This window comes from Paenibacillus glacialis, assembly GCF_001637205.1.
Classification (GTDB): Bacteria; Bacillota; Bacilli; order Paenibacillales; family Paenibacillaceae; genus Paenibacillus_AQ; species Paenibacillus_AQ glacialis.
In genome coordinates, this window is sequence record NZ_LVJH01000002.1 from 346,028 (window position 1) to 403,698 (window position 57,671).

General features: G+C 40.2%; 52 protein-coding genes and 1 pseudogene (2 of these 53 running past the window's edge). 15 read left to right on the forward strand and 38 right to left on the reverse strand.

What is annotated here, in order from left to right:
• Together PGLA_RS02035 and PGLA_RS02040 are read right to left on the reverse strand one after the other, a co-directional pair.
• On the reverse strand, window positions 1-553 hold the 5' portion of the coding sequence (locus PGLA_RS02035; protein WP_068527913.1) for a BtaManbiosPhlase. 509 nt of this gene lie to the left of the window's left edge; 553 of the gene's 1,062 nt are visible here — the first part of the coding sequence; its start codon is at window positions 551-553; its stop codon lies off the left edge, out of view.
• Window positions 553-1,515 carry an MTP-1 family protein gene (locus PGLA_RS02040; protein WP_211269485.1) on the reverse strand — a complete coding sequence of 321 codons (963 nt, stop codon included), beginning with the start codon at window positions 1,513-1,515 and terminating at the stop codon, window positions 553-555. Before PGLA_RS02040 ends, PGLA_RS02035 begins: the two co-directional genes overlap by 1 nt.
• A gap of 279 nt (window positions 1,516-1,794) precedes the next feature.
• Here PGLA_RS02040 and PGLA_RS02045 point away from each other — a divergent pair, with 279 nt between their 5' ends.
• Entirely contained in the window at window positions 1,795-2,811 is a 1,017-nt protein-coding gene (locus tag PGLA_RS02045; RefSeq protein ID WP_068527916.1) for a substrate-binding domain-containing protein, read from the forward strand.
• 439 nt (window positions 2,812-3,250) lie between these two features.
• Here PGLA_RS02045 and PGLA_RS27260 read toward each other — a convergent pair.
• The 5 genes and pseudogenes from PGLA_RS27260 to PGLA_RS02070 all read right to left on the reverse strand — a co-directional run.
• A pseudogene (locus tag PGLA_RS27260) lies at window positions 3,251-3,613 on the reverse strand (transposase); the annotation flags it as partial.
• Window positions 3,614-4,260: 647 nt separating this feature from the next.
• Complete coding sequence (locus tag PGLA_RS02055; RefSeq protein WP_068527919.1) at window positions 4,261-4,953, reverse strand: ABC transporter permease; 693 nt, start codon at window positions 4,951-4,953, stop codon at window positions 4,261-4,263.
• Entirely contained in the window at window positions 4,946-5,869 is a 924-nt protein-coding gene (locus tag PGLA_RS02060) for an ABC transporter ATP-binding protein (protein ID WP_068527921.1), read from the reverse strand. Before PGLA_RS02060 ends, PGLA_RS02055 begins: the two co-directional genes overlap by 8 nt.
• A 100-nt stretch (window positions 5,870-5,969) precedes the next feature.
• Window positions 5,970-6,905 (reverse strand): sensor histidine kinase, encoded by a 936-nt coding sequence (locus PGLA_RS02065; protein ID WP_068527924.1) that lies wholly within the window; start codon window positions 6,903-6,905, stop codon window positions 5,970-5,972.
• A gap of 1 nt (window position 6,906) precedes the next feature.
• The gene (locus PGLA_RS02070) at window positions 6,907-7,557 is read right to left on the reverse strand and encodes a response regulator transcription factor (protein ID WP_068528381.1); all 651 of its coding nucleotides are present in this window, start codon (window positions 7,555-7,557) and stop codon (window positions 6,907-6,909) included.
• Window positions 7,558-7,843: 286 nt separating this feature from the next.
• Between PGLA_RS02070 and PGLA_RS02075 the strand changes: the two genes are divergently transcribed.
• Window positions 7,844-9,259, forward strand: coding sequence for a DNA-binding protein (locus PGLA_RS02075; protein ID WP_068527926.1), 1,416 nt, complete (start codon window positions 7,844-7,846; stop codon window positions 9,257-9,259).
• Window positions 9,260-9,392: 133 nt separating this feature from the next.
• On the opposite strand, the gene PGLA_RS02080 is transcribed toward PGLA_RS02075, so the two are convergent.
• The 5 genes from PGLA_RS02080 to PGLA_RS02095 form a co-directional block, all read right to left on the reverse strand.
• Window positions 9,393-10,157 (reverse strand): DUF6081 family protein, encoded by a 765-nt coding sequence (locus tag PGLA_RS02080; RefSeq protein WP_068527929.1) that lies wholly within the window; start codon window positions 10,155-10,157, stop codon window positions 9,393-9,395.
• Window positions 10,158-10,200: 43 nt separating this feature from the next.
• Window positions 10,201-11,124 carry a prenyltransferase gene (locus PGLA_RS02085; protein ID WP_245699659.1) on the reverse strand — a complete coding sequence of 308 codons (924 nt, stop codon included), beginning with the start codon at window positions 11,122-11,124 and terminating at the stop codon, window positions 10,201-10,203.
• A 215-nt stretch (window positions 11,125-11,339) separates the two neighbouring features.
• Window positions 11,340-11,873 (reverse strand): GNAT family N-acetyltransferase, encoded by a 534-nt coding sequence (locus PGLA_RS02090; protein WP_068527933.1) that lies wholly within the window; start codon window positions 11,871-11,873, stop codon window positions 11,340-11,342.
• Window positions 11,874-11,977: 104 nt separating this feature from the next.
• Window positions 11,978-12,085 (reverse strand): sporulation protein YjcZ, encoded by a 108-nt coding sequence (locus tag PGLA_RS26475; RefSeq protein ID WP_084410660.1) that lies wholly within the window; start codon window positions 12,083-12,085, stop codon window positions 11,978-11,980.
• 95 nt (window positions 12,086-12,180) lie between these two features.
• On the reverse strand, window positions 12,181-12,861 hold the full coding sequence (locus PGLA_RS02095; RefSeq protein ID WP_068527936.1) for a hypothetical protein: 681 nt from the start codon (window positions 12,859-12,861) through the stop codon (window positions 12,181-12,183).
• A gap of 202 nt (window positions 12,862-13,063) precedes the next feature.
• Between PGLA_RS02095 and PGLA_RS02100 the strand changes: the two genes are divergently transcribed.
• From PGLA_RS02100 to PGLA_RS02135, 8 genes are all read left to right on the forward strand, one after another.
• Entirely contained in the window at window positions 13,064-14,665 is a 1,602-nt protein-coding gene (locus PGLA_RS02100) for an ABC transporter substrate-binding protein (protein ID WP_068527939.1), read from the forward strand.
• 63 nt (window positions 14,666-14,728) lie between these two features.
• The gene (locus PGLA_RS02105) at window positions 14,729-15,676 is read left to right on the forward strand and encodes an ABC transporter permease (protein ID WP_068527943.1); all 948 of its coding nucleotides are present in this window, start codon (window positions 14,729-14,731) and stop codon (window positions 15,674-15,676) included.
• Between the two features lie 8 nt (window positions 15,677-15,684).
• The gene (locus tag PGLA_RS02110; RefSeq protein ID WP_068527946.1) at window positions 15,685-16,530 is read left to right on the forward strand and encodes an ABC transporter permease; all 846 of its coding nucleotides are present in this window, start codon (window positions 15,685-15,687) and stop codon (window positions 16,528-16,530) included.
• An 86-nt stretch (window positions 16,531-16,616) separates the two neighbouring features.
• The gene (locus tag PGLA_RS02115) at window positions 16,617-17,624 is read left to right on the forward strand and encodes an ABC transporter ATP-binding protein (RefSeq protein ID WP_068527949.1); all 1,008 of its coding nucleotides are present in this window, start codon (window positions 16,617-16,619) and stop codon (window positions 17,622-17,624) included.
• Window positions 17,621-18,607 carry an ABC transporter ATP-binding protein gene (locus tag PGLA_RS02120; protein WP_068527952.1) on the forward strand — a complete coding sequence of 329 codons (987 nt, stop codon included), beginning with the start codon at window positions 17,621-17,623 and terminating at the stop codon, window positions 18,605-18,607. Before PGLA_RS02115 ends, PGLA_RS02120 begins: the two co-directional genes overlap by 4 nt.
• A 91-nt stretch (window positions 18,608-18,698) precedes the next feature.
• Window positions 18,699-19,148, forward strand: a complete 450-nt coding sequence (locus tag PGLA_RS02125) for a hypothetical protein (RefSeq protein WP_068527955.1) — start codon at window positions 18,699-18,701, stop codon at window positions 19,146-19,148.
• Between the two features lie 486 nt (window positions 19,149-19,634).
• A complete protein-coding gene (locus PGLA_RS02130) occupies window positions 19,635-20,666 on the forward strand; it encodes a PHP domain-containing protein (protein WP_068527957.1) in 1,032 nt (343 codons plus the stop codon).
• 278 nt (window positions 20,667-20,944) lie between these two features.
• Window positions 20,945-21,649 (forward strand): hypothetical protein, encoded by a 705-nt coding sequence (locus PGLA_RS02135; RefSeq protein ID WP_068527959.1) that lies wholly within the window; start codon window positions 20,945-20,947, stop codon window positions 21,647-21,649.
• A 167-nt stretch (window positions 21,650-21,816) separates the two neighbouring features.
• On the opposite strand, the gene PGLA_RS02140 is transcribed toward PGLA_RS02135, so the two are convergent.
• The 6 genes from PGLA_RS02140 to PGLA_RS02170 form a co-directional block, all read right to left on the reverse strand.
• Window positions 21,817-22,638, reverse strand: coding sequence for a carbohydrate ABC transporter permease (locus tag PGLA_RS02140; protein ID WP_068527962.1), 822 nt, complete (start codon window positions 22,636-22,638; stop codon window positions 21,817-21,819).
• Window positions 22,638-23,504, reverse strand: a complete 867-nt coding sequence (locus PGLA_RS02145; protein WP_068527965.1) for a carbohydrate ABC transporter permease — start codon at window positions 23,502-23,504, stop codon at window positions 22,638-22,640. The genes PGLA_RS02140 and PGLA_RS02145 overlap by 1 nt, the downstream gene beginning before the upstream one ends.
• Before the next feature lie 70 nt (window positions 23,505-23,574).
• The gene (locus tag PGLA_RS02150; protein WP_425415330.1) at window positions 23,575-24,816 is read right to left on the reverse strand and encodes an ABC transporter substrate-binding protein; all 1,242 of its coding nucleotides are present in this window, start codon (window positions 24,814-24,816) and stop codon (window positions 23,575-23,577) included.
• A gap of 194 nt (window positions 24,817-25,010) precedes the next feature.
• Entirely contained in the window at window positions 25,011-26,057 is a 1,047-nt protein-coding gene (locus PGLA_RS02155; protein ID WP_245699660.1) for a LacI family DNA-binding transcriptional regulator, read from the reverse strand.
• A 316-nt stretch (window positions 26,058-26,373) separates the two neighbouring features.
• The gene (locus PGLA_RS02165; RefSeq protein ID WP_068527977.1) at window positions 26,374-26,850 is read right to left on the reverse strand and encodes a hypothetical protein; all 477 of its coding nucleotides are present in this window, start codon (window positions 26,848-26,850) and stop codon (window positions 26,374-26,376) included.
• Window positions 26,851-27,064: 214 nt separating this feature from the next.
• Window positions 27,065-28,114, reverse strand: a complete 1,050-nt coding sequence (locus tag PGLA_RS02170) for a 2,3-butanediol dehydrogenase (protein ID WP_068527982.1) — start codon at window positions 28,112-28,114, stop codon at window positions 27,065-27,067.
• A 237-nt stretch (window positions 28,115-28,351) separates the two neighbouring features.
• Here PGLA_RS02170 and PGLA_RS02175 point away from each other — a divergent pair, with 237 nt between their 5' ends.
• The gene (locus tag PGLA_RS02175) at window positions 28,352-29,380 is read left to right on the forward strand and encodes a LacI family DNA-binding transcriptional regulator (RefSeq protein WP_068527984.1); all 1,029 of its coding nucleotides are present in this window, start codon (window positions 28,352-28,354) and stop codon (window positions 29,378-29,380) included.
• Window positions 29,381-29,638: 258 nt separating this feature from the next.
• Here the strand turns inward: PGLA_RS02175 and PGLA_RS02180 are convergent, their stop codons facing one another.
• From PGLA_RS02180 to PGLA_RS02265, 18 genes are all read right to left on the reverse strand, one after another.
• A complete protein-coding gene (locus PGLA_RS02180; protein WP_068527987.1) occupies window positions 29,639-31,444 on the reverse strand; it encodes an ABC transporter ATP-binding protein in 1,806 nt (601 codons plus the stop codon).
• 22 nt (window positions 31,445-31,466) lie between these two features.
• Window positions 31,467-31,949, reverse strand: coding sequence for a lasso peptide biosynthesis B2 protein (locus PGLA_RS02185; protein WP_068527991.1), 483 nt, complete (start codon window positions 31,947-31,949; stop codon window positions 31,467-31,469).
• On the reverse strand, window positions 31,949-32,242 hold the full coding sequence (locus PGLA_RS02190; protein WP_068527993.1) for a lasso peptide biosynthesis PqqD family chaperone: 294 nt from the start codon (window positions 32,240-32,242) through the stop codon (window positions 31,949-31,951). The genes PGLA_RS02185 and PGLA_RS02190 overlap by 1 nt, the downstream gene beginning before the upstream one ends.
• An 89-nt stretch (window positions 32,243-32,331) precedes the next feature.
• Entirely contained in the window at window positions 32,332-33,504 is a 1,173-nt protein-coding gene (locus PGLA_RS02195; RefSeq protein ID WP_068527996.1) for a nucleotidyltransferase domain-containing protein, read from the reverse strand.
• Window positions 33,505-33,628: 124 nt separating this feature from the next.
• On the reverse strand, window positions 33,629-34,807 hold the full coding sequence (locus PGLA_RS02200; RefSeq protein WP_161487823.1) for an acyltransferase family protein: 1,179 nt from the start codon (window positions 34,805-34,807) through the stop codon (window positions 33,629-33,631).
• 22 nt (window positions 34,808-34,829) lie between these two features.
• Window positions 34,830-36,200 carry a sugar phosphate nucleotidyltransferase gene (locus PGLA_RS02205; protein ID WP_068528002.1) on the reverse strand — a complete coding sequence of 457 codons (1,371 nt, stop codon included), beginning with the start codon at window positions 36,198-36,200 and terminating at the stop codon, window positions 34,830-34,832.
• A 1-nt stretch (window position 36,201) separates the two neighbouring features.
• Complete coding sequence (locus PGLA_RS02210) at window positions 36,202-37,341, reverse strand: glycosyltransferase (RefSeq protein ID WP_245699662.1); 1,140 nt, start codon at window positions 37,339-37,341, stop codon at window positions 36,202-36,204.
• Window positions 37,341-38,537, reverse strand: coding sequence for a glycosyltransferase family 4 protein (locus PGLA_RS02215; protein ID WP_068528005.1), 1,197 nt, complete (start codon window positions 38,535-38,537; stop codon window positions 37,341-37,343). The genes PGLA_RS02210 and PGLA_RS02215 overlap by 1 nt, the downstream gene beginning before the upstream one ends.
• Window positions 38,534-39,724, reverse strand: coding sequence for a glycosyltransferase family 4 protein (locus tag PGLA_RS02220; protein ID WP_068528007.1), 1,191 nt, complete (start codon window positions 39,722-39,724; stop codon window positions 38,534-38,536). The genes PGLA_RS02215 and PGLA_RS02220 overlap by 4 nt, the downstream gene beginning before the upstream one ends.
• Window positions 39,725-39,751: 27 nt before the next feature.
• Window positions 39,752-40,804, reverse strand: a complete 1,053-nt coding sequence (locus PGLA_RS02225) for a glycosyltransferase family 4 protein (RefSeq protein ID WP_068528010.1) — start codon at window positions 40,802-40,804, stop codon at window positions 39,752-39,754.
• Window positions 40,805-41,132: 328 nt separating this feature from the next.
• A complete protein-coding gene (locus PGLA_RS02230; RefSeq protein WP_068528014.1) occupies window positions 41,133-42,014 on the reverse strand; it encodes a glycosyltransferase family 2 protein in 882 nt (293 codons plus the stop codon).
• 34 nt (window positions 42,015-42,048) lie between these two features.
• Window positions 42,049-43,398: a lipopolysaccharide biosynthesis protein gene (locus PGLA_RS02235; protein WP_068528016.1), complete on the reverse strand. Its 1,350-nt coding sequence runs from the start codon at window positions 43,396-43,398 to the stop codon at window positions 42,049-42,051.
• The gene (locus PGLA_RS02240) at window positions 43,370-44,188 is read right to left on the reverse strand and encodes a glycosyltransferase family 2 protein (protein ID WP_068528018.1); all 819 of its coding nucleotides are present in this window, start codon (window positions 44,186-44,188) and stop codon (window positions 43,370-43,372) included. Before PGLA_RS02240 ends, PGLA_RS02235 begins: the two co-directional genes overlap by 29 nt.
• A 9-nt stretch (window positions 44,189-44,197) precedes the next feature.
• Window positions 44,198-45,136 carry a glycosyltransferase gene (locus PGLA_RS02245; RefSeq protein ID WP_245699668.1) on the reverse strand — a complete coding sequence of 313 codons (939 nt, stop codon included), beginning with the start codon at window positions 45,134-45,136 and terminating at the stop codon, window positions 44,198-44,200.
• A 2-nt stretch (window positions 45,137-45,138) separates the two neighbouring features.
• Window positions 45,139-46,578, reverse strand: coding sequence for an O-antigen ligase family protein (locus PGLA_RS02250; RefSeq protein WP_068528025.1), 1,440 nt, complete (start codon window positions 46,576-46,578; stop codon window positions 45,139-45,141).
• A gap of 284 nt (window positions 46,579-46,862) precedes the next feature.
• On the reverse strand, window positions 46,863-47,753 hold the full coding sequence (gene galU, locus PGLA_RS02255; RefSeq protein WP_068528027.1) for a UTP--glucose-1-phosphate uridylyltransferase GalU: 891 nt from the start codon (window positions 47,751-47,753) through the stop codon (window positions 46,863-46,865).
• Between the two features lie 261 nt (window positions 47,754-48,014).
• On the reverse strand, window positions 48,015-48,704 hold the full coding sequence (locus PGLA_RS02260) for a CpsD/CapB family tyrosine-protein kinase (protein ID WP_068528030.1): 690 nt from the start codon (window positions 48,702-48,704) through the stop codon (window positions 48,015-48,017).
• On the reverse strand, window positions 48,685-49,440 hold the full coding sequence (locus PGLA_RS02265) for a YveK family protein (RefSeq protein ID WP_068528032.1): 756 nt from the start codon (window positions 49,438-49,440) through the stop codon (window positions 48,685-48,687). The genes PGLA_RS02260 and PGLA_RS02265 overlap by 20 nt, the downstream gene beginning before the upstream one ends.
• Before the next feature lie 515 nt (window positions 49,441-49,955).
• Here PGLA_RS02265 and PGLA_RS02270 point away from each other — a divergent pair.
• The 4 genes from PGLA_RS02270 to PGLA_RS02280 all read left to right on the forward strand — a co-directional run bounded on the left by PGLA_RS02270 (window position 49,956) and on the right by PGLA_RS02280 (window position 53,634).
• The gene (locus tag PGLA_RS02270) at window positions 49,956-50,390 is read left to right on the forward strand and encodes a VanZ family protein (protein WP_068528035.1); all 435 of its coding nucleotides are present in this window, start codon (window positions 49,956-49,958) and stop codon (window positions 50,388-50,390) included.
• 133 nt (window positions 50,391-50,523) lie between these two features.
• Entirely contained in the window at window positions 50,524-52,473 is a 1,950-nt protein-coding gene (locus tag PGLA_RS02275; RefSeq protein ID WP_068528038.1) for an asparagine synthase-related protein, read from the forward strand.
• 15 nt (window positions 52,474-52,488) lie between these two features.
• Window positions 52,489-52,614 (forward strand): paeninodin family lasso peptide, encoded by a 126-nt coding sequence (locus PGLA_RS27270; RefSeq protein ID WP_145939453.1) that lies wholly within the window; start codon window positions 52,489-52,491, stop codon window positions 52,612-52,614.
• Between the two features lie 99 nt (window positions 52,615-52,713).
• Window positions 52,714-53,634 carry a phosphoenolpyruvate carboxykinase (ATP) gene (locus PGLA_RS02280; RefSeq protein ID WP_068528041.1) on the forward strand — a complete coding sequence of 307 codons (921 nt, stop codon included), beginning with the start codon at window positions 52,714-52,716 and terminating at the stop codon, window positions 53,632-53,634.
• Window positions 53,635-53,810: 176 nt separating this feature from the next.
• Here the strand turns inward: PGLA_RS02280 and PGLA_RS02285 are convergent, their stop codons facing one another.
• The gene (locus PGLA_RS02285) at window positions 53,811-56,807 is read right to left on the reverse strand and encodes a hypothetical protein (RefSeq protein ID WP_068528044.1); all 2,997 of its coding nucleotides are present in this window, start codon (window positions 56,805-56,807) and stop codon (window positions 53,811-53,813) included.
• A gap of 632 nt (window positions 56,808-57,439) precedes the next feature.
• On the reverse strand, window positions 57,440-57,671 hold the 3' portion of the coding sequence (locus PGLA_RS02290) for a hypothetical protein (RefSeq protein WP_068528047.1). Its footprint extends 29 nt past the window's final position; only the last 232 of its 261 coding nucleotides appear in the window; its start codon lies beyond the right edge, outside the window; the stop codon is at window positions 57,440-57,442.

A 57,671-nucleotide genomic window follows, 5' to 3' on the forward strand; every position in this document is an offset into this window, starting at 1 on the left:
GGCTAAATATCATGCCATGATGCGTAACGTTGATGAAGTCTTTTGTGGAAACCATGGATTCACCGATACCAACCGGGGAAACGACTGAAAAATAAATATAATAATCATAACCAATTTTCGTGACGCGCGGATCCTCAACACCAAATACTTCTTGCTCGTTGGAAGGATAAATGAACGGCTTGCTATCTATGGTAAAATGACGTCCATCCGTGCTTCGCGCTATTCGAATATAAGAAATCGACGTCAGGTATGCAAAAGTTGCGCTCTGTGATCGGTCTCTTACGACACGCGGATCTGAGAAGTCATACCGCTCGTCGTTTCTATCCAATTCCACTAGATCAATACGACCCGTTGCCGAATTATACATCGGGGCCAGCACAGTATCCGGATCGTCATTTATAGGCTGTTCTGCAACCCGAAGCAACAGCAGGGTTTCCCCGTTGTATTCAGCAACCCCCGCATTAAAAGCACCGATAACCTTAAATCCTTCATGATAGGGCTGTACATCAGCAGGCGTAATAAGTGGATTTTGTTCATAACGATAAATGTTCATTATACACGCACCTCAAGGGCTTCAAATTTCAAAAATGGATCCGGGATGGTAATTCTATGTGCCTCCGCATCGCTGATGCCGGCATACAAATCGGCGGTACCGTCTTCCTTACGCACAAGACCTCCGCTAAAAACAACATCGATCAGGTCCTTCCGTTTAGCCACGCCAGGCAGAAATCTGTCTCTAACAGCAATTAGTTCAATATCCGAATAATCGCCGGTACGTGGGTCCAGCACAAACACCATCGGATAATAATGACGATTCTCCGCCTCATCGAAACTGGCGATGTGGCCTAGAATCCCAATCATCCCATTAGAAAGCAAATGAAGATCGTTCGCGCCCCCCCACTCCGCTTCGATAAATTGATCCTTCAGAAGAGGAGTCTCCTCAATCCGTTCAATCGTTAATTCTGCAAGCGAAGCCAATTGCGTGAATCCGATCTTCCCACGGCCGCCCTTCTCTCCCTGAGGTCTCGTGAACATGGCGATACTACCGTCATGAATTTCGGCTATACGAAGGTCCTTCATCCCGTTTGGTCCTGTAAAAAATAGCGTAAGATCTTGGAGTCTCTTCCCTTTATACATAACCGTCCTCCAAGCTAGAGCTCCATCATTAGTAGGATGAGGATAAACCTCTACTCCACCAAGAACGATTTCCTCTCCGATTCGAGTATAGAACGGGTCCTGAAGCGTTAGCTTTGGCATCCCTTCTCTAGGCACCCAGGCATCGTACCGTTCGACAAAAAACATAATCTCAGAATGCTCACTGTCTCTGGATTCAACACGCCCTGCAATAACGATTTCCCCTTCATCTTCAAACGGAGCAGTAATATTATATACATCTCGCTCCCCTACTCCAGTGAACAGAAGCTTAACAGGATTTATCACAGGCTCCGACTTGTCCAAGTATTGTTCCAGTAGTGTTTCGCAGATTATCGCTTCATTATCGGTTATTTTCACCATTACATTTCCCCCATATCTAGTTTGCACAATTATGTAATACAAAATAAAATGACAAAATAAAATTTATCATCACTGTAACGTTACTATACAGTTCATTTTATTTCCATTTTGTATTTAAACTCATTATTAGTGACCAATAATAAAAAGTCAACCCTAACAAAAACCCTAAGATTCACTTATAATAACAGTTTCCTTTTTCTGAAAAATAAGATATAATTGTAACGTTACAACTCCGTTTATCGTGTAAGCACGACAGTTTGATTGGAAAGGAATGTTATTATGAAGGTTACTATGCAGATGATTGCTGATACTTTACATATTTCTAAAAACTCCGTGTCTCAAGCCCTTACGGGAAAAGATGGAGTTAGTGATGAAACGCGGCAGCTGGTCATCAAAACGGCCCAGAAACTCGGGTATTTGTACCCCGATACTAAAAAGAAAGTGAAATCCGAACGAAGTGGCAGCATCGCATTGATCGCTTCGGATTTCGCTTTCTCTCAGAGAAACTTTTTTGGAGAGATTTATTTATCCATTGAGCAAGAGTGCTCCAAACGTGGAATGACTTTGCAAATTCAGTCGGTAAATCCGCAAGCTAGAGACGAATTGGTTTTGCCATCATTTCTGCAAAATCAAGGCGTTGACGGATTACTTATTCTTTCTCATATCAGCACTGACTATATTAATACCGCGCTTGCAACCGGCATCCCTACCGTTCTCATCGATCACCACCACCCTCGTATTCATGCGGATTGCATTTTAACCAACAATCGCTTTGGCGGGTATGATGCGGTTAGTCATTTAATTCAATTAGGTCATAAGAAAATCGGATTTTGGGGTAATGTCTCTTTTTCACCTAGTTACCAAGAACGTTTGGAAGGATACCATATGGCTATGAACGAAGCTGGGCTCGCCTTTAATCCTGATTGGCTTGTTAAAGATGCTTTGGAGGAGTCGACCGATGTAACCGACAAACTCTTAAGAATGGATTCTCTGCCAACGGCCTGGTTTTGCGTCAACGATGGTTTAGGTTTCCTTTTAATTTCCTCACTACAACAATTGGGTCATAAAATTCCTGATAATTTCTCCGTATGTAGTTTCGACAACGGCCAACTTTCGCGCATCAATACTCCGACGACGACGACGATGGGCGTTGATTTGAGTAAATTCGGTCAAATGGCCATACAACAATTATTCTGGCGAATGGAAAATCCTTCAGAACCCCATATGGATATTATTCTGCCAACTATCCTGATTGAGAGAGAATCGACAAGTAAGCCTTCAGAAGATATCTCCTAAGATGCGTTATGATTTGCAAAATACAAACAAGGCTTTGAACCTACCCAAGAGCAGGTTCAAAGCCTTGTTAAGCATGAAAGCCCCTTAGAAATCTAGTCATATTATACAACCGATGATGGTACTTCCCTTGCAATTGCGCAAACCGATGTGCCCTGGTGGCACCTTCAGGAGAATGTATTAAGCTAATTATATCCAACACCTGGAATGAAGCCCCATCCAGATATCCTTAATTTTCGATTAGGTTTCCAATGAAACTTCCCGCAGCAAGCGAGGCCACTGAAAAACTTGTGATTTTATTTTGCTATATTATATGTAAATTGAAAAGGGCGACTTTCCATTCTGAATGAATAGTCGTCTTTATTTATGTTCTACTCTGTCTCTTTTACTTCATGAGTGTCGGTATTTTTTTGAGATTAACTGTGAATATGGCCATCGCCCCTTACATTTGCATGCCAATGAGACCCGAGGAAGATGCCACATCATACCCGTGTCGGTGTTTTAACTCACTATTTTTGGCTTCTATTTTATAGCGTTCTTTTGCCTTCTCTTTGAAGTATTCGCTTTCTTGGAATACTTTCTATGCACTATGCTCCGCTGATTTAATGCTTACCGAATAGCTTTTTGTTTTCTCCCCTTCTTTATAACAACCATCTTTCAAAGGACATTGTCTACATTTACTAATATCAAAGTAATAGGTATCTACTTGGTTTTCCCCTACATCTTTCCTTCCTTGACGTGTTTTATGAATCGCCATATGTCCAGCCCTACAAACATACATTCCTGCATTTTTATTGAACTCAAATCCAAAATCTATACTTGCAGATAATAAGGTCTAATGTACGACATAGCGCAGGTAACGGAATTATCCTGAAGAAGCGTAAGCGTTCGCCTACAAGCTTTCCTACGGAAAGCTTCTTCAAATGCATAAGTTTGCCCTCTGATTTCAACCGGAATGCGGTATATAATCAAGAAATCGGAGGGAAACAGCGATCGAATGGACAATCCGTTATCGTAGCGGCTTCCTACACAAATACGTGTGGACTTTTTCAGTGGCCTCGATCATGTCAGAAGTCATCTAAATAATTATTTATTCCTAATGGCTTTATGAAGCTAAGGAATCTGCTTCTACACGTCGGCGCCAGATGAACCAGGTGCTTGATTGGCATAATGTCCACCATTTGGCTTCATAGTTAACTCCGTTATGTGTAACTCTGTTGCCACTGACTCAAAGGCACTTCCTCCCCCTTATCAAGAGTATGTATATAAACCCATTGTTCAAATCCGAATTCAGAAGATCCAGCCACTCATATGTGAAACAAATTACGATATGCCTTCAATCGCACCCCAACAGAAAAAAAGGTCCTGCTCGTTTTGCAGAACCTTTTTACATTTAAACTATTACATTTCTAACTTCCGATCATTTACTCGTATCGGAAGTTAGAAATGCGATTACACAATATCCACTCTATCAATATTTCTAAAAGTGAAATAGGCTATACATACTCCTATCACAGCTAGTGTAAGAGGAATCGCGATAATAGAACTAAGTGAGAAATCACCATTGTTAGAGTTGACCACCCCGATAATCAATAGGGATGACACAATCGTTGTAGGGACTGATTTCTTCCGCATTCCAAAATATAAGGAGATGAGACTCATTCCCGTTGCCGCTATTGCCTGAACGACAATATTAATTAACTCTGCCGTTATTCGATCGCTAGTTAGATCATTTGTAACAAAGTCCAAATAATGATTAACCATGATAAAGCTCCCTGATACAAACACATTCGAAACCACAATAACGATGAATGTCATTCCCGTAATCAGCAGGATTTTAGCAAGAATGATTTTTTTACGTTGAATCGGATAGGTAAACAGAACCGAAATGGTATTACTCTTATATTCATCAATGATTAATTTGGCAAAGAGTACGGATGCGAAAATAACAAACGTTACTCGAACGAAAGTTCCTACGACCGATAGTGCTTCAGTTACACCTGAAAAGACAGGATTACCCTCTAGACTTTCCGCATAAGGCATAAAACAAATGAATAGAACCATACACAGATTTGCTATCACAGCCCCTTTAAAGTACCATCCCATTTTATTCTTTTTCATCTCAAGCTTCATCAAGTTAAGCATAATTCTCAACCTCCTCAATTTGCGTTAAGAAGTATTCCTCTAACGACGCTGTTTTTTTATTGATCGATTCGATTGCAACGTCATTCATGATTAACATTTTGGAAATGTCTGATTGAGCTATGCTAGTCTCGTAAATACGAATAACTGAGTTATCCATCACCTTGAAGTTTTTGATATGAAGCTTATTCTCTAGAATGAAGGTAGCCTTCTTATAATCAGACGTCTTGAGCTCCACATAGTCTGTATTCTGCCCTTTCATTGCATCCATCGGAATCTCTTGGATCAACCTTCCACTCTTAATGATACCTATCGTATCTGCTATCAGTTCAACTTCTCCCAATAAGTGACTTGAGATTAACAATGTCATCCCATACTCTTTACTCAACATACTGAATACATTTCTCATATCTTTCATACCCACAGGATCTAGCCCATTGATAGGTTCATCTAGAATTAATAGCTCCGGCTTCGTGATGATGGATCTAGCGATACCAAGCCGCTGTTTCATACCCAGAGAGAAATCTCGGATCGCTTTATGATCCACATTTGTTAAATGTACTAAATCCAACGCTTCTTTAATGGCCTTCTTATTATAAAACCCCATATATCCACAGTGTAATTCTAAATTCTCAAGTGCTGTCAATTTGTCATAAAAGACAGGATTCTCAATAATGCTCCCTATCCGCTTCAGGTACTCGATAGAAGAATCTGTTAATGGCTCTCCGAAAATTTCAATGTCACCACTTGTCGGCTTGACCAGATTCAGCAACATCTTCATCACGGTCGTCTTCCCTGCTCCATTGGGACCTAGGAATCCGTATATCTGCCCTTGATTGACCCTCATACTCACATCCGTTACGACATCTTTGCCCTGAAATGATTTGGTTAAATGGTTCGTGCTCAGGATAACACTCATTTTTATTGGCTCCTTCAAATGTTCTTATCTAAAGATTAGAGCATAACCTTTTCTTTTTTATTTCTTAATTCTTACAAAAACCTTACGAATACGCATCACACTAATATGTAGCCCGTCGAAGCTGTACAGTAAAGGTCGTCTTTTTAAAAGGTATACTCCGAAGAGAGATTTCCCCTCCTAATTGTTCAACTAATCTTTTTGTTATGGTGAGACCTAGTCCGCTTCCCTGAAATGATTTATTCCTTGAGTCTTCGAGCGTGTACATTCTTTCAAACACAAGATCATGGTGTTGCTCGCTAATGCCCTTCCCTTGATCCCACACATCAATATATACATAGGATTCATCATTTCTTAACGTAATACCAATGACTTTACCATCTGTCCCGTATCGAATCGCATTATCCATGAGGTTATTCAATATTCGCTCTAGAGCCTCAACATTCGCGTAAGCATATATCGGAGTTTCTGGTATTTGAATCGTAGGCTGAAGTTGATGACTTTGAATCACATCATAGAACGAAAGAATACTATCCTTGCACACACCATTCATATTCACACGTGTTATAACAAAATCCTGATCATCTGACTCTAACTTAGCCAAATCAAAAAAAGTATGGATCATCTTTACGATTTCTTGCGCCTTTTGATGAAGCATTATTAATAATCTCTCTTGTTCTTCCTTATCTAAGTTGGGTTGATGAAGGATCATTTCAATTGTTCCTAGAACGACGGTTAAAGGCGTCTTTAAGTCGTGAGACATATTAGCAAGCATTCGTCTCATAACCATTTCTGTTCGCGTAAAATTCGCTGTTAACTCTTGGTTGGCGTCTAACAACCGATTCATCGCCGTCAATAGGGATTGTAAGCTCACGTCATCCGTGACTCTCATAATTTTCTCAGAGGACTTAGTCTCTACAATAGATATCAATTTGTTGTAACAGTATTTCAAATCCTCAGTTCTTCTCTTCGTAGCTATGTATTGAAGCATAATGATGATACTTAATATTAAAATGATACCAACGAGTAGGATTATCATACTAGAACTCTCCTAGTCTATAACCAATTCCCCATAGGGTTTTAATATACTGAGGCTCTGAAGGGGTGTCTTCAATCTTCTCTCTTAATCTTCTCATATGCACATTAATGATGTTCTCATCTCCGAAATAGGGTTCGTCCCACACCGATTGATAAATATGTTCTTTAGTGAATACCTTTTTAGGATTCGTCATTAATAACTTCAGAATTTGTAATTCCTTAGAAGTTAACTTTAGTTCTTGTCCATTCTTGCTAACCGTTAGATTGTCCAGATCCATCGCAATCTCATGAATCGCGACGATGTTCGTTCTAGCAATACCAGACACATTCATGTGATAATTTGCTCTCCGCAGAGCCGCTTTCACTCTAGCAGAAAGTTCTATCATAGAGAATGGCTTAGGAATGTAGTCATCTGCTCCAAAACCAAGTCCTAATGCCTTGTCCACTTCACCGTCTTTCGCAGATACGATCAGAATCGGAATCAGACTCTTATCTCTAATGATTCTTAAGAAATCCATCCCACTTAACTTTGGAAGCATCAAATCTAGAAGAATCAAATCGAATGCCTCTTCGGTAAACTTCCGTAATGCCTCTTCCCCATCCTTCGCATGGATAACGGAGAACCCCTCTTTTTCTAAATAATTCACTACCATCTCACCGATGGAAGGTTCGTCTTCTACGAGTAATATTGTTCCTGACACTTTATCTCCCCCTGCTACCTATCACGTGTTATATCTATGATTGTATCTTACTTCCACTACATTATCATCCTACTAAACGGAAACAATAAGGAAGTATAATCCATTTTTAGTTCCTAATGATTGGATATATCTCATTGACCGGTATACTAATAGTATATATAATTCATATATACTTTATTGTACCTATATGTGTGCTTAATATATACTTAATATTGCAGTCATGGAGGTGTTTTAGTTGATGAAACAAAACACTACGATCCGATCAGAAATAGAAGAATACATAAGACAATCAGGAATAGACCTACAATCATTCTCCAAATCCGTCGGTATGAACCAACCGATGTTAAGTGCTATGTTAGATAGTAATCCCCTACCTATCTCTATAGAACAGCTAGACCTTATTACTGCTGGTATGGGATTCTCAGACGGGCAGTTATACGATTTATATATAGATGAGTGCATCCGAACTAATGATCCGAATTGGCAGACGATAGGATCATTTCTAATTCGGTGCGCAGAACTAAAGAACCATGAATGTATTCGCAAAGTACTAACTTGTCTAGTTGAATATTCAAATCAGACAGAGTCTATATTTGAATCAGCCGAATTCTTGTTAGAACAAGGTTGGCAAGATGCTGCTGCAATCATGTACGAGAGTGTTATTGAGAGTGAGGAATTAGGTCATTCTGAACGCATAGCAATAAGTTATTTTAGACTCTTTCAGATTTATAGAAAAGATGGACATAAGAGCTTCATGATTGCTATGCATTTCATCCCTTATCGAAACCGATTACCTGAAGGGTATGCGCTTGATGGGCTAATATTGCTTGCTGAACTATTTGCCTTTAAACAAAGATGGGATGAAGTCGAGAATTATGCAAATGAGCTGACACAATTGGCTGAAAAGGTCTACCTAAATCAGATATGGAAAGATGCTGAATTTAATTCTTCTCGTCCTTTAATATATTACTTTGGGCAAGGCTATTTGTTTAAAGCAGGTTCTTATGAGCATCGTGGGATGTTCGCAGAATCGAAGATATGGATTGAAAAATATGCTGATATGAGTTGGTTTGAAGGGTTAGATGAGACTGGAATTCAGGAATTGAAACAATTCAATATGTTTGCTAGAGCTAACATATTGTCCGTTGAAGTTAAAGCAGGAAATCTAACTAGAGTATCAGAATACTTAGATATTCTAAAACAACATCCAAGGGAAATTGTAGAGGGTTTAACTACGTTAATAGAATCTGCCAATCGGAACAACTTCTTTGTTGACGAATTTCTCGATATATTCAAAGATCAAATCGCAAAATATAGAATTGATCACAAAGAGGGATGGAATAATCAATCCGCTTCATATTACTATAAAGAGCCTTACTATACCTATCGTTTTCACATATTTTTCCGAACATATGCCCTATACTTTTTTAGAAAAAAACTATTTAAAGAAGGACTGGAGAATGTTATTCAGAGCTTCAGACTTTCATTCACTATAAATAGTAAAGACGGTATGGTCAACAGTATGACCTTATTTGAAATGCATCGTCAACATGCAACTCAAGAGCAACAATCTGTTTATTCTGGAATATGTAAGGAGGTGTGGGAACATGAAGAAAATCTTCGTCCGTATGGCGACGCAATTTATGATGGTTAGTATTCTAAGCGCTGGTGTAATAGCATTATACTCTCATGGTATGGGATATTAAACAAAACAAGAGCTGTCTGCAAGAAGTCTTTAAAGACTTCTTGCAGACAGCTCTCTTTTATTCATCAAAATGATTGTCTATCTATTCACCCAAATCCACATTCTTCGAATCTTTCGCTCCATCCGTTGTCGTAACGGTGATAGGCGACCATTCAGCAATCACGGTCTGTCCATGAACAGACACACTTCCTTCAGGCGATAAGTCCTTTTCTGTCATCATTCCCAGCGCAATCGTGAACTGATTCAACTTGATTGGAATATTCTTATCTCGTCTGATCTCAACACCATTCAAATAGAAAATAGCTTCATCCGTAACACGGTTATACGTAATTTTATAGGTGTTAAATTCTCTTGCTTTGAAGTTCGTATCTTCTTTAAATATGCAGAAGAAGCGTGTCTTATCAGATGGTGGCACTACAACTCCAGGAAAAGGAAGAATGCCAAACACACTAGCATACTTATCATTTCCAGCAAAGAAATCGAGCGCTGCACCCGTTGTGAAGTCCAGTAAATTCAAGGATACATATCCATCGTACAGGTCATTTGGAGCTGTATTCTGTGTACGAGCGCGGATATCAAGTTCGAAGCTTACTTCTCCCGCTTCTGGTACAATGACAGACTCTACGGAGTAATACATATGTTTCGCATTATCTAGAATTTGAACGTGATCATTCTGCCGACTTAGTGTAGCGCGAGCATACAGAATTCCATTACGTACAATTACGACAGCGTCCGGTTCACGATACTCCCAGAAGGTTCCATCAGGAAGTGGGAAGCCCCCCATTTTCCACACTTGCCCTTCATCTAAAATTGTATGAAAATCACCAATCACACGTGTATGTTCCATCATCGATCCCTCGTTTCATCTAATATGATTGTTTCTATTATCGTTAAATTAACCCTTGAATAATCATAATTACGATAAGGAGAAGCCCGAATCTAAACGTTGCCTTTACGGAACCCCCCATTAGTGGTAAATAAGCTCTTGAAGAGTTCTGATCCTTCAATTTACCATAAACCCGGTACAGCGGAATGAGTACTAACCATGCGATCAACGCATAATACGGTAGCGATCCTACAAGAACAGCTACTAAAAGGGATATAACCGCAAGCAGAAGTAACACCTTCGAGAATCGAAGCGCTTTTGCTTCACCCCATACAACAATCAAGGTTTTCTTACCCGCTTGAAGATCTAGCTTCCAATGTAAGAAATGATGATTAAATAAAATAAGAGTCGTAAGAAGTCCTATTGGCAAAGATAAAACAAATGCACGAACATCCATATGAGATGTCTGAACATAATAAGCGCCCATTACAGGTAATACACCAAAGGAGAGCAAAATAGCAATTTCACTGAAACCTTTTCCTCGATAACCTAGTCTCAACGGAGGCGCAACGTAGAAATAAGCGATCATCCCCCCAATAAGGCCAAGAACAAATGCCCACCAACCACTAAAGATACTTAGAATAACACCAGATAGAATAGCTATTCCAAATAAAGACCAAGTTACGATCGTATATACTTTAACACTCCATGTCCCGTTTGTCAGATATCCAGAATGACTGGTTATCGCATCCACCTCTTTACTTACACCCGTATCCGCACCATTCTTATAATCCCATAAGTCATTAATCATATTGGAAAATAGATGGGCAAGCCCTGCTCCAAGAAGTGTTAGCAAGAATAACCACACATTAAATACGCCATCCCATACCCAAGCGCCTAGTGCCCCTAGAGCAACTGGAATAAGCATAACCATAACAATTGAAGCTCGTGATGCCTTTAAAAACTGTCTGAACTTATCCAAGTTCATGCCCTCCTTCTCTACAAGATAATGAACAAATCATGTAGTAATAGTCTATCAATACAACTTGAAAATACCGCCTACAACTAACCTAGTAGACGGATAAACTGATAACATTCCTAAAATACAGAATATCATATTTTGTTGGATTGTGTCATGTTATGAGATTGGTTATTCTTCTTCATTTTAACAGAAGTTTTGAAGTCCTTAATCTTCTGTGATTCCTATAATAACTTCTCATATTTACTAAAACCATTAACTTCGCCCATATATTCGTATCCATTCTGGCTATAGAAACGATTTAATGTTGTATTGTCGCCCACACAATCCAATCGAATTCGGTCTTTACCATCAAAGCAAACACCACTTTCAGCCCAACGTAAAATATCTGCACCAAGACCTTTACCAGCATACTCACGATGAATAGCTAACCTATGTACAAACACGGAAGTGTTCGAATGACTTTCGTCCTTACCCCACAAATTGTTATCCCATTCACTTACCATCTGCTTCAGAATAACCGTACCCACGCATACACCATTCTCTTTAAAAGCAAAAACCTCTCCACGTGAAATAGACCCGACCATATCATGACTATCTACTCCATGTAACAAACCACTCCATTGCGTTGAACCTTTACTTTGCAGCCATCTTGCATTCCCAATTAGTATACGCATTATATCTTCTGTATCCTTCAGGTTAGCTTGAGATGCGCTAACTCGCTCATTTACATATTTATTTCTTACGATTGAATTCATTCATATCCTCCGTTGTGTAAGTGTTAGTACATCATAGAGACAGGCAAAAAGCGCAAGACCGAAGTCGTACTCAGCTCTTTTCACCTGCATATCTAAAAGTATAATTATAGGATAAACGCTTTAGTAATAATAACTAACAAAATGAAGAGAACTAAAATTGCACCTGTAGAGCCACCTAAACCTATCCCTCCAAATCCTCCAATTCCACTCATGATTCATTCCTCGTTTTGACTAGAATACATCATAGCTTATTCAGGATACAGATTATGGAGCGGGCTAATCGGCAATGAGTTTTGAAAAAACGCGGTTACATATGATGTCTGTCAGGTTCCAATCCTAATTGTATAATAATAGCTGTAACTAATGTATCTAGTGGATTTATTATCTTTCCAGAGCGTTTATATTCTACTTGTTCAGATGCTTCCACCATAGATAATTGAGCGACAGAAATAACTCTGTTTTCATTCTCAATTATTGTACGCAAGAACTTAGATATTTCCAAATTGTACTCTTCTTTTCGACCTTGCATGATTAATTCAAAAGTATCATGAATGACTACAGCCTCTACATCTAGGGTTTGCCCTTTAGTGTTAGCATAATCATAAAGACGTCCCAAGGTACCATCGACCGTTGCAGGATTCGTAAACAAGATCGTCTGAGGTTGCTGAATGCTGCAAATATAATCAAAGAAAGGTTCATCAATTTTTATAATTGGCGTAGATATCGATAGTTCATCTTCCTGTAACAATGCAATGTAATTGGTACAAGTAATGAGGATAGCATCCACTTTGTTCTGAGCTATCCATTCTATTTGCTCCTTCACTTTGTTCTCAGCATCTGAACGTGTGAAACTTTCATCATTTGTGACTCGATACATTAACGCAGGATCAACAAAGTGTACTAATTCGATTGTATAATTGGATAGTGCATTTTCGATATATTCGATGTTCGAATAATGCGCATGTAAGCATGCCAATCTCTTCCTCAATTTAGTCCTCCTTTTAAAAATAACTTTTCACAATATTATACATCTATTTGAATCCTTACAGGGTCTGTTTCTACGAGTGAAATACGTCAACACTATCATTTAATTTAATTCTTATAAGAAAACTCGGTTTAGTGTCTTGTTTTGTCGAAGAAGCACGTTATAATAGAGTATAAATTATAAAAATAATATTAGGAGGATTTACATGAAACACAGAAAGCTTTGGTTAACCGCTGCTCTTGCTCTTATATTGGTACTTAGTGCATGTGGTGGTAACAACGCAGCACAAACAAATTCTGGGGCGCCACAAGATACTGCCTCCACAGACTCAGGACAACCGAAAGATGGCGGTTCGATCATCATCGCAGTACAAGATGATCCTAAGGTGATGAATCCAATCTATGCGAGCGACCGAGTGACACTTACGGTCGATCAATCCTTATACGCTCCATTGTTTAAAATTAATAACGGTAAGAAAACTTATGTACTTGCTGAAGACGTAACTGTATCGGACGACAACCTGACTTATACTGTTAAACTACGTGACGGATTGAAATGGCATGATGGTGAAGCACTTAATGCTGATGATATCATATTCACAGCTAATAGCATTATAGATGAGAATCAACATAGCTTCCTTCGTAGCCAATTCATATTGAATGATAAGCCGGTCAAAGTAAATAAAGTAGATGATTTGACTGTAGAATTTATACTTCCAGAAGTAACCGCCGCTTTTGACGGAGCTCTTGTACAATTCTTCCCGATTCCAGAACATATTTTTTCCGGTGTTGCAGATATAGAGAAGAGCGACAAGAACAATACTCCTGTAGGTTCAGGACCATTCAAGTTCAAAGAGTACCGCGCTGGTGAATATGTGACTTTGGAAAGATTTGATGATTATTTTGCAGGAAAATCTCACTTGGATACGGTAACTTATCGTGTCGCTAAAGATACAAATGCAGCTAACCTTGCGCTTCAGAATGGCGAAATTCAAATGCGTATGGTAGATACACAAGATTACAAAAAACTCAACGATACGAAAAAGTTCAATTTGCTAACTTATTCTGAAGGTCGACTTCAATATATGGCTTTCAATCTAAATACCGATGCTATGAAGAAAAAAGAAGTTCGTCAAGCGATTGCTTATGCACTAGATAAGAACGAAATTATTACGGCTTCCTATACATCCAATGAATTTGCTGAGCCAGCATCTTCCATTCTTACACCAGATACATTGTACCAAACGAACGATCTTGAAAAGTATGACTACAACCTTGAGAAGGCTAAACAACTGCTTGCCGATGCAGGCGTTAGTAACTTAAAGATTCGCCTTGCTTATACCAATACCAACAAACCACAAGAAAGTCAGGCTCTATACATTCAACAAAAACTAAAAGATGTTGGGATCGAAGTGGAATTGTTGCCAATGGATGGTACAGCATACGGTAACAGAACGTTAGATTTGAATAACAAGGATTTCGATCTATCCTTTGGTGGCTACATTATGGGATTTGAACCTGACGCCTATAAGACACTCTTCCAAAGTGATGCTGCTTACAACTATTCACATTATAAGAATGCTGAATTCGACAAGCTATGGGATAATGCGGCTATAGAAGTTGATGTTACGAAACGTGAGGAATTGTACAAACAAATCCAACAAACCGTAGCTAATGAAATGACTATCTACCCTATCGCTTACACCAAGGCTATCGTTGCTGTAGACAACACCTATGGGGGTATCGAAGAAGCTACACCGAAACCTGTCGTTATGCTTGACGATTTATCCCAAATACACAAAAAATAAATATAGCTTTCTTACTATACACGCCGGCCGGCAACGGCCGGCGTTGGTCCGGAGGGGTATTGCTTGAAAAGATATATCTTGCGAAGGGTCGGACAAGCCGTCCCCCTTCTTTTGTTTATTTCAATTATTTCGTTCGCACTTATCAAGCTTGCACCGGGTGATCCTGTTCTTTCTTTTGTTACTCCCAATATGGGAGCTGAAGACGTTGAGCGTATTCGGCAGAATTTAGGTCTTGATAAACCTGTGTATGTTCAGTATTTATTATGGCTCAAAAATGTACTTTCAGGTGATCTTGGCTACTCATTAGTTAATCATCGTCCTGTGATGGAGCAAATATTAGACCGTCTTCCAGCTACAATAGGCCTTATGGGTGCAGGATTATTTCTGTCTCTGCTCATTGCCATTCCATTAAGCATGTATGCAGGATCACGTAAGAATCGCCCTATTGACCGAATTCTTAGCTTATTCTCTTATATCGGAATTTCCATTCCAAGCTTTTGGTTCGGCATTATGCTAATCTATTTGTTCGCAGTAAAGCTCCATTGGCTTCCTAGTATGGGCATGCGAACGATAGGTTCTGACTCCATCCTAGATATTATAAAGCACGGGATTCTCCCTGTGACAGTACTCCTCTATATGAACGTTTCTGTCTATATGAGATATATTCGTTCCAATACCATCAGTCAGTTGGAAGAGGATTATGTGCAAATTCAATATGCCTATGGTTCTACTACGGGAACCGTTCTATGGAAGCATGTACTCAAGAATGTGCTCCTACCCGTCATTACCATTCTAGGGATGTCTCTTCCAGAGCTCATTGCAGGAGCCTTCATTACAGAATCCGTATTCTCTTGGCCTGGCATGGGTTCACTAGGCATTACAGCAGTACATGGGCTCGATTATCCCATTATTATGGGCATTACGATGCTCTCCTCCATCATGCTCGTTGTGGGTAATCTGGTGGCGGACATCTTATACGGCGTGGTCGATCCACGTATCAAAACGGGGTGAGAAGCAACATGAACTCAATTAGATGGCGTAATATAACAACACAATTACGCGAACAAAAAATAGGTATAGCTGCCATTGGAATTCTGGTGCTATTTGTGATTGCTGCGGCATTTGCTTTCCTATCTCGACATGACCCCAATCAAATCGTAGTGCTTGATCGATTAAAGCAACCTGATTCTAATCATTGGTTCGGAACAGACGATTACGGACGAGATTATTTTGCCAGAGCTTTATATGGGGGCCGAGTATCTCTTAGCGTCGGTTTTCTCTCTATGGTTATCTCCGTCTCGCTAGGAATGGCGGTAGGAACGATCAGCGGTTATTTCGGAGGTTGGGTAGATACTCTACTTATGCGATCGGTTGACGTACTTATGGCCATCCCTTCTTTCTTTCTTATGCTTATATTGAATGCATATATGAAACCGGGAATTGGAACGATCATTGTCATCATAGGTGCACTCAGCTGGATGGGTATTGCCAGAATCGTAAGAGCTGAGACACTCTCGGTTAAAGAACGCGAGTATGTGCTATATGCCCGTGTATCGGGTCAAAGCAAGTTCCGTATCATCCTTAAGCATATTATTCCCAATATTATGCCTACTATTATTGTGTCAGCCACGATCAATATCGCTTCAGCGATTCTTATGGAATCTTCCCTTAGCTTCTTGGGACTCGGTGTGAAGCAGCCTAATTCCTCATGGGGAAGTATGCTAAATGATGCACAAAGCTTCATTAGTGAAGCCCCGTATCTAGCCATTATTCCTGGGGTATTTATATTACTGACTGTGCTATCTTTTAATTTCCTTGGCGATATATTCCGGGTAGCCTTTGAACCGAAAGCGAATAAACGTTAATAAATCTTATGATGCGTGTTCAAAAGATAACTGATTGAACAACCTCTTATGGAATATTCATTAGATATATTGGAGTGAGGAGTATTATGAACGACTTACTATCTGTTCGAAATTTAAAAACCTCGTTTATGACTCGTGCTGGAGAAGTCCAGTCTGTCAGAGGGGTTAGCTTCAATGTACAAGCTGGAGACGTTATTGGAATTGTCGGAGAATCCGGAAGTGGCAAGAGTGTCACTGCGAAATCGATTATTGGATTAATTCAACCTCCAGGTAAAATTATAGACGGACAAGTCATCTTTAACGGTCTCAATCTGGCATCTATGTCAGACAAAGAATTACGCCGAATTCGAGGTAACGAAATTTCAATGATCTTTCAGGACCCTATGACTTCTCTTAATCCTGTTATTCGTGTTGGAAAGCAGTTAATTGAGGTCATCAGACGTCACCGTAAATTAGACAAACATGCTGCAAGACAACGGGCTATTGAATTGCTTCGTGAAGTCGGAATTCCTTCGCCAGAGCAACGGATTGACCAGTATCCTCATGAGTTTAGCGGCGGTATGAGACAACGAGTGATGATAGCTATGGCTCTCTCGTGTAACCCTCAACTTCTCATTGCAGACGAACCAACTACTGCACTAGATGTCACCATTCAAGCACAAATTCTAGGACTTATGAAGCAACTTAAAGAACGTACGAATACAGCCATTTTATTAATTACACATGATCTCGGCGTTGTCGCCCAGGTGTGTACTCGGGTTATCGTCATGTATGGAGGTCTAATTATGGAAGAAGGAACCGTGGAGGAAATCTTCGAACATCCACGTCATCCTTACACCCAAGGATTGTTGAAATCGATTCCTCGAGTCACGTCTGGTGGGCGGCAACGGTTATCTACTATAGAAGGTACTCCACCAGATCTACTTGACCCTCCTTCCGGTTGTCCTTTCATGGAAAGGTGTCCACATGCAGGAGACATATGTAAGACCATGCCTCACTATGCCAATTTCAATGAAGAGCACCGCGCTCTTTGTTGGCTATATGAACCTGCTGAAGGCAATGATGCGAAATGGAGAGAGGGGGATACAACATGAATCCAAATCCAGAAATTCTACTAGACGTACGCGGATTAAAGAAGTATTTCCCTGCGCGTGGAGCTGGAAGTAGTGGAAGAAATATGCTCAAGGCTGTAGATGACCTCAACTTTCACATCGATCGAGGGGAAACCTTCGGATTAGTTGGGGAATCTGGATGCGGTAAATCAACGACAGGTCGAAGTATCGTACGCTTATATGATGTAACGGATGGTGAGATTCATTTCGATGGACATAATATTGCTACGATGAATGAACGTCAATTGAAGCCTTTCCGTAAAAGAATGCAGACGATATTCCAAGATCCCTATTCCTCACTGAATCCAGGTATGAATGTCGCACAGCTCATTAGCGAACCGATGGAGATTCACGGGATCGGAAGCAAGCAGGATCGCCGGGATACCGTATTAGAATTACTTGAGAAGGTGGGTCTGAAAACGGAGCATGCCCTACGGTATCCACATGAATTCAGCGGAGGTCAACGCCAACGGATCAGTATTGCAAGAGCCCTATCCGTTCGTCCTGAATTTATATTATGTGACGAGCCAATATCTGCGCTCGATGTGTCGGTTCAAGCTCAAGTTGTCAATATGCTTGAAGATCTTCAAGCAGAATATGGCTTAACCTATCTGTTCATTGCCCATGATCTATCCATGGTGCGCCATATTTCAGATCGTATCGGAGTGATGTATCTCGGTAAACTTGTCGAGCTTGCTCCAAGTGATGAACTGTATGACCACCCAGCTCACCCTTATACTCAAGCTCTGCTTGAAGCCATTCCGCAACCCGATCCAAAGATAGCTCAACAACTATCTTCACCTTCGATTACAGGTGAATTACCAAGCCTGATACAGGATTTCCAAGGTTGCAAGTTCGCCTCAAAATGTCCATTTGCTCAGGATCGGTGTCGCCAAGAAGAACCTCAATGGCTTGAAATTTCACCAGGTCATTATACAGCTTGTCATCTATATGGAATGAACTAAAGACGATTCAGGAGTGTAAACTTTAGTTCAATCCATCTATATGACAACTAGTAAATATATAAGAATATAGGTAGGAAGGCGGAATCATAACATGAGTAATGAAATCAAAATCTCACAACACACTGCGATTTTACTAGAACACGCCAGAAAATCGTTGAACGATGAGGCACAGATTAGAGAAGCTGTGCGCTTAAAGGATGCCACACTTCTTAAGAATGCAGAAGAAGAACATTATCAATACGAAGATTTTTTTACGTATGCTGAGGAGCATACCGAGAAGCTCGAACAGGCGCTTGAAGGATATCGAATGACCTTTAATACCCGAAATGGTCTGAAAATTTGGGTTGAGGAGAAATTCAATCTCCAAGCCCATGTAGACTTCAGATTTGGTGAAGACAGAATGGATGAAATCCAACTTACTAAATACCAAGTATCACAGTTAAAGGAATCTCTTGCAGTCAATTGGGTCGTATTAGAGAAGCCGCTTCATGAAGGCATTCAAGAAGTTTCTTTAGTTCTACGTGGAGATGTCGATAGATGACTGCTACGCGGACGGGATATCTTTGCGATCGCTGTTGGCGGTGAAATGTTTTTTAGGGGGCAAAGACGAACCGCTTTTACAGAACAATTTCCTCCTCTGCACTACGATCTAGCGAACAGTGTTTATAAATCCTATGTAAAGAAGAACTCTAGTGAGACTAGGGTTCTTTTTAGATTTAAACAACTAAATTCAATTTCACCAAATATTCCAATAACGTTTGCGCAGCCTCTTCGACCAAATCCCTGTGCGAATACAAGGTGACCTCGGAAGACTCTGGAGGTTCTTACACATCTGAGATACCAGTAAACCATAATGTGTATATTGGATGTTCAGACAAATGCTTCTCCCTCCCTATAAGCATGAACAAAGCTTAACCATATTGCCTAACTCGACGTATTTAACATACTTTTTACACTTGTATGCGCTATAGCTAACGGTTGATCGATACAATACATGTATGCACACATAAATGAAGGAGGCTATGTATTGAAAATTGACTTTCACTTTCATCTAGAAGAAGGAACTTATTCTCTAGCATGGCTTAAACGTACAGGATTAGCATTGGAACAAACCTCACGTAACTCTTCGAGTCAGACAGATCATGAATCCCGTGCCTGGATTGAGCATATCACCAGAAGCCTCTCCCGTAGAATGAAAGAAGGCTGTTACTCCGAGGATTGGATTACAAGATATCTAGAACAGGGCCGTAAGAAGGGTATCACAAAATTCGGTGTTGTCGATCACTTATATCGTTTCCACGAGTTCAAGAGCTATTATGAAGAGTTTATGCTGTTAGATGATAGTCCATTAGGCAAAATGCAACGTGAATGGTTAGACCTTGTATGTACTTACTCTATTGAGGATTATTTATCCGGTATGAGGAATGTATCCAGGTTCTATGAAGAACTATCTATTGGTATAGAAGCTGATTATTTCCCTGGTAGTCAAGAGAAACTTCGGGCTCTACTTAAGCCTTATCAGTTAGATTATGTAATTGGTTCTGTTCATTTCCATGAGGGCTGGAAGTTCGATCATCCAGATTCGCAGAGTCATTTTGAACATTACGATCTATCTTTGCTGTATAAGCAATACTTTGATACTGTAATTGAAGCGATACACAGTGGTCTTTTTCAATTCATGGCTCATTTAGATCATATCAAGGTGTACGGGTATGTACCTCCAGATGAGGAACTAGAAGGTCATTATAACGATGTAGCTGCTGCCCTTTGTATTGCCGACGTCGCAACCGAAATAAATACAGGGTTAGCCTATCGCTATCCAACCAAGCAAATATGCCCCAGCTTTTCATTTTTATCTATTCTAAAAGATTATGAAGTACCGATCACTCTTTCTTCCGATGCACACTTCCCAGATGAATTAGGTACTATGCTGGATGATGCCCTTCAACTTGCTAAAGAGATTGGATATGAAGAAATCGTATATTTTAAAAATAAGCAGCGCCTCGTTATCCCTTTATCTTCTCCTACAAACAACTCCCTTGTTAGCCTAGCACAATAAATAGGTTCATGAAATCTTCCTCTATCTCTATATACTCAAACAAAGATCCCCTATGCATGCTGGTAGGGGATCTTTCATTTTATATATTATCCATTAGCTTTTATTATATTTATTAACTTCCCTTTTTGACCAATCCCGCAACGGTACGATTCAATGGCCAGCACAATTTCAAACCATATCTATTAGCAAAACTATATTTGAATATTATGGTATTGAGATACATAATCTGAATAATGTACGATCCCAAATTCAAAAAGTGAAAGGATGTTTTTACGATTATGAATCAGAGAAAACACATCAAATGGCTTAGCATAAGCTTTCTTACATTCTTTTTCTTACTCTCTCTACCCTTCGCCACTTTCGCAGCAAGTACGGAGAATGCCACAGAATCGGATCTAACCATCAAGTATGATTGTTCTTCAACAGCTACCCAGCAAATCTGGAAAATCCAAAACCCTACCACACTCGACTATAACAGCAATTGGCCGAATGGCGGATACTGGATTAACCGTAATGCCAAAGGACAGGAGATACAACAACAGTGGTTACCCAACATTCCTGCTGGTGGAGAAGTCACTCTTAAGTTCGATATCACGGACTGGGGCACGTATTCTGGTCAGAACATCCCTGCTCGTTTAGACATAACCGATAAAAACTATAAACTACTTCAATACAAACTTGCTGTGTGTGAAGTAGAGAAGAAGATAGAGATTCAATTCGTTAAAACCGAAGGTACTAAAACATACTTTAGCGTAACGAATACGACTGATAATAAGTATAAGGGCCTGTGGTATGCTTTTGTTAAAAATAGCCTTTATGCTAATGATGGATCTATCATTATTCCAAATGATGGTCAGCCTCATGATCTCGTTGTAAACTATTGGAATCTAAAAGACAATCCTCTTACCAAATTGATCCTTTCTGCACCGGATTCCGGATGGTTAGGTGCCTTAAAACCACCTTTAGCTGTTTGGATACCTTAAACAAATTCGATACTAAATCCTAAACTAAAAGAAGCTGGCATCGATATTCTATCGATATCAGCTTCTTTTAGTTTAATTGAGATGGCATAAATAAAATTAACAGCCTGTCATTCATCACAGATATTTTTGTGTTAGGAACAAACCTCTTTCCTATCTATACGTAGGGCTCATGATTTAATCGCACCCTGAGTAATCCCGCCAATAATCCATTTTTGCGCGAACAGATACACAATGACCATCGGCGTTAAAGCAAGCAGGTAAGAAGCGAACGCCAGATTGAAGTCGGTGCCGAACTGTCCTTGGAACACATATTGCACAAGCGGAAGCGTGTAGGAATTCTGGTCTCCCAGCAAAATAAGTGGCAACATGAAGTCATTCCAAGTGGACAAGCAGGATAAAATCCCAATTGTTGCGCTGATTGGTGCGAGGAGAGGGAATATGATTTTCCAATACGTCCCCCACGTCGAAGCCCCATCCATCGTCGCCGCTTCTTCAAGCTCAATCGGAATCGAACGGATATAACCAACATACACAAAAATATTAAAGGCGAGGCCGTACACGACATAGAGAATAATTAGCCCAACAATGTTATTCATATGGAAGTCCGTCGTTACCTTAACCACAGGCAGCATAATGATCTGGAAAGGAATGAACATCGCGCTAATGAAATAGAAATACAATACTTTGAAGAATTTGTCCTTCATATTTCGCGCAATCGCATAAGCTACCATCGAGTTGGTTAGAAGAATGAATACTACCGAACTAATGGTAATAACCATGCTGTTCTTTAAAGCATTGAAAAAATTGGTCGCTTCGATCGCATTGCGGAAATTCTCAAAGTGAAGCCCCGTCGGTAGCGAGAAGATAGAAAGAGCCATTTCCTCTGGGTTTTTCAATGCGATGCTGATCGTCATATAGAGAGGGAACAAAATGAGCAGTGAGCCCAACGCAATAAGTACAGTAATGGTCCAATTCGTTGCTTTTCTCATCACATATCCATCTCCCGTTTCTGTAAAAATTTAAGCTGAAGCGCCGAGATTACGATGATAACAATAAAGTAAATGACAGCGTTCGCCGATTGGTAGGCAAATTCTCCACCCTGGAATCCCCCTGTATAAATAAGTAGTGCAATGGACTGTGTCGAGCGTCCTGGACCGCCTCCCGTTAGAGCAATGATCTGATCGAATACCATCAGTCCGCTCTTCATAGCAAGCACCATATTGATAGTGAAAAATGAAGCCAGCAAAGGAAAAGTAATACTTATGAATTCTCTGAATTTACCCGCTCCATCCAGATTCGATGCTTCATACAAGTCCCGCGGAATCGTCTGAAGACCAGCCAAATACAATATTGTATTAAATGCGATACCCTGCCAAACAGCAACTATAACAATCCCGATCCACGCCCAATCGGCGTTACCGAGAATATTTTGCGAGAGAAATTCACTACCCAGTTTCGCTCCCCAGATCGTAAAAACATTGGAGAACAAGTAGTTGAAGATGAAACCAACAATTAGTACGCTGAGAATGTTAGGCAAGAAATATACACCGCGAAAAAAGTTCTTGAATTTGATCTTGGCGTTCAATCCCAGTGCAATAAGCAAGCTGAGCACATTAATCAAGATGGTCACGACAATGGCGTATTTAAAGGTGAATACATAGGAATTAATCACATTCTCATCTTTAAAGATGTTCACAAAGTTCTTGAATCCTACAAAATCATAACTCTCGCTGAAGCCATCCCAGTTCGTAAACGCATAAAAGATCCCTTGTATCGCAGGGAAGGTATGAAAAGTAAAGAACAGCAACAAAGCAGGTACAGTCATCAGGTAAAAGGCAATGCGGCGTTTAGCCATAAGTTGGTTCTCCCTTCTAAAAAACAGCGGAGACAAGAGTACTTCATACTCCTCTCCGCGCATTTTTATATTATTTACGGTCGGTAACTTTGTCCCACTCGGTATCGAGTTTAGTCAGATACGCGTCAATATCCTTCTTTTGCAAAAATTCTTGAAAAATTGTCTCTACTTTCATACCCGCAGGGATATAGTGATCGGCGAAATCGATCAAATTACCACTTTCGAATGATTCCTTCAGGTCAGTCACACTGGCATCGTCTTGTGTCACACCTGTCACAGCTGAGAACGCTTTTTGTTCGGATATATATTGTTTCACGTTGTCCGGCTGGGTCAGGAAGGCTACAAATTTCTTGGCCTCCTCTTTATGCTTCGAGCTCTTAGCAACGGTCAGCAATGTATCCACACCGGAAACAAGCTTATTCTTCGTTGATTCATTTGTGCTTGGGAAGGGGAATACACCCAATTCAATAGCCGGATTTGCCTTTTGAATTTCAGGTATAGCCCATACGCCCTGCATGTACATGGCAGACTCGCCTTTAGCAAAAGCAGTGTTACCGTCATTATAACCCTTACCAAAAACATCCTTTTGGGCAAACTCCAGTAGTTTAAGCTGCTTCTCAGCAACTTCACGATACGTATCCTTGAACGTTACGGTTCCTGCCGCACGCTGTGCGAAGAAATCAAGACCTACGATGTTGCTCTCCAGAGGATTGAACATTGGAAGTGTTGTCCACGCATCCTTTAGTGTGAGATAGAAAGCGTTTTGGCCAGAATCCTTAACCTTTTGAGCAACTGCTATGAACTCATCCCACGTTTTTGGAATCGTAAGGTTCAGCTCTTTGAAGATCGCTTTGTTATAAATAACACCGTTCGCATTGGTTGAGAAAGGAATACCATTCATCTCCGTCAACCCGGTCATACTTTTCAGCATATCGAGATAAGCGGGTTGGATATTCTTAATCAGCGGGTCATTCGTAAAATCTTCAAACAGTCCGCTTTTGGAGAGAGTCGAGTACGTATCCGTAGCTCCTATTCCGACTACGTCAGGAATATCCTTTTTCGCTACGCGTGTCTTCAGAACCGTTTCTGCATCCGGTGGATTCACTTGGGTTACCTTAATGGTTGGGTTAGCTTCATTGAACTTGGTAATCAACTTGTCGAAAGTGGCTTTAGCTTCAGCTTTATTCTGGAAGAATTCAATTTGGACCTTGTCGCCTGAAGCTCCTTCAGAATTACCGTTATTACCACATGCACTAAGCAAAGAGATCGCGAGTACGCCTGCCAAGAAAGGTTTAATTACTTTTTTCATCATCTAATCCCCCTGTTTGGTGGTTATTGTTGTTATTCCAGCTCTTGGTTATTCCTATTATTCATCCACTTAATCATAGGAGTAAACGTTTACGTTATATTCATGTGTTACCTTTTCTCCTATTTCAGGTCCCCCCTCTAAATAAATTAAGTTTAATATCCTAGCAGTAAACGTTTACGTTATATTGGAAAAAGGACTCAAGTAAGTCGCCTTACCGTCTGCCTTTCAACAATCCTATGAGGCATAATACTGCTGTCGGCCACGCAGTGATTCTCAATCATATCAATCAGTTTCCCGGAAGCTAATTTCCCCATGTCATACAGCCGCTGATCCACCGTTGTTAAAGGCGGCACTGCCATTTCAGCAAGCTTCAGATTATCGTAGCCGATCACAGAAATGTCGTCAGGAACCTTGAGACCATGCCTAGCAGCAACGGCCAGAACTGCAACCGCCATTTCGTCACTTGCCGCAAAGATAGCCGTAGCCTCCGGCGCAGTCTGAATCAGCTTCTCCATAGCTATACATCCCTTATCAAATCTGAAATTGCCATAGACTAGATAATTCTCTTTAAAAGGAATCCCGTAATCCTGTAGAGCTTTTAGGTAGCCTTCGATTCTGGTAGATCCAGCCATTTTATCAGTTTCAGTTCCACTAACCATGGCAATTTCACGGTGACCATGTAAGATCAAATATTGTACCGCATCATACGCTGCCTGCTTATCATCCACTTTGATGTAGGGCACGGAAGCATAATCCGCTTTGGAAGATACCAGTACCACAGGAACTTTCATCGCTTGTAGTACTTCATAATACTCTTCCTTCAGCATTTCGCTGGAGAATATAATACCGTCCACCTGCTTCTCCCGCAACACATGCAGGTATTTCATCGTACGCTTACCATCCTCATCCGTATTGCAGACAAAAATACTGTAGTTATGGTCGTTGGCATACTCTTCAATACCGTGAAGAATATCCGCGGAGAAATAACTCGATACACTCGGGAACATAACCCCGATCGTCTGCGTACGCTTATTGATGAGGCCACGAGCAATTGCATTGGGTTGATATCCTATTTCTTTAATAATCTGATTTACCTTTTGCTCCGTTTTGTCCGAATAGCCGGACAGATTATTAAGCACCCGAGAGACAGTGGCGATAGAGACATTGGCTTTCCTTGCTACATCTTTAATCGTTGGATTATTTGAAGCGTTTGGATTCATATCGATTCCTCTTTTACCTGTCATGAATAACAAAAATGTAAGCGCTTGCTGTTCGTTTATAAAACATAAGCAATTTCATACGTAAACGCTTACCTAAAATATAAATCTTGATGTTCTTTTTGTCAACCATTAATGACATAGGCCCTTCTACTCCCCTGAATAAGCATACTTGATTCCATTGAATCCTTCCTTGATCAAGGTTACTTACACCGTCCACGGAAGAGATGAAGAATGAAGTTGTACGGCGAAGGTTGTGAAGTGACCCTCTCATTCTCAAATGAAGGAAGACACAACTATTTTTGATCAAAAAGGGTCCCCTATATAAGAGACCCAGAAGTATTTATTTAGTTATTGTGAATGCTTCTTTTACATCTTCAAAACTCATATGCATTGTATCAAATAATTTTCCTTCTTCTGAGTCTACTTCAAAAGGATTGGATTGGGGTAATCCAACTAAATATACTAAGTCTCCTTTTTCACCAAGGTATTCGCCAATGCTTGGACCTTCTTCTTTTTCTGATTCAGCATATACATTCTTATCGATTATATAAAAAGATAGTAAACCTTCTCGGTTTTCATCTTTCGCATTTTTAGGACTAAGTAAGAATTCGACTGTTTCTCCTGGTATAGTTTCTTGCTTTTCAATTTCTTTAACTTGGTAATTTCCACCCCATCTTTCTGGGATTTTAAATTCAAATCCTAATTTTTCATTTTTATACACATTATCATTTAAGGATTTATCCTTAGTTTCCTTCCCACATGCAATTAAAGATACACTAAGAACAAAAATCATAAATAATACTAAAGACTTTTTCATACATACTCATCCTTTTCTATTAAACTACTATTGAGCATACACTTTTCATTCTAAAGAAGGGTAACGAAAAGATTACACCTATGTCATTAATCTAGGCAAGGAGCCGGCAATAAATAAAAGACAAAAAAACCAAAGAAAGACACGTTTCAATGAGTTCTAAGAACCCTCGAAACGCGTCTTATATATAATTACTCTACCCTACCCGTAACAGCTGTTATTCAGCTTTCACAAGGATTTTTACATGATTCTTCTCTTTCAAAAGAGCTTCAAATCCTTCTTCAATAACATCATCAAGCTTAATCCGTTTCGTTACAAGTTTCTCAGCGGAGAAGTAGCCTTGTTCCATCAGGCTAATAACAGCAGGGAATACGTTGCGATAACCAATAATCCCTTTGATGGTGCGTTCCATCATAACAATGTTATTTGGTTTAATAGGTGCTTCTTTCTCGAAAATGCTGACAATCATCAATTCGCCACCAACTTTTGTCGAGTTAAGAGCCTGTGTAAGGACAGGAGGGACACCGGTGACTTCATAAGCGACGTCTGCTCCCCCATTTGTGCGTTTATGGATTTCTTCCACCACATCATATTGTTTAGGGTCAATGACGATTGCACCCAGTTCAGTCGCCTTTTGCTTGCGTTCTTCGGACAGCTCAACAGCATAGATCTCTGCTGCACCGGAAGCTTTCAATGCTTCGATAACGAGCAAACCGATTGGACCTGCACCAAATACGACAGCCTTATCGCCAACTTTAAGTTTGCTTTGACGGACGGCATGAAGTGCAACTGCGGAAGGTTCAACAAGTGCACCTTGCTCATAGGATACGCTCTCTGGAATTTTGTGGACCATATATTCTTCAGCAGCCACGTATTCAGAGAAACCACCACCGCCTCCCGCAAGACCGAGGAAGCCCATTGTGGAGCAAAGGTTATAGTAACCTGTTTTACAGGCATCGCATTTACCACATGAATAGATAGGTTCTACAACGACACGATCACCAACGTTCACTTTGGTTACACCTTCGCCTACCTCTACAACTTTCCCGGAAAATTCATGCCCCATAACGATAGGTGCTTCTTCTCCAGTGATTGGATGTGGAGCACCCACTGGAATGAAGATTGGACCTGCTGTATATTCGTGCAAGTCGCTGCCGCAAATGCCGCACCATTCGACTTTGATTTTCACTTTTCCTGGTAGAGCAATTGGTTCTTCAATGTTCTCTAAACGCAAATCTTTTAGTCCATGCCATCTTAATGCTTTCATATGTGTCATCTCCCTATTAATGTAGAATTACGAATAAGACTCTAATAATTACGGAAATATATTAATTAATTCGGAAACGTTTCCGTAAATACTATGTCACAATATCGACACACTGTCAATGCTAATATCGCATTTAGCATGACAATGTTCATATAAAAACCAATTATGTTATAATTAATACGTAGTTTATGTATACTATTGTGGAAACAATTTCATATCAGTTGGGAAGTGCCAGGATTGGGAAATAATAAAGTTACAATAGAAGATGTAGCTGCATTAGCGGGTGTTGGGATCGCAACCGTTTCTAGAGCCATTAATAATACGGACGGTATTAGTCCGAAGACAAAGGAAAAAGTGCTGACTGCTGTCGAGGAGCTTGGATTTATTCCAAATTCATTTGCACAGAACTTGAAGTTTCGTCAGACCAAGCAGATTGCCTTGGCTGTTCCTGATATTCGCAATGCCTTTATTCCGGAAATTGCCTATTCAGTCGAACAAGTGGCGAAGCATTATGGCTATCGTGTCGTTCAGATTAATACATTAGGAAATATAAGATCGGAGTTAGAACTGCTGCGTGATATAAAGAAGCTTCATGTGGATGGTCTTATTATTCTCCCACTTGCTTATCCCAAAACACTCAAAGATCTCATTAATAAAGCCAGCCTTCCAATCTCTATCATTAATTACGGAAAAACGTTAAATACAGATGTTAAGGCGGATATTGTAAGTCTCTCCACACAAGAGGGTAAGCTAGTCATGGAGCATTTGATTAGCATAGGAAGAACAAGAATTGGCTATGCTGGTGCTCCAAAAGAAATCATTGAAGAGCGATTCTTTGCTTATGAGGATGCGCTAGATCACATCGATCGATCATTAGTCTATTTCGGGGATGATTTCTCAATGCAGACCGGAGCTAAAGCAGCAGATTATTTCGTTAATCTGACGCATATGCCGGATGCCATCTATGCCGGAAATGATATGGTTGCTGTTGGCTTACTGAATCGATTTAAAGAATTAGGTATTCGCGTACCAGAAGATATCGCTATCGTCGGAGTCGATAACAATTTATTGTGTACGATCACGACTCCAAAGATCAGCTCAGTCTCAATCATGGGTGCGGAAGTAGCCAAGGTAGCGACAGAGCTTCTGCTGCAACGTATAGAAGAGCAGAAGAAAGGTCTTTATGAGAGGGTACAGTTCGAGCCAAGACTGATCGTTAGAGAATCCAGCTTAAGTCGAACGCGTAGCACTCAGCACATTGAATAGAGTGAAAGAAGGATATTCTTGAACGTTGCAATGGTCATTACAAAAGAAGCATCCAGCAATTTGCGCTGCCAAGCCGAAACCGTATATCCGTTAGCCTTGTTTCTTCCATGTTTAGAACTATTATTCGTGATAATGAATCGGGGCAATGTAGAATTTGATTCCTAATCGTATGATATTTGAAAAGGCAGCCGCTCCCTGTATGAAGGTGCAGCTGCCTTTTTTCCTATCCTGCTTATCGCCATCCGGCTACTCACATCTTCACATCTGAGCACCCGTTTGATAATTGAGCAGCTGTCTGAAGGTCCCTCTGCTCTCCTGAGACAACTGCTCATATCCGCCTTGCTGAATAATCTCACCTTGCTCCATGACAATCACCTGATCTGCATTCCGAATTGTAGAAAGGCGGTGAGCGATGACAATAATGGTCATGCTTCCTTTCAAAAGCTCCAGCGCCCCTTGTATCAGCCGTTCGTTCTCACTGTCCAGCGCACTTGTCGCTTCATCCAGCACAAGAATCGAAGGGCGCTTCAAGATCGCTCTTGCCAGCACAATCCGCTGCCGTTCTCCTCCTGACAACCGGATACCCCGGTCACCGATTACCGTATCCAGACCTTGCGGAAGCTTACGTACAAATTCCTCCGAGGCCGAAAATTTCAAAGCTTTCCACAGCTCGGCATCATTAGCCTCAGGATCAACCAGCTTCAGATTATCCCGAATACTCTCATTGAAGAGAAAGGGATCCTGTGCCACATATCCGATCGAACTGCGCAGAGACAGAAGCTTTTGCTCATCTCTAAGAGACACGCCGTCAATCATCACCTGCCCATTCTCCGGATGAATCAACCCCATCAACATATCGATGAGCGTACTTTTGCCCGCCCCTGATTTGCCAACGATTGCCGTCATGCGATTAGCGGGAATATGTATATTAATATCACTCAAAGCGTATACGAGTTCATTGGAATCGTACCGGTAGTTCACATCCCTACATTCTATTCCGTCCTGCATATTCAATCGTGTAGGTTCACACATAGAGGCAATTTCTCCGATTTCCCTGTCTGCCTCATATTCCATTTGTAGCTTGCGCATCGCTTGAAAGGCTGGAAAATTGGATACAAGCTGCTCGGTATTCGATTGAATGCCGATAAACCTCGGCCACAGCCGCGAGAAGATGAGAACAACGATAATTAATTGTTCAGCTGGTGTATGGATAACCTCAAGTGCCAGATAGACGAAGCCAGCAACCAGTACAACAGAGGATAAGCGATAAATAAGCTGCGACAGGGAATTAACCCGTCCCAATTGGATAAAGTTATTTTCCATTTTTTCAGACAAATTTTGGAACCAGTAGATATGAGACTTTTCTAATCTATTACTCTTAATATCCTTGATCCCATTGAAGTGATCGCTAATCCCTGCAAAATAATACTTAGAAAGTTCTGTTGTCTGTTCACCAATAAGCTTCGACTTCTTAATAAATTTACGTGAGTAAAGAGCTAGTAGCCCACCGCTGACCAGAACGACCAGCGTTAGTAGAGGAGACAGCCATAAGGCAAGGCCGATCTGTATGATTGTGAAAATCACCGAAGAAATCATCTGCAAAAATAAGGAAGTTCCGTAATTCACGCGTCCGAGTTCATTAGACATAATATGGTTAAAGTCTGACTTGCGCTTGCGAAGGTAGAACTCCCATTTCGCTTGTAGCAATCCTCGATACGTCTCGATCCGAAGCGTACGAATAAACCCTTGTAGAATCCTCGAATTCAACAAGGTCTGGCTTCGTTGGAGCAGTGCCTGCCCCCCCACAATGACGACATATACAGCCAGCACCACTGGCAAATTCAACTCCAATGACCATGACTTGATTAGGGCTAGTAGAGAAGAGATCAGCGGTATTCCATCCATATTCATTTGAAATACGCCTATTATGCTGAGCAGGGGAACGATTAAATAGATGCCAATGCCATCCAATAAACTGATTAGAAGAGTCAGCGACATATTGATGTACAGTCTGATCCCTGCGACATGATGCATTTTACGAATGAAATACAATAGATCCTTCATTTTGAATAACCCCTTATGCGGATTACCGCTTCATAGTCGCTAGAGCTTCAGGCTGTTTACTATTCCCGAAAATCCCCACGACCGCATACCTTTCGTGCCCTTCTTTACCCGTTAAAATGTACGATCCGCTGCGCAGCCAAGCATGCGCAGCCATCTGTCCCTTGTCATCCCGGCCGCTTCCCAGATACAAGGTGCTCGGAATCCCTCTTCGCTCAAGCATCTTCATCGCGGCGATGGCCTTGACCAAGCACTGGCTCTCCCACAACGTTATACGACTCATCGTATGGACCGCCTTCGACACTGCACGAAGCAGTAAGAGGTCCTCCTCCGTACAGCTCGTATACGGCGTCTCCTTCATATGCTCCCCAAAGGAAGGAGCTACTTTGGAGAACGGCAGAAGCTTAAGCACTCTCCCCCACGCCAAGTAGAAATAAGCTTCTGCGAACATCCTCTTTACATCAAGTGGATAAGATACAAATCTGCGCACTTTCTTATACAAGCTCATTATTGATTTCTCACCTGTATGAGTCCTTCAGCTGCAAGCTGATGCAGGAATGTGTATACTTGCTGCTCACATACGTCATGTTCGATCTCATATTCCATCATTAATTGTTCAACTATGCCCGTAGTGCTGAGTGGGGAAGTAACAAGCTCCCATATTCGGCCGCCAATCTGACCCAGATTATAATATTTGCCGTTCTCGATGCTCAGCATCACTTTCTCTCCATCCATTTCACTTACCAGGAATCCTTCAGATTGTACGACAAGATCATCCGTTCCGATTAATTCAATACTCATGAATAGTAGCCTCCTCTATGAAATTAGACACATTTATATGATACAGATTGTATCATTAATATTAAGCGAGGGGAAGTATTTCACCAAATTTATACAGATTGTCGTTTCATTCGTCGCCAGAAATATAGAAAAGGTCGAAGTGGGAAATAGAGGAAATGGAGCGATTTAGGCAGTGGTAACAAGATGGCATCTCGTGAGCTAGGATGAAGCTTGTTTAACAAGTAAGCTACTTTCTGCTTTCCTGACATCAATGAAAATAGGTAGCGATTATAATGCAAAGCTACACTTTTCTCTGGTACCGGGTTTAATTTAACTATTCTTTTTATATAATAGAGGGCCATTTCTGCTAATCGTTGAGATTTAGAACTCATCGTTAATAATTCTAAATCATGAGGAATCTTTGTTGAAAGTAGGTTCGATAATAAGATAAATGCCTGCCCTGCGTATTGCTGTCCTCCATATTGATCGAAATGTATTTTCATATTTCCACTGCTAATTTTAGGTAGCAACCGTTCAATATCAATTAACCAACGTAATCGGAACCAGCCATGCCTAGCACCATGGTCCGTAAGATAGTAGAGCAGATCTTCATTTCCCAAATAGTGAAACGTTTGATTTGACAATGTTATATCATTTTTACGTTCCCACAGTTGATCGAATGAGAATGACTCACTGAAATGAGGATTCAATCGCCAGTGAATTTCAACTTGCGCAAAATTCTCCATATGCTCAAAGGATATGTGATGTGATTTCTTCTTCCAATTGTCTAAAACATGCTCATCCTTCGACTCGTAACCAAGCTGTACCAGTATTTCCTCAGCCTTCTCCACATCTTCTGCCGGAACTAGAATATCTAGATCTTTGGATGTCCTGTGCGCCAGGTCTCCATACAACTGTATAGCAAGAATAGGACCTTTCAACAAAAGGGTACGTATTCCACTGTTTCTTAATGCTTTGCAAATATGATTCATTTCTCTGCTAAGATGTAGCATCTTAATTGTGTTGTTATTATATTGGTGATGAAGTGATTCCATAACGTTCGATGGAATGAGTGAGGGCTCAAGTCCTCTCAATTTCAAATAAACAAGAGGAAAAACTCGATGATGTACCACAAGCTTCACAAACAATTTCCAGTCCAAATCTGCTGTATATTGCTTAAACGTACTCTCCTCCAGCAAATCCTCGCGTACAATAAATAATAAAAATGCTAATTCTTTTGATACATCACTCAGGTCCAATTCAATTGCATCTAATATCAACATACCCACCCCACAATCTTACATATAGATTTGGTCATAACCAAATTATCCACACTTGCTCTCTCACGTAATTATAATCCGATGTATCAAGTACCCATTACAGTAAGTTTCATCTCGTTTCAATCTTCTATATATGCTCTACCGGATTTGACTTTTGTACGACTGAACCTTCGATTAGGTTTTTTTGAGACTTTGATGTGAGATTACGTCCTATTGTAATTGAGCTTACTTCAATAAACCGATATGATAATGCGGATAAGATTATTGAAATGATTAGAGTCATTATGTAAATCAGACCCAAAGAAAGCACTTCATGTAATATGTAAATTAGACTAAATAAGACAATAAGATGATACAAATATAAGCTATACGACAGTTTTCCTAGAACCTTTATTGGTTTATATAAAAGTACAAATGAAGCCTTTTTAGATCCTAAGGCAAAAACAAGAAAAATCGCTGCGCCTGCCACACTAGTGTAATCTTTTATAATATCGTAATAAACGCTAAGACCAAGCGCGCTTCCAATTAACCCCACAAATCCGGAATAGGTATACAGAATGAACCCTACAAGAATTAATAACCATTTCATTTTCCTCGAAAAGTTATTATATATGTTCTGTAGTGCTTCTCTATGCTTTGCAATTAATCCACCAATAAGAAAAATGGATATAAAATGAATACTTTCCATATAGGAAGTACGATAACCAATGCTAGGATCGATTGGAATTAGACTATTCATTCCACTGATAACGGAAAGTCCTATACACATTCCAACGACGATCTTCCAATTGAACTTAACTAACAGAATAGCTAATAACGGAAATAGTATCGAAATTCTCATTTCATGAATTAATGACCAGATTACATTGTTATACAGATCAGAATTGAAATTACCAATTAATAAGAGGTGCTCAACAATCGACTTCACGGTAATCGGATCGTTCCATGAGATATTAAACCATTCGCTTAACGAAGTAATCCCCCCACCGGAGATGAGGGAATATAGCACAATCGCTGAAATAATAGAACAGACATAGGGTATATAAATGCGAAAAAAACGTTTTATGATGAATGCACCATATGGAATGTTTCTCCCCTTTAAAAAAGGTAAGGATAGTACAAAACCGCTTAGCAGAAAGAACATCATTACAGCAGAATGACCGTTCGTTATAATGCTTAACGGTGAGTATATTGAAGTCATTGCGGATAATACCGGAATCTCACTAACTAGTAAGATATGGCCAAAAACAACGGTTACTGCGGCCAATCCACGAATAGAATCTAATTGTTCAATTCGATTCCTCATACAATCATCTCCTTCATTCATCTCAGGAGATTTGTGTGATCTCCTCCCAATTCATAGCCAGTCTTACAATATCGTCCTCAATCAATTCACTGCCTGTCTGCACCTCAATGATTTCGATATCAGTAATCGCTCGTAAACTATGCATCGCTTCAGCAGATATAACGATTACATCTCCCATCCCGATCATCCGAACGTTGCCATCCAATATCATTTCACCTTGTCCCGATATAACCGTCCATACTTCACTGCGCAAAAGATGGTATTGATAGCTCAAATTCTTCCCTTCCAGAATACATATACGTTTGGTCAATACTTCGTTACCATTTGGATATTTAATGTAATCCAGCACACGATAACGCCCCCAACGCCGCTCTTCATACATCGGACGCTGATCACCAAATTGCATCACGTCTTTAATTCGTATACTGGCGTTCTTCTCAGATACAAGAATCCCATCCGGGCTTGCCGCAACGATTAAGTTTGGGACACCAATAACCGTTATCGGAATATCCAACTCATTAATAACATGCGTATTGAGAGAATCCTCGGACAATGTACCTCGTCCAATGAATGGCGTGCGGACTTCCTCTGTCAATACATCCCAAGTTCCCAAGTCCTTCCATATTCCATTGTATCGCATAACAACAATATTTTCCGCTTTTTCTACCACGGCATAATCAAAACTTGTTTTTTCCATTCGATTGTACTGATGAAGCAATTCATCATATTGAATCGGAAGCGACTGTTTCAAGAGATGATCAATGACATATTCGAGGCGAAAAGCAAATACACCGCAATTCCAAAGCGCAGATTGCTCCATCAACTGAAGAGCATATTGTTCTTCGGGTTTCTCAACGAAATGGCTAACCTGAAGAAACTCCATTCCATTATCCAACTTCGATGTGGATTGAGGCACGATGTATCCGAATTTCGAGGAAGGATGATCCGGTGAGACACCCATCAATCCCAGATCAGCTCCGGTTTGCAGCATTAGCGTTTCTAATTCCTTCACTTTCTCGAAGAAATGATCCTCTACAAACGGATCAACCGGAAGTACAATAACAACATCATTTAGGTTCACACCTTTAACGGAGTACAGGTAACCAGCCGCCAATGCAATCGCAGGAAAAGTATCTCTTCGTTCAGGCTCGACGATAATTTCCACTTCAAGTCCGAGTTGATTCTGAAGCTGCTCTACCTGTGATTTCCCCGTTGCCACAACCGCGGACTCCTGCAAATTCATCTTGCCAAGCTGGCTCCATACTCTTTGAACCATAGACTCCCGTTGCCCGGATTCGCCTTCCAATAGTTTCAGAAACTGCTTGGAACGTGTCTCATTGGATAGCGGCCATAATCGATTCCCGCTACCTCCCGACAATAGTACGATGTGCATATTAATAGCTCCTTTTCGCTTCCGTTATCTTGGAATTGATCTCTCTTGTTCCCAACAGCCCATCAATGCTGGACTGTAGCCGTTCTATAAATATATCTTCACTGAATTTCTCGGCATGATGCCGAATATGTTCTGGATTCCAATGATATTGATCGAAGCGTTCGATCGTTGCCATCAATGAACTTACTGACTGCTCCTCGAAGAATAACCCTGTCTGTTCAGCTACAACCGTGTCCAGGGCTCCTCCCACACAGTAAGCAATGATCGGCCTGCCGCATGCATTCACTTCAAGCGGAGTTATTCCGAAATCTTCAATGCCGGGAAAGATCAGCGCTTTGCAATGCTCCATGTAGCTGACGACCTCTTCATCACTTCTCCTCCCAAGAAAAGTAACTGTATCTCCTGCAAGCTGCTCAAGCCTCTCGCGATCTGGGCCATCACCGACTACGAGTAAACGCTGACCCATCCGGGTACAAGCCTCTACGGCTAAATCAATTTTTTTATAGGATACTAACCTGGAGACAACAAGATAATAATCCTCTGGCTCTCCTTCAGTGACCTTAAACCGGCTAATCTCTACGGGTGGGAAAATAATCTGAGCATTCATTCCATAACATTGTTTGATCCGTTCTTTTACGATTGTAGAATTTGCAATCAGGCGATCAACCTGCTTTGAATTGTTCTTATCCCATATCTGAAGAGGTTTAATCAAGCACTTCGCAAGTCTTTTCACGATATTTGGTACTTGAACGCTTTCCATATACGCTTCATAGTTCCATGCAAATCGCATTGGTGTATGACAGTAACAAATATGAACACTCCCACTGTCCTTACGAACCCCTTTGGCATAGGCACTACTGGAGCTAAGAATAATGTCGTATCCCTTTACGTTCATGGAACGCACCGCGAACGGGTACAGCCAAAAGAACATTTTGAATTTGCCTAAGATTCCTGGAATTCGCTGCATCCAAGTGGTCTTGATGTCAGCATCCTTTAATTCGGGAAACAGTTTATTTCGATCTACAATCGTTGTATAGATCGGTGCTTCGGGGAACATTTTGTGGAATACAGCCACTACTCGTTCTGCTCCCCCCATTTGATTGAGGTAATCATGAACAATGGCTACTTTCAGATCCCGCATTACACCATCTCCCTTACAGACTGTTGTTCCAACAATTCGACACCCGGTCTCGCCAATAACTGCTGATAAATCAGTTCAATTTTTTGAGACGTCTGTACGATGGAGAACCTCTCTTTAGCCCGCTCCTGCCCATTGTGACTCAGTGTAGACCATACGATCTCGTCATCGAGCACCTGCCGAATGTAATGTGTGAGTTCCTCGATATTTCCGATTGTATACATGAATCCACTCTCACCATGTTGAATGATCTCAGGTACGCCACCCCCTCGTGTTCCTACGACAGGCGTCCCTTGTGACATAGCTTCGATAATGACTCGGCCAAAGGGTTCATTATCCGAACATAATAAAAGGAGATCTGCTGAACAGCAGATCTCCAATACGTCTTCTCTGAATCCTGTAAATAGCACTTTATCTTCAAGGTTTAAAGATTTAACCTTCTCTTGCAGTGTGTCGAGATATCGTTCATTCTCTTGTCTGAACTTGGCTTCTCCAATAATCCACAGAACCACGTTCCTATCCTCACGAACAAGACTGGCGAATGCTTCTATTGCATCCTCCTGTCTCTTCCACGGTGCAATTTGACCTATAATCGCCAATACTCGTGCTTCCTTAGGTGTTCTTAATTCTAACCTTATTCTTTCTCTTATCTCTTGTCTTACCTCGGTATTAAAACTCCTTAGTTCCACACCGTTATGTACGAGATGGCACCGTCCTGATACGGAAGGATGATCTATACCTTGAATAACAGATTCTGAAATGCCGATGAGTGCCTGAGCGGTTCGACCTACAAATTTTCGAACGAGCTTGCCCATATAACCCTGCGGAGGCATGTCTCGCAAATGCCACACAACCGGTAGTCGGTGATACCATCTGAATAATCCAGCCATAATGCCCGCCCTTATAGAATTAGCATGTATGAGATCCACCCGATTTTGTTTCATAAGAAGAGCAAGCCTCCATCCTGCCCACAGCATCCCCATAACATAGATAACAAGAAGGAGTGGATTCTTGGTCATTCTTGCCCGGAAGCTAGGTAGAGCAACGACTTCGAGGCCTAGGCTGCGTGCTCTCTGAAGCAACTCCCCCTCTGGTGCAAACAATATCGGATGGGATTTTTCTAAATGTTTTGCAGTCAACAGCAGACTGATCTCCGCTCCGCTGATTGCGCTCGTATGGTTATAAAAGGCGATTCTCATCTTCTGAACCTCTTTCTTTTACCGATTTCTTCCGTAAATACATCGGTCACTGCTTCTGCGACCCTACCCCATGTATACTGATTCAGTACATGCTTTCTGCACGCTTCCCGTGAAGGAAGAAATGAGTCCTTATTCAGAACATCAATAATCTTCTTACTTATAGATTCAGAGGTTCCGTCTTTAAACATTAAATCGTCGGAAATTTGATGTAAGATCTCTTTCGTTCCTCCATAAGGGGTTCCCAACACTGGTGTTCCACAGGAAAGAGACTCTACTGTAATAAGACCGAATCCCTCTAGTGTTAGAGTTGGAACTAAGCTAACATCTGCTGCTTGGTAATACTGCACAAGCTCTTCATTTGATATTCTTCCGAGCAATTTAACATTAGAAGAAAGCCCAAGTTGATTGATTAGTGCTTCATATTCCGCTCGCATTGGTCCATCTCCTCCGATGAACAATCGGACATCAGGGTGTCTACGGACGACATCAGCCATGCCATGAATCAGACGGTCAATCCCCATCCTACGGACCAGCCTTCTAATGCAGAATAGCAAAGGTTGATTAGAGGAAATACCTAGTTGTGTCCTTAGTTCCTCACGATTCGGATGTGGTCGGAAGCGATTATGATCAACTGCACCCGGTATAATGTTTATTTTCCTCTGATCCACTCCGTAGGTTTCGGTCAATATATCTCGAAAGTACTCGCTAAGAACAATGAAGCTATCCGTACGGCGGTACGTCAATTGTTCTACTTGTTTCTTTATCCACAACCTAGCTTCCTTAACGGCTTTTGTCGCCGAATTCGTCTGTTGTACCTCCGTTTCCAATGCCCATGGACCATGAAAATGAGAAACAATGGGTATGTGAGATGGAATCAGATTTCTCGTGACCATCGTAGTATAGAAAGCAAAATGGGGATTAAATACGTCCGGATTAAAAGAGCCCATCGCTTGATGTGTATGTTTCCGAATTGATCTCATTCGGGATAGATAATGTTTAATGTCCATTTCGTGTGTAACATTTCTAATATTAAGATCAGTATTAATATGAGACCCTTTTGGTGCAAATACGAAGCCAAGTTCGGAATGACCATGTTCTTTCATGGCATTAGAGTAATCGGCAAAATATCGATTCAGCCCACCATATTGGACATCTATCCAACCCATTCCAGTCGAAAGTACATTCATAATTATCTCTCTTTTCTTCAGTATGATTTAACTAATTAGTAGTCCCTCATAAATCTTTAACGTGTCTCTCGCCACTCTTTCAACTGAATAATATTCTAGCCCTTGCAGAGCACGCTTTCGGTATTTGTTACTCATTTCTGAATCCTGAAGCATCGAAATGATGGATTCCGCCAACCTTTCAGGTGATTTAGGCGGCACTAACATACCTGATTCTCCGAAATCAAGAGCCTCAGGAATTCCATCAATATCAGTTGCCACGATCGCACAACCCGCTTCCCGAGCCTCGATCAATACTAGTCCAAATGATTCTTTGTGCGATGCTAATACAAAAACATCAGCGGCTTCCATATAATTATGCGGATTAGATTGATATCCCAGAAAGTGAATGTTATCTTTTCCAATAGATTGGTTAGCTTGTAATTCAAATTTAGATCTATCCGGACCCTCTCCTAATACATACAAATTAGCTTCAGGATATTTCGCGACAACAATTTCGAATGCCTCAATTAGATCAAAGATTCCTTTCCGTTCATACAGGCCAGCAACCGTTACGATTGATAGTCCTTTGAGACATACTCCTCCTGTATCACCTTTCCGCGAACTTCCAATCGTGCCATTTAAGACAATGTGCAATTTGTTCTCCTGCACCCCTCGGCTCACCATCGATATGGCTACCGCCTGACTTACAGCTATTACTGAATCGCCAACTTTCATAAAGTCCGCGCTCTTCTGAAACTCATTATGTACATGCGTCACAATTTTATATTTCTGAAACCCTTTCAAATATCTTGAGAGCAAAGCTCCAGTCATCATATGCGCATGAATTATATCTGGCTTAAATTGTTTGACCATTTTCCGAAAATTAAAAAAAGCCTGCATCATTTGTGCGGGCTTTCTCGTCTGATCAAGTTTATAATGTTGAATATTGTTCTTTAACAGCAGTTCTATATACCCCCCACCCTCAGATGCAACCGCCACATTATGACCTAGTTTTGCCTGCTCGCAAGCTAAGTCGATCATGACATTTACGATTCCGTTACCACACTGTTTGACATGATTGGCTATATGAAGGATGTTCATGCTCTCACCTCTTCCCCTGAAAATTGATTGCCTTTTTAGAGCACTCCAATCTATTTTTCACAGTATCACCTAAGTGTATTTTTGTGCAGAATGATAATCATTAATACGAAGCTGTCTAATAAGGCCCACTCCGCAAGCACTGTGTTTATAAGATGGTATTACTATTACAATTAAAATTACTCTTTCCTACTTTAATATATCTTCCTTCTTGCGCAATCCTAATAACTGAAATACCCTCATTTTCTATATCATACATCTGGAGATTTAATAGATACTTAGAATTCCATTACTACAGCGCAAATTTTGTTAGATTGCTCTTATATTTTATTCACAGCGCTTTCCTTACCTTAGCAATAATAGAATGTTTTTCCCTTTCAAAATTTATATTTGCTGATATAAACGATTGGAATGCCAATAATATCCCCTTAAGACCCATTATTTTCAAAAGAGCAAAAGATAGACGTGGGATTTCTAATATGCGAAACAGCATTAACTTCATAACAGATCGGTCCCATATATAGTATCTTCTGAGAGTATAATATATTCTTGAAAACTCCATGTCAGCCTTATTAATTGTTACACTGCTTTTATTTTTCCCCCAATGTATTGCCCATAATTCTGGAATGTACCTAATCTCATATCCATTAAATATTAATTGGTAGGCAAAATCCATCTCAGTAGGTCCATATATAACTGCATCATCAAATTTACATTCAGAAAAACATTTAATGGGCAGCCATGTGACTTGGTCTGTAAATCCAGCCGGTCTTTGTGAAGACTCAATTCGATTTCTCCGGTAACCCCAAAAGTCCGGTTCTGTCGGGGGAGTAAATTCATCAAATTCTTTTACTTTTCCTGTTAATATTGTATTTTTATTTACTAATAGTAAATTCCCCACAGACTCCATCATAAAATTTAGTGGGAATTCCATATCATCATCGGTTATTAAACCAAAATCTCCTATAATATTATCCGCTATATTATTCCTATTTGCTCCTATTCCTCTCTTGGGACCTTCAACAACATCCCATGAATATCTTGTATTTTGCATAACAATTTCAGAACCATCATTTGAGATTACTAATTTACCAATTTGAATTTTTACATCGTTAGATAAACAATGATCAATACTATTTTCGATAGATTCAATACAACGAAATAAGTCACTATTTCTATTGCGTGTTACTATACCTACGCTTAGGGTTAACATATTTTACCTCCTATTTATTAATTCAATTATAATATTAACGTATGAAAGCTGACCTGCGCAGCAATTTAGTAATCATTGTGTTGATTGCTTGGTAAATACCAATCACATCACTCCAGGTTGGAATGACTGTATACCATGGTATTCGTACTAATCGTTTTCCATATTCCAAGTAAAATATAATTAATCTTAATATGCTAGTAAGTACTGTAACAATTGCCGCTCCAATAAGGGCCCATTTGCTCAAAAATAGATACAAACCGACAACCGTAAAGAACAGAACAATTAATTCAGCTTTTGTATTTACAAACGTCATACCTGATCCATTTAACGCGTTACGTAGAACATTCGAAAGACAATTAAACAATAAGCTCGGAATCAAAATTAACGCTGGAATGACTGCAGGCATGAAATCGCGCCCGTAAACAAAAGGCAATAAGAACGGAAGAAACACAGCCAACCCTATAGAACAGATTCCTAAAAGGATAATTGATTTTCGAAACAATTCCGTCACACGAGAATGAACCCGATCCGCTATCTCTACAGTCAACTTTGGCTGAGCCGTAATAGCTATCGTCGATGTAATCGTCTTGAGAGGAGAAATTGCACTCTGGGCTGTCGAGTACAAACCTAGCGAAAGTGGAGACAGAAATACAGACATTATCATCTGGGTGGAGTTATTTGAGGCCAAGCCCGCTACATCACCGCCATATGATTTTGCCCCGTATTTAAAAGCCTGCCACATGAGAGACCAATCTACTTTACCGCCAAAATATTTCAATTTTGCAACTTGTACTAGATTGATGAAAAACAAACCACTCGATGCAATAAATGAAGTATACAAGGCAGTCTGGGAATCAAGGAATCCAAACAAGAATAAGATCAACATTATTGATGTTGTAAATACTGGAATAAAAATACGAACAATATTCGAATAACCGAATTTCTCCTCACTCGCCAAAATCGCCAAGATAATATCAGTAAACCCTGCGAAAATGATAGCTACAAAATATATGCGTGCAGCGGTTACAACTGCACTGTCGTATCCACCCGTAACAAGAGGAACTATGATTGTTTCTGCCAAAACGATTGCCAAAATACCAGTGATAAATATATAAACCAAAAAGGTAGCGAATATATCCTTTTTATTTCCTTTATACAACTTCCAATGATATAGAACGACTTGATAAACTCCAAAACTCAAGCCCCAGTAAAGGAGATTAGTCCACATTGTAATCGAAATGTATTGTCCCCTGCCTTCTACCCCCATTCCTCGAGCCAATATGATACCGGACAACAAATTAACACACATTATAGCTAATTGGCTCCCGAAGGTCTGAACGAAGCTTCGTGTCCATCTATCTTTCTTGGTCAATTCTTTTTCCATTCTGAAGACTCCTAGGGATTTTAATTTTTTTACTATCTTTTGAAAGTTCATAAAGTTTTATTTCTCTGAGAAATTCATAATACATCCAAAAAAAGGATACACTTATTCCCGCAATCCCCTTAGTAATTAGACCACGAAAAACTAATATATATAATAATTTAGCAGGTGGCCTCAATAATAACCTCAGTAAACTAAATCTACGATTATTGCAATAATCTTTTTCAGCTTCTAAATCTGTATATTTATTAAACCTCTGTACATGATCATTGATACTTCTAAAACCATGATGCCATAGTACTCCCTCTAAAACAGATACTTCATTTGCATCTACATCTGGACCTTCATGAACCAATACATCTTTAATTTTAATTTTATCCTTGTTATATAGTCTTATTAAATATTCACCTTTTCCCATCCATTTCCCCAAAAAATCTCCTATTCGGTATACAGAATAAGCATTCACCAAATTTTCATTAGTTTTTTTCCAGTTTAATAATGAAATTTGTAACTCTTCATTGATCTCTTCATCCGAATCAATAAAGAATATCCAATTATTTTCAGCTACATTGGCTCCAAAATTTCGTTGTTTCGCATAACCAGGCCATGGATTAGAATATACTTCACATCCTAAATCCTTCGCTATTGTAATAGTGTTATCGGTACTACCTCCATCAACTACAACTATTTCATCTGCAATTTTCTTTGAAGAGTTTATTGCATTTCTAATCTTCCCCTCTTCATTTTGAGTAATTATTACAACAGATATTTTATTTCGAGTTGAATTTGACATATTCCGTGATCACACCTCAATTATTTTTTTAAAATTTTTCCAAGTTCTCCAGCCATCTCTTCTTCCTTTAATACTGGAGCTTAACTTACTTAGTGCAACCTTTCTTTCTTTCGAATAAAACCGTATAAATTGAGCTACTCCCCATGAAGATCTTGTCCCGATTAATACTGCCCATAGTAAATAAAACACCTTCATACTTTTGGAAAGGTGTTCAAGCAAGATAATTGTTTCGTTATGAACTGCATTACGCTGTGCATTATAATTAAAACTCTGATTTCTTTTATCCTCATCATGCCGTATAGCTAAAAAATGATTTACAGATACATTTGGATCATAAATCAACTTCCAGCCCGCTCTTTTAACTGCTAAGCATAACCCCATATCATTATGAACTTGTGCACCACTACCTCTAAGTCTGTTATCAAGTTTAATGTTTTTTACTACACTCGCCCGAAAGCTCATGTTGACACCTTTTAATACATCCACTTCTCTAAATGCACCATGTCCTAGATGATGGTTTCCTATAACCCTGCCAAACCATTGGACCTTCCCAACGATATCCTTTTTCCCCACTTCTAATACAAAATCATTATGGAGCCAATCCTTACCACCAACCCCACCTACCTTAGGATCTCTAATAAAATGCTTTTCCACATTATCTAACCACTCAGGCCAAGGTGCACCATCATCATCAGTAATTGAAATTATATCGCCAGTCGCTTGTTGAATTCCTTGATTTAACGCATATACTTGGCCAGGCTCTTTGACAATAATTGTTTTATATCTACCATAAATATATTTAAAACTCTTTAAAAAAAGTTGACTCTCTATATCAATATCCCTAACAATTACTATTATTTCATCGGCTTTTCTATTCTGATCAATTAAAGATTTTAAACAGCGGTTTAAATCCTCAGTTCTTTTAAATGTTGGAATAATTACACTCATTTTCAAGGCAAGTAACCTCCTTTATTCTGCTCATGTTGTGGGGGTGAAATAAATGCGAGAGCGGCGATAAACCATACAATAACTCCACTAATACCTTGGATAATATTACTTCCCGATAAAAGAAATAAGCTAGCTACAATCGCAGCAAATGAGATTGGGAAGAATACTTTTTCCTTTCCACTTGACTTATAAAAATAAATTGCTAAATAGAAAAGTGTAGCTATTAAAGCTAATCCCAATGGAAGCCCAAAAGTATAAAAGATGTTTAAATAACCATTATCAAATGTAACAAAATCACTAGAATTATTACTTATTTTCGTTCCAAGTCCAGTACTCCCCAATCCTTTCCCAATTGGATTTCGTATGATATCCGAAAGAATGTTTGTCGAAAAGCTAAGCCTTTCATTAAAAGAATGATCTCCCTCTAGAGAATTTAACGTTTCAATACGTGAAGTAATACTTGAAGCCCCAGGTAACATTGGAAGTATAAATTGATACGCCAATCCAATTACTGCAAGAAGAGCGATTAACATTATTTTATTCTTCAGCTGAGATCTAATTAAATAGGCCAGAATCAGAACAATAAATGCAATCCATCCACTACGAACTAAAGTAAGAAGTAAAGCAAAGGCTACAATCATCATTCCGACTAAACCAAATGCTCTCCATTTTTTTTGCACAATCATTATTGCTAAAGAAAATGCTAGAAACAGCCCCGTTGGGCCAGGAGAGTTTATAGTTGAAAATAACCGAAAATTTAGAGGTTCAGGAGTCCCAATGGAGTTCATATCAGCATTAATCATCCAAAACTCATCCCATTGAGGTAGTACGAGATACTGGTATATTCCATATGCTGCAACAAATACTCCTAGATATGAAAAATTCTTTAGCCATCTATTACGCACATCAATATTTAAGCCACAAACATTTACATAAATAAGGACCAGGAAAGGTACCGCATAGTTAAGAAAATCAAATACTGATGCCATGCCATATTTTAAAAATCCAATGCAAAATCCATAGGTCAATGTTACTCCCATAATAATGGCTATGAATTTAATTCTTCTATTTAATAAGCTTTTGTTTCTTAAGATTGGCACTAAAAGGATCAAGCTTACACAATAAGGTATTACGGAGATGATTGAAACCTCACTATAAGTATGGAACAACCAATCAACAACACGTCTTATTTCAGGGCTCAAGGCCCAAATTAGAATAACATAAGGAAGTAAAATATTTTCCTTATATATGTTTATGTAAAACGCTATGAACATACAATTAAGAAGAATGGTAAATTGGACCAACTCCATATGCAACGAACTCACTGTGCTTACAATCCCCACAACTAACCCTAGAATTATTGCTACCGTTAGTGTTATAAGAATCGAAATATATTTTCTAACACCAAATTTTAGAGCATGTCTTCCATCTATCTCTTCCACTTTTTCTTTCCATCCCCTCTACCATTGCTAGCGAGTTATTACGCCGAATTTGGAGATCAATTATTTTTACCGTTCTAAGTATTACCTTCATATCAAACCACACACTTCTGCGTTCAACATACTCCAGGTCCAATTCCAGCATTTCTTAAAATTTTAAATTATTTTTGCAACTAACTTGCCAAAGAACAGTATATCCAGGAGCTGAGCTGATACGTGTCTGACTAAGGAAAATGGACCCTTACGGGTCCTCCAATACAATATATAGATACATCAGATAGGGCACCTCAGCGAGTTAATCTGACAAGATGTTCTCGTTCGAGAATAGTTTCCATACCTTGCAAAAGCGGTTTACGCAGCTCTTCATTCTGAAGTGCAAAGTTAAGATTAGTCATTATAAAGCCCAGCTTCTCGCCTACATCATAACGAATTCCCTCGAAGTCGTATGCATATACACCTTGACTCTCATTCAGCTTTTGTATTGCATCCGTCAACTGAATTTCCCCACCGGCACCTTCCTCCTGATGTTCCAGAAACCCGAATATTTCTGGAGTCAATATGTATCTACCCATGATCGCCAGATTAGACGGTGCTTTGCCTGCCGGCGGCTTCTCTACCAAATAATCCACCTCATGTAAACGGCCGAACCTTTCCAGTGCGGCTACTATGCCATAGCGTTGCGTTTGATCATGGGGAACCGATTGAACGCCAATCACAGATTTCTGTACTTGCTCGAACTGCTCCGCCAGCTGCCGGATGCAAGGTGTCTGTGATTGAACGATATCATCCCCGAGTAGTACGGCGAACGGCTCGTTACCTATAAAGTTACGAGCGCACCATACGGCATGGCCAAGTCCTTTTGCTTCCTTTTGGCGTATATAATGGATTTCTACATTTGAGGAACTGCGCACTTCGTCAAGCAGATCAAACTTCCCTTTGCTGAACAAATTATTTTCTAGCTCGAATGCATGATCAAAGTGGTCTTCAATGGCGCGTTTACCTTTGCCTGTCACAATAATAATGTCCTCAATACCTGAAGCTACTGCTTCTTCCACAATGTATTGAATGGTGGGTTTATCAACAATCGGAAGCATTTCTTTCGGCATGGCTTTAGTTGCGGGTAAGAAGCGCGTCCCAAGTCCCGCTGCAGGAATAATTGCTTTTTTCACTTTTTTCATTCTTCATCCACTACCCTCTCTATTTATTCTTTTGACGAATGCCAGTATGAAAGTCTTATTAGTAGACAAGCCTAGCTATGCACTCTTCAATTAGAAAAGAACATAGCTAAACTTTCTAAATTAGGGCATTTAACCCTTCCTCACATCACACCCTTGACAATGATGTCTAAGGTCCTCAAGACCCACAGCGTGAACGAGTGTCTACAGTGATAGAGGTGCAGTAGACATTACCTTTACTCCCGACAGTACCTCGCTAGTTATCTAACCTTTCATTCCGTAATAATTCATATAGAAGTTCGACTGGTTATCTCTATTCATACGGTTAAGCACAATACCCAACAATCGAGCGTTGACATGATCCAACTGCCCTTTAGCTTTCTTCAAATGAACTTTCTTCACCTTACCTGCGGCAACCACCATAATAACGCCATCGCACAAAGTGCTGGCTATGACACTATCCGTTACAGACAATACCGGCGGGGAATCCATGAGAATAACATCATATTCTTGTTGCAACTGCTCCAGCATTTCCCGCATGGCTGTAGAATCAATGAGATCTGACGGATTGCCAGGTATCGGTCCAGAAGGGAGCAACGATAAATGACTGACCATGGTTTCCTGGATCGCGTCTTGTACACTTGTGTCTCCTGTTAACACCGTGCTTAAGCCTTGACGATTCGATTGGGAGAAAATACGGTGCAGCGACGGCTTACGCATATCCATATCAATAAGAAGCACATTCTTACCTTCCTGTGCATAGGTGATAGCCAAGTTACTTATTGTTGTGGTTTTCCCTTCTCCTGCCTGGGAAGAAGTGACCATTATGGTCTTCAATGCCTGATCTATAGAAGAAAAATGGATATTGGTTCGAAGCAACCGATACACTTCCGATATAGGCGATTCGGGATTCATGGAAACAATTAAGCTGCTATCATTGATTGATCGACGCATACTTGCTCTCACCTACTTTTGGTTTTTGTAATGCCTTCGCCCTCCGCGAGATCTTTAGATCACCCTTTGTGATCTTTCCTACAACGGCAAGCACTGAAACGTCCATAATTTCAACAATTTCTGCTTCTGTCTTCAATGTATCGTCAAGATAATCGAGCAGAAATACCAGTCCAATCGCCAGCATAAGCGAAACAACCAGGCTGATTAGAATATTCATGATCGGATTAATATTGATCGGAGAAGGTGTTATTGTCGTGTCTGCCTCGCTTAAGATGGTGATGTTGTCTGCATTCATAATGTGAGGTATTTCTTCTTTAAATACCATCGAGACAGCATTTACGATTGCGGCGGCCTTGGCGTAGGATGTGTCCTGATAGACTAAATTCATCACTTGTGAATTGTTTGCCGAAGTGACAGATATCATTGAAGACATTTCCCTCGAAGTTGATCCTAATCCAGGGAATTTTTCAACAACTTTATTCATGATTGCAGATGATCTGATAATCTCTTTATAAGAATTAATAAGGATGATACTTGTTTGTATAGTACCCGCATTAAGTGTTGCCACTTCACCCACCGAAGCTGACTGATTAACGATAAGCTTGGCGTTCGCCGAATAGATCGGTGTTGTAAAGTACAAGCTTTTGACTCCTGTCGCTGCGAACGCGATGACAACAATAGCTACTATCAGCCACCATTTCTTCTGAATAATTCTAAAGTACTGTTTGAGTTCCATACCCTTGCAACCCCTCGCTCAATTTGTAGAATATGTGTAGCAGAAAGGGTTGTATTTGACTTCTATCATCGATGATCTGACAAATATTCCCCAAATTTACTTACATAAGCTTTTATGATACAATATGTATCATTTATATTTCATACTTTACGATACAATTTGTATCATGTCAAGGCTATATTTCAATCGCGTTTTCTGTTAGCGCATACTTATAGGCTCAATTGCTGTGTTACAATTATGATCACATTTAGTATGTTAATGTAGAGATACAAGCATAAATAACACCACAATAATCAGCTTCGATGATTTGATACATCAAAGAAGCTGATTATTTAGATTAGATGTGTCCAGAGTACTTCTAAATAAAACAGGTCGATTTCGATCTTGAAACGCTATTAGAGCTGCTATATACTAACACAAAAAAAAAGATACAATTTGTATCTAAATTTTCTTCGGATTCCGATTTCATAAAATTACACATATAATAGAAGCGCTTTCACGAAAGGAGATGCCAAATGCGAATTATTCTAACTACTTTTTGGGCTTTCGTCCTATTCGTTTTCACTTGCTCGGTTAACTTTCATATGCTCATCAGATATCATATTGTTGACTTCCAGTTCAATCCAATACCTGATTGGTCAGAACTACTTAGGCTTGATTTTCAATGGAGAACAAATGATTGGATTCATCGAAAAATTGGACATTTTCTCGGTTTCTTTATCCTTGCTCTGCTCGCGTCAAATTTCGGCAAATATAAATCCGCCTTCTTCTTCTCTATCCTCTATGCTGCCTTGACTGAAATTCTTCAGCTATTCTTCTCCCGCGGCGGTCGGATCTATGACATTGCCAACGATTCCGCAGGCATACTCTTCGCTTATCTATTATGTCTAATCCTATTTCGAAAAAGATCCAAGCGTACAAGAAACGTAATGTTGGATAGTAAAAAATGAAGCTTTATTCAATTTATATAATATTAGAAAAAATAACTTGATACATTTCGTAACTTGGTATATGATGACTTCGATACATATTGTATCAATACATCTATTACTGTAATGGTAGTTCATAACGGAGGAAGACCGAATGAGTGCAATAGCCGGTATTTATCATTTCAATGAGGAATCCGTTCAGATCGAGCATGGCAGCCTTATGATGGAAGCGCTGAAGAAATATCCAGCTAATCAAAGCGCGCTATGGCATAAGGATCACATTATGTTTGGATGCCATGCGCAGTGGATCACGGAGCAATCCATTCATGAAACACTGCCTTACTACGACCCGAATCGAGGACTCGCTATAACGGCAGATGCCATCATTGACAACCGGGATGAGTTAATGGATCAATTGCAAGTCTTACATATCCTTAGGAAGAACATGACCGATAGTGAAGTTATACTGCTGGCTTATGAGCAGTGGGGTGAACGAATGCCAGAACGACTGGTAGGAGATTTTGCCTTCGTAATCTGGGATGAGAGGAAGAAGCAACTTTTTGGAGCTAGGGATTTCTCAGGTGCTCGTACGCTGTACTATCACCGCAATGAACAACAGTTATCTTTCTGCACCGTAATTAATCCATTGTTGTCTTTGCCTTATATACATAAAGAGCTTAACGAAGAATGGTTGGCAGAATTCCTCGCGATTAGCGGTGTTTTCGAACCGCCAGATCTTTCAACTACTATTTATAAACATATCGAGCAATTACCGCCGTCTCATACGATAAACATCAAGCATCATAAGGTAGTTATCACCAGATACAATGCCCTTACGGATATAACTCCTCTGCAGCTTGCATCATCGCAAGATTATGAAGAAGCGTTCCGGGACGTGTTCAATAGAGCCGTTACGACAAGGCTCCAACGAAGCAACGGAAATGTCGGTTCTCATCTTAGCGGAGGATTAGACTCAGGAGCAGTCGTTAGCTTTGCTGCCAGAGCCTTGCAGAAGGATAACCATACACTTCATACATTCAGTTACGTCCCTGATGATGGATTCGTGGATTGGACACCAAAGCACAGATTTGCGGATGAAAGGCCCCTCATACAGCAAACGGTACAGTATGTAGGGAATATTAACGACAATTACTTGGATTTCAAAGGAAGAAGTTCTTTCTCGGAAATCGATGATTGGCTTGATATCATGGAGTCGCCCTACAAGTTCTTCGATAATTCATTCTGGTTGAGAGGAATCTATGAGCAAGCACAGCAGCGCGGAATCGGCATTCTGCTCAATGGTGCCAGAGGGAATTACAGTATCTCTTGGGGTCCCGCAATCGAGTATTATGCCAAACTTATGAAGAAGTTCGAATGGCTTCGCTTATCTCGAGAGATCAATCTGTTCAGTAAGAATGTCGGAGTCGGACGCAAGCGTGTCTATTCCATTGTCAGCCGTAAGGCATACCCGATTCTGGAACGAGTAAGACCTTCCAGAGTACCCTATGATTATCCGCAATTAATAAATACAGATTTTGCGTTGCTAACCGGAGTCTATGACAAGCTTTGCGATCATACATTCACTGGTATTGGATCCTCTAAAGATCTTCCAGCAGATCCGCTTGAAGCGAGAAGGCAACATTTCGATCGTGTAAATATGTGGAGTATGACAGGTGCAAGTGGATGTAAGCTCTCACTTCGGTATTCAGTATGGAGCCATGATCCAACCAATGATCTACGGGTTATTCGATTCTGCCTCTCAACTCCGATGGAACAATTCGTTCAGGATGGCATCGATCGAGCATTAGTTAGACGGTCTACGAAAGGCTGGCTCCCTGATTCCATCCGGCTCAATCAACGTACCCGAGGGACACAAGCAGCCGATTCTATCCATCGAATGTCTAAGGAATGGCCTGTGTTTATCGAGGAGCTTGATCATCTGAGCCGTGATTCTCGAATGCAGCAGATCATCAACATGCCCGTCTTCCATGATGCATTAGCTGAAGCCCGCAATGGCCTTGATCCGAATCAGGCCTACAGTCCTACAATCAAGCTGTTAATGCGTAGCTTAATCGTGTACCGATTTCTTCAAAAAAACTTTTGAAAGGAGGTGATACATATGAAAAAAGAATGGAATGCACCTGCTTTGGAAGTACTTAATATCAGCATGACGATGGCTGGTCCTGGTGATGCAAGACCGGATGGGGTACAACCGGACCCTGATGAAAATGTACACTACAGCTAAACATAAGATATCATTCTTATTGAAGCACAGCCCTTATATTCCTTAGCGGGTATAAGGGCTTCTTATTTTATTCATATTTCAAGAAATGGGGCGAGGATAGTGATTCATACAATTAGCAAGACCATATATAAAGCCTTCGGGTATTCCATACAAAGCGACATCCCACTGCCTGAACTGCAGCAGATAGACAATCCTGATAGTACTATCGATATCGCTATCCGCTATGCTGACTTAACCGAAAAATGGTTAGAACTTTCTGTCCCACCTAAGAAATCCGCAGTAACCGAGAATCTGATTATGTTCTGGATACCAGATCTGGCTGTCTTCGCCGTCGAAGGTGGAACAACCATCTATATTTCGCCTGGGAAGGGCGCGGACGAGGATAAAATTCGACTATATGTTCTTGGATCATGCATGGGCGCTATTTTACTACAGAGAAGGATCCTCCCTTTGCATGGCAGTGCAGTAGTCATTGACCACAAAGCTTACGCTTTCATTGGTGATTCCGGCCATGGCAAGTCTACTCTTGCATCCTCCTTTATCCAGCGGGGTTTCCAACTGTTAACCGACGATGTCATCGCCGTCACTCTTGATCCCCATAATACCCCTTATGTGACTCCAGCCTATCCGCAGCAGAAACTTTGGCAGGAGAGTCTGGATACCTTCGGCATGAATTCGGATCAATTCCGGCCGTTATTCGAACGAGAAACCAAATATGCAATCCCCGTCGCCTCCCACTTTTCTGTCGATACCCTTCCCCTAGCCGGTATATTTGAGCTGATCAAGACCGATTGTAACCACGTCAGTATTCGAACGATAGAGAAGTTAGAGCGTCTCCCTCTCCTATATCGACATACATACCGTAATTTTTTTCTTCCAAACAGCGGATTCACCCCATGGCATTTCGATACGACAGCCCGTATGTCCGGCAGTATCGACATTTATCAGCTCCAGCGCCCATTGCATGAGCCTACAGTTCATCAGTTGACTGACATGGTTTTATCTGCAATCGGGAAATAACAGATAACAGACTATCATGCGCTATCATTAGCCAAGAATAATGATTCCGACCATACTCTCATCCCCCTAAATTAACTTGAGGTAGGGGAATCCGAACCTCTTACCTCAAGTCAATGGCAGACTGATAACGCATTTAGTGCATCTATCGACTGGGTATCAACATATCAGATCCCCCTTTATATTCGTTCTACTACAAAATTATTAAACCTTGTTGGAGGCGGAGTAGATATAGTTCCAACACTGCGATGTCTCAAACCTACATTTTGAGACGATCCAAACACTGTTATCTCTACAGGAGTGAGCTTATAACTGAGTTTTAAATCCCCGTTAAGGTATACAGATATAACATTGTCCATAACTGCCACCCTCATTTTGAAATAGACATCATCTACTGGAGTGAACGCTACGGATGCAAGCTGCATCCCTAATCCATCCAACCTTTTGGTAATCAATATGGCTGTGTTTGTGAGTTCGACCCAAAAGTGGTTATTCAAGTCTATATATTTAATCAGAATACCGGGTTTGCTATAATTCGAACCATCTGCTGATTGACCTTTCATAGTGCACCCAACATTGTAATTCGTGGTTCCTACAGATAGGAATGCAAGTTGTGTTGACCTGGCATCAATAGGATAAGCTTCATTTGATAATATTCCCCATTTTCCGAAAACGGTCCATTCCCCACCAATGATACTGCCTAATGAAGTTGTGCTATCAGCTTGGTCAAATGAAGCATATACCAATGCATCTAATGTTGTTGTTAAAGTACCATCATCAGCTACACTTAATTTGTAAGGCACTCCATTCGGTGAATAAACCTTTGTTTTGATGTTCGTATTTGCAGACTGTAGAGATCCATTTGTTAGGGTTAGTTTACTTCTATTCCCGTCAACGGTGTCCGTCAGTATTAATCCTCTTTTATCTCCTATTTCAAAATCAGTATTTGTATAAGCATGATAAACAGGGGAATAAGTTCTTATCTGGTCATAACTAACCATTACTCCAGCCAAATACAATGGGGTCGTCTTGTTTAAACCACCAAACTGTGCCTGTAAAAACGTACCACCAGGTTGTTTCAGTCCTCTATTGCGTATTCTTAACCATTTGAGCGCAGGAATAGTGTACGTTTGGTCATATAACGAGGGAGCTGAAGCGAACCCAAGACTGGTTCTGATACTTGTTTGCACTTCACACAAAACAAAATATTCAAAGCATATTTCCCTTTCGGTATCAGCAACCGGAGGAAAGATTCCTGAAGGCAAATATAACGATGGATTATTCATACCATCCGGTTTCACTTTTAGTATTGTAACATTCTCTCCTAAATATGATTTAGCTTCACCGCTCAAGCCTATTGGAAGTTGTGATAAGTCCGTCACCACAGTTAACGCAACCCCATTATTTGTAATCCAACTAGATAATAACTCAGGGTTTTTTGATAGTTGCCCATGACTTATAGGGTTGTATGCTCTAGCATGTATTACGTCTTCCACTGCTTGGGGAGTTATTAATGTCAAGGATGCTGTTTCCTTTTTCCTCCTAACAGTGATCTGACTCGGATCATTCCCAAGTCCATCCAGCATGATATCATCCGTTGCAATGTGGTCAAAATAAGCTACCCCTATCGCTCCTGCTGAATAAGGCGATTTATAAGCACCGCCTGCATCCCAATTATCCATGATTAGCTTGTTATTGATGTTACCAAAATAAAAGCAATATTTTTGTTTTTCTGTGGGGACCATTAAATCATCAGGGAGGGAATACTGCCATCTGCCTTGCTCATCTGTATAATTAATAGGGGACCAAGTTAAACCCGCTCCTGAATAATAACCGCTTGAATCGGATTTGGGTAATAATTTAATGCATGCTTCACCAATCATTTCAAACCGTACTGATTCAAACGCGCCGTTCAACCCGACACAGTTAACAAGTGAGTCATAATCATCCGTATCTTTGACTTGATAAATACAATATGGACTAAATCCCATATGGACTCTCGTCATCCTTACCGACATTCCACCACGATGGTTAGAAGTGTTGATTATGCCCAACATCATACCGCAAAATGTACCCGCTACACTCCCGCCTTGGAAGAAATAGTCATCGCTGTTTCTGCGGCAATAGACACCAATCAAGCCACTCCAACTACAATCATAGCTTGTTATATGACCCTTCATACTGTTTAATAACAGTCCGACTTTTACCGATGTACTCGAAATATTCCGAAACGTGGGGGTAGCTGACCCAGATATATCTATTGCAACAACACCAGTAGAAAACATATCGTAGGTCCCTGCTTCGAACTTACTTTTATCGACCCATCTAGATAGGTACCGCGAATTATAAGCTACGACACCCGATATTCTAAAGTTTTCAAATACTACATTTACACCTGCGTTTGCTATCCTTATACAAGGAAGTAGATCAGTTTCTTTATTAATTGGGTCAAATGTAATTAAAGTACCACTGTTTCCGCCATCAACATATGTTGCAACACCTTCGATTCCTCTAGCATTGTTTTCTATCGTGGACTTAACCTTATATATTTTCGCACCCAATAGCATTTTTCTCTTTTTTGCACATAGAGTCATGGCGTCATTAAATGCTTTTGCATCATCCGTAATTCCGTCACCTTTCGCTCCTGTCCATTCAGGGCGTATTTCATTTACTTTGAAATCCCCTCCGATAACACCACCTAGAGACATATCAAATATCCAATCATCATCACTCGCAACCCATGTACCATGAATGGTAATGGTCACTCCATTAGCAGGTTTCAATCTAGCGTTACGACCAAACACTAGTTTCTTATTTGCAGGAATGGTTATATTTTGCCTTATTAGATAAACTCCTTTTGGGATTAATATTTCGTCAGAAGATGCTGTTAGTGCTGACATTAACCCTCCATAGCTATCGAGTACGCCTGCTGGATCAACTGTATATTTGCTAATACTCACTCCATATTCATCTAATTTTTTTTGTTGTCTCATTTCTGATTCTTGAATTTCAATGCTAATGATTCCATTAGCCGCTACCATAGTCCTCAAATCTAAATCTTCCGAAGCTAACATATCGTCTTTGATCACTTTCTCCGTTAGTGGAGATAGATTCTGCTCATTCGGTGTAACTTGTGCTTTCATTTCATTTGAATTGACTCCTTGCTCATCTGTCATTGCTATCCCCTCCTGATTATTTCATCGTTATAAACTCACCTATGCTATTAGACGATTCAATGATATTGTCAAGCCTAACTACAGCTAATACACATACGGATCTATCAACTCGGTCAATTGAGCAGGAAGCCAGTGGTTGTTGTTAAGCGCCGCTAGATAGTAAAGACATTAAGCGTGATCCGTTCAAATGACATGTTCTGACTCGTTTCTTTACTATATATATTCAGATGGGTGTTGATTGTAACCATTTGAGCATTCAGATCAAGGCCTAAAACAGTTACATTAGCGAACCTCTAAAAGAAATATGTATATCTTCATGTCAAAAAAAAGAAAAAGGATATACACAAGTTTACTCAACTCATGCAAAGCCTCTTTCTTTGGAACACCAAGGAAATATTTACGCCTCTTTTCATCCATAGTTACAATAAGGTTTAATCCCTAATTACATCATGTCGACCATTTCATAGAGTGCACGATATGAAGTGAAAAGTTCGATTCTGAGATCTAGCTAATACTAGATTGTTACACAAGTAGAAATGGATACGATACTTATATGGACGGTATCCGTTTCAGCGAGAAATATAAGAGCCCCTCAGTGCTCTTTCACGAATCCTTTAGATGATGGTTGTATACTAGTGATGCATCATGGAATTGTCATACATCCTTGAATTATTATTCATCATTCTTGATGAATAATTATTATCACTTCCCTGCTGATGACAACTATTGTACATTTGCTCTAACTCTGATTCATTGAGGTTCGGATGCATTTCTTTCATGAATGGACGCATCTCTCTTACAGGTCCTGTTCCTACCTCAGTAGCATAGGCAATAGTTCCAATACCAATAGATAAGACTACGACA

Bases quoted from the DNA above. Each gene is read 5' to 3' on its own strand.
- PGLA_RS02230 (WP_068528014.1), bottom strand. From the start codon at position 42,014: ATGTTAACCCTAAGCGTAGGTATAGTAACACGCAATAGAAATAGTGAC.
- PGLA_RS02075 (WP_068527926.1), top strand. From the start codon at position 7,844: ATGAAACAAAACACTACGATCCGATCAGAAATAGAAGAATACATAAGA.
- PGLA_RS02080 (WP_068527929.1), bottom strand. From the start codon at position 10,157: ATGGAACATACACGTGTGATTGGTGATTTTCATACAATTTTAGATGAA.
- PGLA_RS02185 (WP_068527991.1), bottom strand. From the start codon at position 31,949: ATGAGCTTGTATAAGAAAGTGCGCAGATTTGTATCTTATCCACTTGAT.
- PGLA_RS02065 (WP_068527924.1), bottom strand. From the start codon at position 6,905: ATGATAATCCTACTCGTTGGTATCATTTTAATATTAAGTATCATCATT.
- PGLA_RS02165 (WP_068527977.1), bottom strand. From the start codon at position 26,850: ATGAAAAAGTCTTTAGTATTATTTATGATTTTTGTTCTTAGTGTATCT.
- PGLA_RS02220 (WP_068528007.1), bottom strand. From the start codon at position 39,724: ATGAATGTACTTTCGACTGGAATGGGTTGGATAGATGTCCAATATGGT.
- PGLA_RS02135 (WP_068527959.1), top strand. From the start codon at position 20,945: ATGAATCAGAGAAAACACATCAAATGGCTTAGCATAAGCTTTCTTACA.
- PGLA_RS02235 (WP_068528016.1), bottom strand. From the start codon at position 43,398: ATGGAAAAAGAATTGACCAAGAAAGATAGATGGACACGAAGCTTCGTT.
- PGLA_RS02260 (WP_068528030.1), bottom strand. From the start codon at position 48,704: ATGCGTCGATCAATCAATGATAGCAGCTTAATTGTTTCCATGAATCCC.
- PGLA_RS02195 (WP_068527996.1), bottom strand. From the start codon at position 33,504: ATGTTGATATTAGATGCAATTGAATTGGACCTGAGTGATGTATCAAAA.
- PGLA_RS02245 (WP_245699668.1), bottom strand. From the start codon at position 45,136: ATGAGTGTAATTATTCCAACATTTAAAAGAACTGAGGATTTAAACCGC.
- PGLA_RS02150 (WP_425415330.1), bottom strand. From the start codon at position 24,816: ATGATGAAAAAAGTAATTAAACCTTTCTTGGCAGGCGTACTCGCGATC.
- PGLA_RS02190 (WP_068527993.1), bottom strand. From the start codon at position 32,242: ATGAGTATTGAATTAATCGGAACGGATGATCTTGTCGTACAATCTGAA.
- PGLA_RS02100 (WP_068527939.1), top strand. From the start codon at position 13,064: ATGAAACACAGAAAGCTTTGGTTAACCGCTGCTCTTGCTCTTATATTG.
- PGLA_RS02060 (WP_068527921.1), bottom strand. From the start codon at position 5,869: ATGAGTGTTATCCTGAGCACGAACCATTTAACCAAATCATTTCAGGGC.
- PGLA_RS02125 (WP_068527955.1), top strand. From the start codon at position 18,699: ATGAGTAATGAAATCAAAATCTCACAACACACTGCGATTTTACTAGAA.
- PGLA_RS02240 (WP_068528018.1), bottom strand. From the start codon at position 44,188: ATGTCAAATTCAACTCGAAATAAAATATCTGTTGTAATAATTACTCAA.
- PGLA_RS02275 (WP_068528038.1), top strand. From the start codon at position 50,524: ATGAGTGCAATAGCCGGTATTTATCATTTCAATGAGGAATCCGTTCAG.
- PGLA_RS02090 (WP_068527933.1), bottom strand. From the start codon at position 11,873: ATGAATTCAATCGTAAGAAATAAATATGTAAATGAGCGAGTTAGCGCA.
- PGLA_RS02120 (WP_068527952.1), top strand. From the start codon at position 17,621: ATGAATCCAAATCCAGAAATTCTACTAGACGTACGCGGATTAAAGAAG.
- PGLA_RS02110 (WP_068527946.1), top strand. From the start codon at position 15,685: ATGAACTCAATTAGATGGCGTAATATAACAACACAATTACGCGAACAA.
- galU (WP_068528027.1), bottom strand. From the start codon at position 47,753: ATGAAAAAAGTGAAAAAAGCAATTATTCCTGCAGCGGGACTTGGGACG.
- PGLA_RS02200 (WP_161487823.1), bottom strand. From the start codon at position 34,807: ATGAGGAATCGAATTGAACAATTAGATTCTATTCGTGGATTGGCCGCA.
- PGLA_RS02180 (WP_068527987.1), bottom strand. From the start codon at position 31,444: ATGAAGGATCTATTGTATTTCATTCGTAAAATGCATCATGTCGCAGGG.
- PGLA_RS02055 (WP_068527919.1), bottom strand. From the start codon at position 4,953: ATGCTTAACTTGATGAAGCTTGAGATGAAAAAGAATAAAATGGGATGG.
- PGLA_RS02140 (WP_068527962.1), bottom strand. From the start codon at position 22,638: ATGAGAAAAGCAACGAATTGGACCATTACTGTACTTATTGCGTTGGGC.
- PGLA_RS02215 (WP_068528005.1), bottom strand. From the start codon at position 38,537: ATGAGAATCGCCTTTTATAACCATACGAGCGCAATCAGCGGAGCGGAG.
- PGLA_RS02085 (WP_245699659.1), bottom strand. From the start codon at position 11,124: ATGAACTTGGATAAGTTCAGACAGTTTTTAAAGGCATCACGAGCTTCA.
- PGLA_RS02210 (WP_245699662.1), bottom strand. From the start codon at position 37,341: ATGCGGGATCTGAAAGTAGCCATTGTTCATGATTACCTCAATCAAATG.
- PGLA_RS02205 (WP_068528002.1), bottom strand. From the start codon at position 36,200: ATGCACATCGTACTATTGTCGGGAGGTAGCGGGAATCGATTATGGCCG.
- PGLA_RS02045 (WP_068527916.1), top strand. From the start codon at position 1,795: ATGAAGGTTACTATGCAGATGATTGCTGATACTTTACATATTTCTAAA.
- PGLA_RS26475 (WP_084410660.1), bottom strand. From the start codon at position 12,085: ATGAGTGGAATTGGAGGATTTGGAGGGATAGGTTTAGGTGGCTCTACA.
- PGLA_RS02170 (WP_068527982.1), bottom strand. From the start codon at position 28,114: ATGAAAGCATTAAGATGGCATGGACTAAAAGATTTGCGTTTAGAGAAC.
- PGLA_RS27270 (WP_145939453.1), top strand. From the start codon at position 52,489: ATGAAAAAAGAATGGAATGCACCTGCTTTGGAAGTACTTAATATCAGC.
- PGLA_RS02285 (WP_068528044.1), bottom strand. From the start codon at position 56,807: ATGACAGATGAGCAAGGAGTCAATTCAAATGAAATGAAAGCACAAGTT.
- PGLA_RS02225 (WP_068528010.1), bottom strand. From the start codon at position 40,804: ATGAACATCCTTCATATAGCCAATCATGTCAAACAGTGTGGTAACGGA.
- PGLA_RS02155 (WP_245699660.1), bottom strand. From the start codon at position 26,057: ATGACAGGTAAAAGAGGAATCGATATGAATCCAAACGCTTCAAATAAT.
- PGLA_RS02040 (WP_211269485.1), bottom strand. From the start codon at position 1,515: ATGGTGAAAATAACCGATAATGAAGCGATAATCTGCGAAACACTACTG.
- PGLA_RS02070 (WP_068528381.1), bottom strand. From the start codon at position 7,557: ATGGTAGTGAATTATTTAGAAAAAGAGGGGTTCTCCGTTATCCATGCG.
- PGLA_RS02270 (WP_068528035.1), top strand. From the start codon at position 49,956: ATGCGAATTATTCTAACTACTTTTTGGGCTTTCGTCCTATTCGTTTTC.
- PGLA_RS02115 (WP_068527949.1), top strand. From the start codon at position 16,617: ATGAACGACTTACTATCTGTTCGAAATTTAAAAACCTCGTTTATGACT.
- PGLA_RS02265 (WP_068528032.1), bottom strand. From the start codon at position 49,440: ATGGAACTCAAACAGTACTTTAGAATTATTCAGAAGAAATGGTGGCTG.
- PGLA_RS02145 (WP_068527965.1), bottom strand. From the start codon at position 23,504: ATGGCTAAACGCCGCATTGCCTTTTACCTGATGACTGTACCTGCTTTG.